Genomic DNA, 57,671 nt, shown 5'->3' on the forward strand with positions numbered 1-57,671 from the left:
TCCGGGTTCATTTCGCCCAGACCTTTGTATCGCTGGATCGTATGGCGCTTGGTGCTTTCCGCCATCAACCAGTCCAGGGCTTCCTTGAACTCCTTGACCGCTTTCTTACGCTCGCCACGCTGAATATAAGCACCGTCGTCCAGCAGCGTGCTCAGTTGCGCGCCGAGGGTCACTACAGTCTTGTAGTCGTTGCTGCCGAAAAAGTCGCGGTTGAAGGTGACGTAATTCGACAGGCCGTGGGAGATCAATTCGACCTCTGGCAACCACACGTTACGCTCACGGTCTTCACGCAGGCTGGCTTTGTACACCAGGCCGGATTTTTCGACAGTGCGCAGGCGCACTTCGTACTGGGCTAGCCATTCCTGCATGTGTGCGTGGTCGCCCAACTGTTCCAGGCTTACGGACGGCAAGTAGATGAAGTGCTCGGTCAGTTCCTGTGGGTACAGGCGCGACAGGCGCTTGAGCGTCTTCATCACCATACGGAAGTCGTTAACCAGACGCTCCAGCGCCTCGCCGGAGATCCCCGGGGCTTCGTCGTTCAAGTGCAGGCTGGCATCTTCCAGGGCCGACTGCGTCATGTACTCTTCCATGGCGTCGTCGTCTTTGATGTATTGCTCTTGCTTGCCTTTCTTCACTTTGTACAACGGCGGCTGGGCGATATAGATGTAGCCACGCTCGATCAGCTCCGGCAACTGACGGAAGAAGAAGGTCAGCAGCAGGGTACGGATGTGCGAACCGTCGACGTCAGCATCGGTCATGATGATGATGTTGTGATAGCGCAGCTTGTCGATGTTGTACTCGTCACGGCCAATACCGCAGCCCAGTGCCGTGATCAAGGTGCCGACTTCCTGGGAGGAAATCATCTTGTCGAAACGAGCCTTTTCGACGTTGAGGATCTTACCCTTCAACGGCAGGATGGCCTGGGTGCGACGGTTACGACCCTGCTTGGCGGAACCGCCAGCAGAGTCACCTTCCACCAGGTACAGTTCGGAAAGGGCAGGGTCCTTCTCCTGGCAGTCAGCCAGTTTGCCTGGCAAGCCGGCAATATCCAGCGCACCTTTACGGCGGGTCATTTCACGGGCTTTACGCGCCGCTTCACGGGCACGTGCGGCGTCGATCATCTTGCCGACAACCAGCTTGGCTTCGTTCGGGTTTTCCAGCAGGAAGTCGGAGAAGTACTTACCCATCTCCTGTTCAACCGCAGTTTTCACTTCGGAAGACACCAGCTTGTCTTTGGTCTGGGAGCTGAACTTAGGATCCGGCACTTTCACCGAGATGATTGCGGTCAGGCCTTCACGGGCATCGTCACCGGTGGTGGCGACTTTGTGCTTCTTCGCCAGGCCTTCGGCTTCGATGTAGGTGTTCAGGTTACGCGTCAGCGCCGAACGGAAACCCACCAGGTGAGTACCACCGTCACGCTGTGGAATGTTGTTGGTGAAGCACAACAGGTTCTCGTTGAAGCTGTCGTTCCATTGCAGGGCGATTTCCACGCCGATGCCGTCTTCACGCTGGATGTTGAAGTGGAACACCTGGTTGACCGCAGTCTTGTTGGTGTTCAGGTATTCAACGAACGCACGCAAGCCACCTTCGTATTTGAACAGCTCTTCCTTGCCGCTGCGCTCATCCTTGAGGACGATGCCGACACCGGAGTTGAGGAAGGACAATTCACGAATCCGCTTGGCCAGGATGTCCCAGCTGAAGTGGATGTTCTTGAAAGTTTCAGCCGAGGGCTTGAAGTGGATCTGGGTACCGGTGCTTTCGCTGTCGCCAACGATTTTCATTGGTTCCTGCGGTACACCGTGGACATAGGTCTGCTCCCAGATCTTGCCACTGCGGCGAACGGTCAGGATCAGCTCTTCGGACAGAGCGTTCACCACCGACACACCCACACCGTGCAAACCACCGGAGACTTTGTAGGAGTTGTCGTCGAACTTACCGCCGGCGTGGAGCACGGTCATGATGACTTCTGCTGCCGACACACCTTCTTCTTTGTGCACATCTACCGGGATGCCGCGACCGTTGTCGCGCACAGTAATGGATTCGTCCGGATGGATGATGATGCTGATGTCGTCGCAGTGACCGGCCAAAGCTTCGTCGATGGAGTTGTCGACCACCTCGAACACCATGTGGTGCAGACCGCTACCGTCATCAGTGTCGCCAATGTACATACCGGGACGTTTGCGTACGGCATCCAAACCTTTCAGCACTTTAATGCTGGTCGAGTCGTACGTGTTTTCTTCGCTCATGCCTTCACTCCCGATGGTCGTGGGTCTGGGTGATACGGCCTTGTTCCACGTGGAACAAAGCGACTGGCGTTTCCGTCTGCCAGCCTTCCCTCAATAATTCGTGGTCTACACAGGTGATAAACACCTGGCAGCGTAAGTCTTCCAACAAGCGGCATAACGCACGGCGGTGTTGCTCGTCGAGTTCAGACGGCAAGTCATCCACCAGATAAATACACTGACCACGTCGGGCTTGGCTAACCAGATGCCCCTGGGCGATCCGCAGTGCACACACCACCAACTTCTGCTGGCCGCGGGACAAGATATCCGCAGCATTGTGTGCGCCTAATCTAAGACGCAAATCAGCCCGTTGGGGTCCGGCCTGGGTATGGCCAATTTGCTGATCCCGCTGCAGGGACGTCGCGAGCACTGCACTCAGCTCACGTTCTTTGTCCCAACCACGGTAGTAACTCAGCGTCAGCCCCTCGAGATCCAACAACTCACTCAAGGTCTGCTCAAAGACTGGTTTCAAGGCTTTGATATAGGCGCGGCGGTATTCATCTATTTCATCGCTGGCCAGGCACAATTCCCGGTCCCAGGCCGCTTGCGAAGCGGCGTCAAGTGTACCATGCCGCAGCCATGAGTTCCGCTGCCGCAGGGCCTTCTGCAGGCGCTGCCAAGTGGCCATGAATCGCGGTTCCACGTGGAACACTCCCCAGTCGAGAAACTGCCTGCGGATCTTTGGCGCGCCTTCCAACAAGCGGAAGCTGTCAGGGTTGATCAGTTGCAACGGCAGGATCTCTGCCAGTTGCGCAGCACTGCGAGCGTTTTGCCCGTCGATGCGAATCTGGAACTCACCGCCGCGATCTCGAGAAATCCCCAGGCTGCTGTGCCCGCCTTCTGCCAGTTCGACTTGGCCAAATACCGTGCAGGCCAGTTGTTCGTACTGAATCACCGGCAACAGGCGGGCACTGCGAAAGGAACGGGCAAGCCCTAGCAGGTGGATGGCTTCCAGCACGCTGGTTTTGCCACTGCCGTTGGCGCCGTGGAGGATATTGATACGAGGGGAGGGGGAGAAGGTCACCGGGTGCAGATTGCGCACCGCGGTGACCGAGACGCGACTAAGGGACATCTAGCTTCTGCTGGGCATGATTACAGGCGCATCGGCATAACAACGTAAGCCGAGTCGTCATTATCGGATTCCTGCACCAGGGCGCTGCTGTTGGAGTCGGACAGGATCAGGCGAACCTGTTCGGTGGTCATCACACCCAGCACGTCCAGCAAGTAGCTCACGTTGAAGCCGATTTCCAAAGTGCCGCCGTTGTAATCTACGCCCACTTCCTCTTCCGCTTCTTCCTGCTCCGGGTTATTGGCCTGGATTTTCAACTGACCGTTGGCCAGTTGCAGACGAATGCCCCGGTACTTTTCGTTGGACAGGATCGCGGTGCGGCTGAACGCTTCACGCAGGGCCTGGCGATCACCGATAACCAGCTTGTCCCCGCCTTTAGGCAGAACGCGCTCGTAATCCGGGAACTTGCCGTCGACCAGCTTGGAGGTGAAGGTGAACTCGCCGGTGGTCGCGCGGATATGGTGCTGACCCAGCACGATGCTGACATTGCCATCCGGCTCAGTGAGCAGGCGCGCCAGTTCGAGAATACCCTTACGCGGCACAATCACCTGGTGACGGTCAGGTTGACCGATATCGGCGCGCATCGAGCACATCGCCAGACGGTGACCGTCAGTGGCCACGGCGCGGATGATGCCTTCCGACACTTCCAGCAGCATGCCGTTGAGGTAGTAACGTACATCCTGCTGGGCCATGGCGAAGCTGGTGCGCTCGATAAGACGGCGCAGTTTGCTTTGCTCCAGGCTGCAGGTCAGTGAGCCAGGGCCTTCTTCCACAGTCGGGAAATCATTGGCCGGCAAAGTAGACAGCGTGAAACGACTGCGACCCGCCTTGACCACCAATTTCTGCTCATCAACCTTGATGTCGATCAGCGCGTCGTTCGGCAGGCTTTTGCAGATGTCCATCAGCTTGCGCGCGGGTACTGTGATCTCGCCAGGTTCAGCGGGCTCTTCCAGTTGCACGCGACCGACCAGCTCGACTTCCAGGTCGGTACCGGTTAGGGACAATTGCTGGCCTTCGACCACCAGCAATACGTTGGAGAGCACCGGCAAGGTCTGTCGGCGCTCGACGACGCCTGCGACCAGTTGCAGGGGTTTCAACAGGGCTTCGCGTTGAATGGTGAAATGCATGGTCTAGTCCCTTGCCTTAATAAGCTGCGCTGGTGTCATCAAGTAGTCAGTGTACGCAGCAGGTTCTTGTAGTCCTCGCGAATATCCGCGTCGGATTCCTTAAGTTCGTTGATCTTGCGGCACGCGTGCAAGACCGTGGTGTGGTCGCGGCCGCCAAACACGTCACCGATTTCCGGCAAGCTATGGTTGGTCAACTCCTTGGAGAGTGCCATGGCCACCTGACGCGGACGCGCCACCGAGCGCGAACGGCGCTTGGACAGCAAGTCGGAAATCTTGATCTTGTAGTACTCGGCCACGGTGCGCTGGATGTTATCCACACTCACCAGTTTGTCCTGCAATGCCAGCAAGTCTTTCAGGGATTCGCGAATCAGCTCGATGGTGATGTCGCGGCCCATGAAGTGAGAGTGCGCAATGACACGCTTGAGCGCACCTTCCAACTCACGCACGTTGGAGCGAATGCGTTGGGCAATGAAAAACGCGGCGTCGTGGGGCAGATCGACTTTCGCCTGGTCGGCCTTTTTCATCAGGATCGCTACGCGGGTTTCCAGCTCCGGCGGCTCTACCGCAACGGTAAGGCCCCAGCCAAAGCGCGACTTCAAGCGTTCTTCCAGGCCTTCGATTTCCTTCGGGTAACGGTCACTGGTCAGGATGACCTGTTGGCCGCCTTCGAGCAGGGCGTTGAAGGTGTGGAAAAACTCTTCCTGGGAACGCTCCTTGCGCGCGAAGAATTGAATGTCATCGATCAGCAATGCATCAACGGAGCGGTAGAACCGCTTGAACTCGTTGATCGCATTGAGCTGCAGGGCCTTGACCATGTCAGCCACGAAGCGCTCCGAGTGCAGGTACACAACCTTGGCATTCGGGTTCTTCTTTAATAGGTGGTTACCCACAGCGTGCATCAAGTGGGTCTTACCCAAGCCAACGCCGCCATACAGGAAGAGCGGATTGTAACCATGCTTGGGGTTATCGGCGACCTGCCAGGCGGCCGCGCGGGCCAGCTGGTTGGATTTACCTTCGACGAAGTTCTCAAAGGTGAACGTGCGGTTCAGGTAGCTGGTGTGCTTGAGCGCACCTTCGACCTGCACCGTGCGCTGCTCGGCGCGGACCGGAGCCTGCTGGGAACTGGCACCCGCCATCGGATCGAAGCTGTCGCGGGACGGCTCTTCATTGATAGGCGCGTTGTTCTGCGACGAGGATTTCGAAGGCGTCTGGGCAACCGGCGCTGGCGAGTTATTGACAGGCGCCACAGGGGCTTGAGCCTGCGAGGCACTCGCTGCGAGCGGAGCATTCGGTGCAGCGCGAGGTGCCGAGCTGCGTTTGCTGCCTATTAATAAGGAGAGCACGGGCGCAAGGCCATTGCCGTGTTCATCGAGCAATTCGAGAACGCGGCTCAGGTACTTCTCGTTGACCCAGTCGAGAACAAAACGATTGGGCGCATAGACGCGCAACTCGTCGCCTTCGGCTTCGACCTGTAGCGGGCGGATCCAGGTGTTGAATTGCTGGGCAGGCAGCTCATCGCGCAAAAGCTCCACGCACTGCTGCCAAAGTTCCACTGACACGGATATCCCCTAAGTTGAAAGCCGGTGAGGCAAAAACAGCCGCCATTGTAGCGGCCAGCAGCCCACTTATCCACATGTAGGTTGCTCACAGGCCAGCCAAAATCAATGCCTTAACTGCAAAAAATGCGACAGATGGTCTGTGCATAAGCTCTGTGGATAAGCGCACCTGAGCTCGTTGTACAAGTGGGGTCGAAAGTCTGTGGGTAACTGGCCTGTGGATAACATGCCATTCCACACACAGCTTATCCGACAGCGCAGCACAGGCAGAGCACCGCTTCTCCCCCATGTTGTCATTCTCTGTACAGCACGTGGAATATGGCCTTAAGGCAGTTATCCACAGAGGATGGCCTGCCTAGCTTTTATAAGCTTTACAGAAAAGCTTTAAATAACTTCCTTCTTTATTTTTATATCTATGGCATTGCTCATGGAAGCAGAACGGAAAGAAAAGGTCTGGAGGCCCGTAAAGATCTAATTGAAGGAAAAGCTGGTTGGAAATTGACCTAGAGGCTTGCTTTCTCTAGAATCGCCGGTCTCTTAAAACGGGGGCCATTCCGGCCCGTTGTGGACGAACCAGGTAACAACGCCATGAAACGTACTTTCCAACCAAGCACCATCAAACGCGCCCGTACCCACGGCTTCCGTGCTCGCATGGCTACCAAGAACGGCCGTGCTGTCCTGTCGCGTCGCCGCGCCAAAGGTCGTGCGCGTCTGGCAGTTTGATAATCCGGTACTGGTGGTGAGTCAGGACTTCAGTCGGGAAAAGCGTCTGCTAACCCCCCGGCACTTCAAGGCAGTCTTTGACTCCCCCACCGGCAAGGTTCCGGGGAAAAATCTCCTGCTCCTTGCGCGTAACAACGATCTTGATCACCCCCGTCTCGGGTTGGTGATCGGCAAGAAGAGCGTAAAGCTCTCCGTTGAGCGCAATCGCCTCAAGCGTCTGATGCGCGAATCGTTTCGCCTCCACCAGGACACTCTGGTTGGTTGGGATATTGTTATCGTCGCGCGCAAAGGCTTGGGGGATGTAGAAAACCCCGAATTGATTCAGCATTTCGGCAAGCTCTGGAAACGTCTGGCGCGTACCAACAAACCAGCACCAGCAGTCAGCACCGAAACTGTAGGGGTAGACAGCACCGATGCGTAAACTGGCACTCGTTCCGATCCAGTTTTATCGCTATGCCATTAGTCCTCTGATGGCCAGCCACTGTCGTTTCTACCCCAGTTGTTCCTGCTACGCGTTAGAGGCCATAGAAAATCATGGTCTTCTGCGCGGTGGCTGGCTGACCTTTCGTCGTTTAGGTCGCTGTCATCCGTGGAATCCCGGTGGTTATGACCCGGTTCCACCTATCCCTACCTCCCGTTCTTCTTCGATGGCCGAGTAATCATGGATATTAAACGCACGATCCTGATCGTCGCCCTGGCAATCGTGTCCTACGTCATGGTCCTTAAGTGGAACCAGGACTATGGCCAGGCTGCCCTGCCGACTCAGAATGTTGCTGCCAATGCTGTTCCAGCGGGACTTCCCGATACAGTAAGTGGCACCAATACTGCCGCCAGTGATGACATTCCACGGGCAGCGGGCGAAACAAAAGCACCTGCCGAAGTTGCAGTTGCCACAAGCACCGACCTCATCCAGATCAAGACGGATGTATTGGACCTGGCTATCGACCCGCAAGGTGGCGATGTTGCCAAGCTGACACTTCCGCTGTATCCGCGTCGTCAGGATCACCCGGAAATCCCATTCCAGTTGTTCGATAACGGTGGCGAACGTGTTTACCAGGCACAAAGTGGCCTGATCGGCACCAACGGCCCTGATGCGAGTGCAACCGGTCGTCCGATTTTCTCTGCGGAGAAGAAGAGCTATCAACTGGCAGATGGCCAAGACCAACTGGTCGTGGACTTGAAGTTCAGCAAGGACGGCGTCAACTACATCAAGCGCTTCACACTCAAGCGCGGCCTGTACGACATCGTTGTCACCTATTTGATCGACAACCAGAGCGCCCAGCCTTGGACCGGCGCAATGTTTGCGCAGCTCAAGCGTGACGCCAGTTCCGATCCATCGTCCAGCACTGCGACGGGTACCGCGACTTACCTGGGCGCTGCCCTGTGGACAAGTTCGGAGCCGTACAAAAAAGTATCCATGAAAGACATGGATAAAGTGGCCGAAGACAAAACCAAGGCGCCGATCACCTATAACGTGAACGGTGGCTGGGTAGCCTGGCTGCAGCACTACTTCGTGACCGCGTGGATTCCTCAGCCGGGCCAGAACAATTCCGTACTGGCGCGCAAGGATAGCAAAGGCAACTACATCATCGGCTACACCGGCCCGGCGATGACCGTGGCTCCAGGTGCCAAGGCTGAAACCAGCGCTACCCTGTACGCCGGCCCGAAAAGCCAGGCGGTGCTGAAAGAGTTGTCCCCAGGTCTGGAACTGACTGTGGACTACGGCATCCTGTGGTTCATTGCCCAGCCGATCTTCTGGCTGCTGCAACATATCCACAGCATCGTCGGTAACTGGGGCTGGTCGATCATCTTCCTGACCATGCTGATCAAGGGGATCTTCTTCCCACTGTCGGCCGCCAGCTACAAGTCGATGGCGCGCATGCGTGCCGTGGCCCCTAAACTGGCCGCACTGAAAGAACAACATGGCGATGACCGGCAGAAAATGTCGCAGGCCATGATGGAGCTGTACAAGAAAGAGAAGATCAACCCGCTGGGTGGATGCTTGCCGATTCTGGTACAGATGCCGGTATTCCTGTCGCTGTATTGGGTACTCCTGGAAAGCGTTGAAATGCGCCAGGCACCGTTCATGCTGTGGATAACTGACCTGTCGATCAAAGACCCGTTCTTTATCCTGCCGATCATCATGGGCGCGACCATGTTTATCCAGCAGCGCCTGAACCCGACGCCGCCGGATCCGATGCAGGCCAAGGTGATGAAAATGATGCCAATCATCTTCACCTTCTTCTTCCTGTGGTTCCCGGCTGGCCTGGTTCTGTACTGGGTGGTCAACAACGTGTTGTCGATCTCTCAACAGTGGTACATCACACGTAAAATCGAAGCGGCTACCAAAAAAGCCGAGGCGTAATTTACTCTGTGGATAACCACTCAAGACGCCCCCTAGTGGGGCGTTTTGCTTTCCGTCACTTTTATTCTGGAACCTGCTGATGAGCGCTCCTCGTGAAACCATCGCTGCTGTCGCTACCGCTCAAGGTCGCGGCGGTGTCGGTATCGTTCGTATTTCCGGACCGCTCGCCGGGATTGCCGCTAAGGCCATTAGCGGGCGTGAGTTGAAGCCGCGCTACGCCCATTACGGCCCGTTCCTGGGTTCTGATGAGGAAGTATTGGACGAAGGCCTGGCCCTGTATTTCCCGGGACCCAACTCCTTCACGGGTGAAGACGTGCTGGAATTGCAGGGGCACGGCGGCCCGATCGTTCTGGATATGTTGCTGCAACGCTGCCTGCAGTTGGGTTGCCGCCTGGCCCGCCCGGGTGAGTTCAGTGAGCGGGCATTCCTCAACGACAAGCTCGACCTGGCACAGGCCGAGGCGATTGCCGATTTGATCGAGGCCAGTTCTGCACAAGCTGCACGCAATGCACTGCGCTCTCTGCAGGGTGCTTTTTCCCTGCGTGTGTATAACTTGACCGAACAGTTGATCAGCTTGCGCATCTACGTCGAGGCAGCGATTGATTTTCCTGAAGAGGAAATCGACTTCCTTGCCGATGGTCATGTATTGGCGATGCTGGATAAGGTCCGTGATGAATTATCCACAGTCCTGCGGGAAGCCGGGCAAGGCGCGTTACTGCGAGACGGCATGACCGTCGTGATCGCTGGGCGTCCCAATGCCGGCAAATCCAGCCTGCTCAATGCGCTGGCGGGGCGTGAAGCAGCCATTGTCACCGAGATCGCCGGCACCACCCGAGATATCCTGCGCGAACATATCCACATCGATGGCATGCCGCTGCACGTCGTCGACACCGCCGGTTTACGCAATACCGATGACCAGGTGGAAAAGATCGGCGTGGAACGCGCGCTCAAAGCCATCGGCGAAGCAGACCGGGTACTGCTGGTGGTGGACGCCACCGCGCCGGAGGCTGTGGATCCTTTTGCATTGTGGCCGGAATTCCTCGAGCAACGGCCGGACCCGGCCAAAGTCACCTTGATTCGTAACAAAGCCGACCTGACGGGTGAAGCCATTGCGATGGAAACCAGCGCTGATGGCCACGTCACTATCAGCCTGAGCGCCAAGTCTGCGGGTGAGGGCCTGGAATTGCTGCGCGAGCATCTCAAGGCCTGCATGGGTTACGAGCAGACGTCGGAAAGCAGCTTCAGTGCGCGCCGCAGGCACCTGGAGGCGCTGCGCCATGCAAGCGCGGCATTGGAGCATGGCCGGGCGCAGTTGACCTTGGCGGGGGCGGGGGAGCTGCTGGCTGAGGATCTTCGCCAGGCGCAGCAGCTGTTGGGAGAAATCACCGGCGCATTCAGCTCCGATGATTTGTTGGGACGGATCTTCTCCAGCTTCTGTATCGGCAAGTAGCAGCAGGCTTGCCAGCGATAGCGACCTGAAGAGCATTTTGATTCTTCAGGCCATCATCCATCACCAGTTGTACGAAACAGTCCCAAGCAGTGTACGGCTGTCACCCCAGTAGCAGCGGCCCGCGTCGTTGCAGCCAGAAACGTACTCCTTGTCGAACAGGTTCTTGGCGTTCACGTCCACTGACCAGTGCTTGTCGATCTGATAGCCGACGGCTGCGTCCACCAGAGTGACGCTCCCAGCATCCAGCTTTCCGTACAGGCTTGGCTGGGTGTAAGAAAACGTACTGTCGAAATAGCGCACACCGCCGCCCAGGGACAAACCCTTGAGTTGGCCATCGAGGAAGCGGTACTTGCCCCACGCCGAGGCCTGGTTGCGCGGAACCCCCGTCATCTGATGCCCCTCGACCAGCGAGGTAGCCGAGTCCTTGGTAATACGAGCGTCAGTGTAGGTGTAGGCTGCGGTCACATTCAGGTTGGGCGTGATGTTGCTGTTCACCTCGACCTCGGCCCCTTTGGCCCGGCTTTCGCCCACCTGGCGGTAGCTGTTGGTGGTGGCGTCGAGGTAGGTGTCGTCTTCCTTGCGCAAGTCATACACCGAGAGGGTCATCGCCGTATCCCAGCCGACCGGTTCGTACTTCACACCTACTTCGTACTGACTGCTGGTGATCGGCTTCAACGGTGAGCCGGCGTTGGAGATCTGCTGTACAGGCACAAATGCGGTGGAGTAGCTGACGTACGGCGTCAGGCCGTTGTCGAACTGGTACATCACCCCGCCCTGGTAGGTAAACTTGCGGTCTTCGGAGCCGGTGTTGCTGGCCTTGTTGACCTTGTCGCGGAAATCACTGTCGACCCAGTCCTGGCGGCCGCCCAGCAGGAACAACCAGTGGTCATACTTGCTCTGGATTTGTGCATAAACCCCCTTCATCTGCTGCTCGAGCAAGGTGTTTTGCACAGCCACCGGGGTAAGCGGCTCACGCAGGTACACGGGGTTATACACATTGATGCTGCCGGCGAAGCCTGCGTCCCAATCCTGGTTGAACGAGGTGCGGTCGTAACTGGCACCGAACAGCACCGTATTTTCCAGGTCCCCGACCTGGAATTTGCCTTCCAACTGGTTATCCAGGGAGTAGACCATCGACTTGTTGTAGCGGTCGTAGGCCGTCATGTTCAGTTGGGTGCCGAAACCGCCATTGTTCAATGTGCCCGGCCAGGTTTCGTGACGGTTGATGCGCGATTGCATGTACCGCGAGTTCTGGCGGAACTGCCACTCATCATTGAAGTTGTGGCTGAATTCGTAGCCGCTGCTCCAGGCTTCACGTTCGAACGTATTCCAGTCCGGGTCGCCAAGCATGGTGTGCTTGGACAGCTTTCCGTTCGGATTTGTAAGCAGGGTCCCCGCGGCGGGTAGGCCGAGTTCGAGATTGGTGTGGTCCTTTTGGTAATTGGCCAACAGAGTGAGCGTGTTGAAGTCGTCGAAATTCAGGGTCAATGAAGGCGCGATGTACAGGCGATCATCAGGAACATGGTCAGTCTGCGTATCGGACTTGCGGCCGAGCATCACCACCCGGCCAAGGATGTTGCCGCTGTCGTTGAGTGGACCAGAGATATCCACACCCAACTGACGCCGATTATTCGAGCCATAACCGAGCTGCACTTCACCCTGCGGCGTGGCAGTCGGATGTTTGCTCACCAGGTTCACTAAACCGCCAGGCGCGTTTTCACCGTACAGCAGGGAAGAGGGCCCACGGAAGATTTCGACCCGCTCCAGGCCATAGGGCTCACTGGTGGTGTCGTACCGATTGCCTTGTACGCGCAGGCCATCTCGCAGCAGGCCGTAGCCGTAATCCGTGGCATTGAAACCGCGGATGAAGAACAAGTCACCCGCGAGACCGTCGCCAGCAGCAAAGGGCGGCGCGAAGATACCTGGCACGTAGCCCAATACTTCAGTCAGGGTCTGCGACTTCTGGTCCTTGATGCGCTGGCCGGTGACGACCGACACCGAACGCGGTGTTTCCGACAGAGGTGTGCTGGTCTTGGTGCCGATACGGCTGTTTTGCGCTTTGTAGCCCACATCCCCGGCAATCTCTTGATTGAACCCAGCCTGTTGATAAGTGCTGACCGTGGTGGGCGCGAGCGTGAGTTGCCCTGTAGGAATGGCCTGCAGGACATAGCTGCCAGGCGCCTGGACTACCGCTTGTAACCCCGAGTTCTGCAGCAACAGCGCAAAGCCTTGCTCAACCGAATAGTCACCTTCCAGCCCGGTGGTGTTCAAGCGCGCGGTTTGCTGGGGCGAGAAAGACAGAATCACATTCGCCCTGGCGGCAAATTGGCTCAAGGCATTGTCCAGGGGACCGGCCGCAATGGCGTAATGCTGCACCGCGCTGGCGGCCATGGCGTCACTGGATAGCAAAACACCGGCTGTGGCTGCCGTGCCGAGCAGCAGGCTGCACGTCATACCGTGGTAGGAAAGTCGCTGGCGGAGCTTGGTGCGAAGGCGCATAGGTGGGTAAGCCCTGAAGGTGGCGTCGTGATTACCTTTAGGGCCGTGCCAGGTAAAAAAAAGATAACCCCTTGTGAGGATATTTTTTGCGATCAAGCGATTCGCTTCACCGAAACCCAATAGCGCGTGAAGTATTTCACCTGAATGGGCAAGGTTGCCTGCAGATTCGCCAGTACCGCATCGGTGGAGTCGAGGCGGAAAGTCCCGGAAACACGTAGGCGTGCACTAGCCAAGTCGCATTTCAGGACGCCGGGACGGTAGCGGGCAAGGTCTTCGATCACATCTCCGAGGCGAGCATCCAATACGATCAGCTGGCCATCGACCCAGGCAGCCTGGGACCCGCTATACGTGTGGCCAAGCCCTATGTTTTGACGATCAAAGTCAGCGCTTTCACCGGCACCGAGCAGTCGAGCATGGTTGGGCCGGTCACCAGGGGCCACACTTACGCGATCCTCCAGAACACCGACACGCGTGGAATCTGGCAACTGGCGCACTGTAAACCGAGTACCCAATGCCTGGACTCGGCCTTGGCGGGTTTCGACATAAAAGGGCGTGTGCCCGCCCAACTTGCCGGTGTGGATAAGTACTTCACCTTCACGCAGCCGGATCAAACGTTGGCGCCCGTCGAAGATCACGTCAATCGCCGTGCTGGTATTCAGATCAATCCGTGTGCCGTCAGCCAATGCGATACGCTGGCGTTCCCCCACAGACGTCCGGTAGTCGGCCCATACATTGCCCAGGGAGGTGTGTTGCTGGACATGCCAGCCCAGGCACCCGGTACCGCCCATTACCAGCATCCACTTCAATACCTGACGACGTTGTTGCGTGGTCGACAATGCCCGGCGGGTGAAATCCTGGGGCAGGGCGCCGAGACTGCGCTGCAATTGCTCCATCTGGTTCCACGCCGCCTGATGGGACGGATCGCCGTTGAGCCATTGTTGCCAGGCAAGGCGTTCAGCGGCCGTAGGCGTTTGGGATTGAAACTGTACATACCAGTGAGCAGCGGCCTCGAAGGTCTTGCGATCGGGGGCGGCCATTACAGGCTGGCCATGATCAGCGAGCATTCAGTCAATGCACGGATCATGTGCTTCTTCACCGTGGTCAGCGACACCTGCAGTTGATCGGCGATCTGTTGATAAGTCAGCCCCTCGATCTGCGATAACAGGAAGATCCGTCGCGTTCGCTCGCCGAGTCCGGACAGGGCTTTATCCACAGCCACCAGCGTCTCGATGATGATGGCCTTATCTTCTTCACTGATGGCCATGGCTTCAGGCCGTTCGGCCAAGGTCTGCTTGTAAGCCTGCTCGATGGCATGCCGGCGATAACGATCAATCACCAGGCCCCTGGCGATGGTCACCAGGTAGTCACGCGGTTCAACGATCTGCGCCGCATGCCGCCCACCCAGAATGCGCACGAACGTATCGTGCGCCACATCCGCTGCATCGCAGGCGTTATGCAACTTACCTTTGAGCCACCCGTGCAACCAGGAGTGGTGCTGCTCGTAGATGTTCTGAACCGCAGCCGTGTGTGAAGAAGGGGACATAGGGCATGACAAGCTAGGTTAATGATAATCGCTATTATTAACTGCCTGGCTGTTTTCTCACAATAGATCTCTTTTTGACGTGCTCACCCCCGAATAGAAAGATTCGGTTGGCTTCGTCGTGGGCGAAATTCACACCATTGCACGGATTTCTTTGGATTAAGCCCTGTGAATAACCGCCCCTGTGCCCAGTTGATAACAGGGCTCGAAACCTGAGTAAAAACCCCTCTGTGGATAACCACCTGTTTAATCCACAGGCTTAAAGCACTTATCCAAGGGCCTCATTGGCACATGACCACAGACTTTTGAATCGCTGTACACATTGTAAATAAAGGCCTGTAGAGATCTATCCACAGAAACGGTGCTCAGTAGAAATAAACATAAAAACAAAGATTTAATAAATTTCTCTCTTTTAATTTCTATTGTCTGTGATTCATCCACAGCTGGTTAAATTTTGTGCAAAGGGTTCTTTAGGAAGGGCGAAGTCCCTATACTTGCCGCCAAAGCTCCAAAACCCTTTCAACAAACAATTCCTGATTACCTACATAAGCAGGCACGAGGTGCGTGGTGGATTTCCCTTCCCGTTTTGAAGTGATCGTCATCGGCGGCGGTCATGCCGGTACCGAGGCAGCACTGGCGTCAGCACGCATGGGTGTAAAAACCCTGTTGCTGACGCATAACGTGGAAACCCTCGGGGCCATGAGTTGCAACCCCGCCATTGGTGGGATCGGCAAAAGCCATCTGGTCAAGGAAATCGACGCCCTTGGTGGTGTGATGGCCGAGGCTACCGACAAGGGTGGTATTCAATTTCGCGTGCTCAACAGCCGCAAAGGCCCGGCCGTGCGTGCCACTCGGGCCCAGGCAGACCGCATCCTGTACAAAGCCGCGGTCCGTGAAACCCTGGAAAACCAGCCCAACCTGTGGATATTTCAACAAGCCGCCGATGACTTGATCGTCGACCAGGACGTGGTTCGCGGTGTAGTTACCCAAATGGGCCTGCGTTTCTTCGCAGAATCCGTGGTGTTGACCACCGGTACGTTCCTCGGCGGACTTATCCACATCGGCATGCAGAACTACTCGGGTGGCCGCGCCGGTGATCCGCCGTCGATTGCCCTGGCAAAACGCCTGCGCGAACTGCCGCTGCGCGTCGGTCGCCTGAAAACCGGGACCCCGCCGCGTATCGACGGGCGTTCCGTGGATTTCTCGGTGATGACCGAACAAGCTGGCGATACTCCGATCCCGGTGATGTCGTTCATGGGTTCCAAGGAGCAGCACCCCAAACAGGTGAGCTGCTGGATTACCCATACCAATGCGCGCACTCACGAAATCATTGCCGCGAACCTCGATCGTTCGCCGATGTACTCCGGAGTGATCGAAGGTATTGGCCCGCGTTACTGCCCGTCTATCGAAGACAAGATCCACCGCTTTGCCGACAAGGAAAGCCACCAGGTCTTCATCGAGCCCGAAGGCTTGACCACCCACGAGCTGTACCCGAACGGGATTTCCACTTCCCTGCCGTTCGATGTACAAATCCAGATCGTGCAATCGATTCGCGGCATGGAAAACGCACACATCGTCCGTCCGGGCTACGCCATCGAATACGACTACTTCGACCCGCGTGACCTGAAGTACAGCCTGGAAACCAAGGTTATCGGCGGTCTGTTCTTCGCCGGGCAAATCAACGGCACCACCGGCTACGAAGAAGCCGGCGCCCAGGGTTTGCTGGCCGGGACCAACGCCGCGTTGCGCGCGCAGGGCAAAGACAGCTGGTGCCCGCGTCGCGATGAAGCATATATCGGCGTGTTGGTCGACGACCTGATTACCCTGGGAACCCAGGAACCGTATCGGATGTTCACTTCCCGAGCGGAATACCGCCTGATCCTGCGGGAAGACAACGCCGACCTGCGCCTGACCGAAAAAGGCCGTGAACTGGGGCTGGTCGACGATGCGCGCTGGGCGGCTTTCTGCAAAAAACGCGAAAGCATCGAGCTTGAAGAGCAGCGCCTGAAAGGTACCTGGGTTCGCCCCGGGACCGAGCAGGGCGACGCGATTGCGGAAAAATTCGGCACGCCGCTGACTCATGAATACAACCTGCTGAACCTGCTGTCCCGTCCGGAAATCGACTACGCCGGTCTGGTCGAAGTGACCGGCGGCGGCGCCGATGATCCACAGGTCGCCGAGCAGGTCGAAATCAAGACCAAGTACGCCGGTTACATTGACCGCCAGCAGGACGAGATCGCTCGTCTGCGCGCCAGTGAAGACACCAGGCTACCTGTGGATATCGACTACACCGGTATTTCCGGATTGTCGAAAGAAATCCAAAGCAAGCTGGGGATAACTCGCCCCGAGACCCTCGGCCAGGCTTCACGCATCCCCGGCGTCACCCCGGCAGCCATTTCGCTGTTGATGATTCATTTGAAAAAACGCGGCGCGGGCCGTCAGTTGGAGCAAAGCGCTTGAGTTCGTTGGTCACCACGCAACACGCCGAAGAGTTATCCACAGGTGCGCGCCAATTGGGCGTGGACTTGACCGAGGCCCAGCACGATTTGCTGCTGGGTTACCTGGCCCTGTTGATCAAATGGAACAAGGCTTACAACCTGACGGCCGTGCGTGATCCCGACGAAATGGTTTCCCGTCACTTGCTCGACAGTCTGAGCGTGATGCCGTTTATCGAAAACGGTCGTTGGCTCGATGTCGGCAGTGGTGGCGGTATGCCTGGCATCCCACTGGCTATCCTGTTTCCCGCGTCGCAAGTGACCTGCCTGGACAGCAACGGCAAGAAAACCCGCTTCCTGACCCAGGTCAAGCTCGAACTCAAGCTGGATAACCTGCACGTTATCCACAGTCGCGTCGAAGCCTTCACGCCTGAGTTGCCCTTCAACGGAATTGTTTCCCGGGCGTTCAGCAGCATGGAGAACTTCAGCAACTGGACCCGTCACCTGGGCGACCGCGACACCCGCTGGCTGGCAATGAAGGGCGTCCATCCAAGCGATGAGCTGTTAGCATTGCCGGCAGACTTCCACCTCGATAGCGAACACGCCTTGGCCGTACCCGGTTGCCAAGGCCAACGCCATCTGCTGATACTGCGCCGCACGGCATGATTGGGAACACAAGCAAGAATGGCTAAGGTATTCGCGATAGCGAACCAGAAAGGTGGCGTGGGCAAAACCACCACCTGCATCAACCTCGCAGCATCCCTGGTCGCCACCAAGCGTCGGGTGCTGTTGATCGATCTCGATCCACAGGGCAATGCCACCATGGGTAGCGGTGTGGATAAACACGGCTTGGAAAACTCGGTCTACGACTTGCTGATTGGCGAGTGCGACCTGGGACAGGCCATGCACTACTCCGAGCATGGCGGTTATCAACTGCTGCCGGCCAACCGCGATTTGACCGCGGCGGAAGTGGTGCTGCTGGAAATGCAGATGAAGGAAAGCCGTCTGCGCAGCGCGTTGGCACCGATCCGCGAGAACTACGACTACATTTTGATCGACTGCCCACCGTCGCTGTCGATGCTCACGCTTAACGCATTGGTGGCTGCCGATGGGGTGATTATCCCCATGCAGTGCGAGTACTACGCGCTGGAAGGGTTGAGCGACCTTGTGGATAACATCAAGCGTATCGCCGAGCTGCTCAACCCGAACCTGCAGATCGAAGGCCTGCTGCGGACCATGTTCGACCCGCGCCTGAGCCTGATGAATGATGTGTCGGCGCAGCTCAAGGAACACTTTGGCGACCAGCTGTACGACACCGTGATTCCACGCAACATCCGCCTGGCCGAAGCGCCAAGCTATGGCATGCCCGCGCTGGCGTACGACAAATCATCCCGTGGTGCCATTGCCTACCTGGCATTGGCCGGCGAGATGGTTCGTCGTCAACGCCGCAACTCACGCACCGCTGCAGCCCAGCCAACTTAAGGAATCCCCATGGCCGTCAAGAAACGAGGTCTCGGACGTGGACTGGATGCACTGCTGAGTGGTCCGACCGTCACATCGCTTGAAGAACAAGCGGTGCAGGCTGACGAACGCGAGCTGCAGCACCTGCCCCTGGACCTGATCCAGCGCGGCAAATACCAGCCACGCCGGGACATGGACCCCCAGGCGCTGGAGGAACTGGCCAATTCGATCAAGGCCCAGGGCGTGATGCAGCCGATTGTGGTGCGCCCGATCGGCGGCGGCCGCTTTGAAATCATCGCCGGTGAACGCCGCTGGCGCGCCAGCCAGCAGGCGGGCAAGGACACCATCCCTGCGATGGTGCGCGATGTACCGGATGAAACCGCCATCGCCATGGCGTTGATCGAGAATATCCAGCGTGAAGACCTCAATCCGATCGAGGAAGCGATCGCCTTGCAGCGTTTGCAGCAGGAATTCCAGCTGACCCAGCAACAAGTGGCCGAGGCCGTGGGTAAATCCCGTGTCACCGTGTCCAACTTGCTGCGCCTGATCGCGCTGCCGGAAGTCATCAAGACCATGTTGTCCCATGGCGACCTCGAGATGGGCCACGCCCGTGCTTTGCTCGGTTTGCCGGAAAATCAACAGGTTGAAGGGGCGCGACACGTTGTCGCACGAGGGCTCACCGTTCGTCAGACCGAGGCCCTGGTTCGCCAGTGGCTCAGCGGCAAACCTGCACCGGTCGAAACGGCCAAACCTGATCCGGATATCGCGCGTCTCGAGCAACGCCTGGCCGAGCGCCTGGGCTCTGCGGTACAAATTCGCCACGGCAAGAAAGGCAAAGGGCAATTGGTCATCGGATATAACTCCCTTGATGAGCTTCAGGGCGTCCTTGCCCACATCCGCTGAAACATTTGCTTATGTAGCGCGTGATCGGAAATCACTACCCGGCAGTTGAATAGGGGCAGAACCGCCCCTATACTCTGCGCGCATTTTGTCGGCACAAATTATGCCAAGTTATTGATTTCCGGCAGCCGACTATTGAGGAGCAAGAGTGATGGAAACCCGCACGCCAAACACGTTGCCCTTCCATCGCTTGGCTGTTTTTCCGGTTTTATTGGCTCAATTTGTCATCTTGCTGATCGCCGCATTGGCGCTTTGGTACTGGCATGGAGTCGTAGCCGGATATTCAGGACTTTGCGGAGGCCTGATAGCCTTGCTGCCCAATATGTATTTTGCTCACAGGGCCTTTCGGTTTTCCGGCGCCCGAGCAGCCCAGGCTATCGTCCGGTCTTTTTATGCCGGCGAGGCGGGGAAACTGATTTTGACGGCAGTGCTGTTTGCACTGACCTTTGCAGGTGTGAAGCCATTGGCGCCGCTGGCTGTATTCGGCGTCTTCGTGTTGACCCAACTGGTCAGCTGGTTCGCTCCCCTGCTGATGAAAACAAGACTTTCGAAACCTTAGGGCGTTTGAGGCAACCATGGCAGAAACAACCGCTTCGGGCTATATCCAGCACCACTTGCAGAACCTGACCTTCGGTCAGCTTCCCAACGGCGGCTGGGGCTTTGCCCACTCCGCAGCAGAAGCCAAAGAAATGGGCTTCTGGGCTTTCCACCTGGATACTCTGGGCTGGTCGGTCGCTTTGGGTCTGATCTTCGTCCTGATTTTCCGCATGGCGGCAAAGAAGGCGACTTCCGGTCAACCAGGTGCTTTGCAGAACTTCGTTGAAGTACTGGTCGAATTCGTCGATGGCAGCGTGAAAGACAGCTTCCATGGCCGTAGCCCGGTGATTGCACCGCTGGCACTGACCATCTTCGTCTGGGTGTTCCTGATGAACGCCGTCGACCTGATCCCGGTTGACTGGATTCCTCAGTTGGCCATGGCGATTTCCGGCGACCCGCACATTCCATTCCGTGCCGTATCGACCACTGACCCGAACGCTACCCTGGGCATGGCCCTGTCGGTATTTGCGTTGATCATTTTCTACAGCATCAAGATCAAGGGCATCGGCGGCTTCATCGGCGAACTGACCCTGCACCCGTTCGGCAGCAAGAACATCTTCGTTCAAGCCCTGCTGATCCCGGTGAACTTCCTGCTGGAATTCGTCACCCTGATCGCCAAGCCGATCTCCCTGGCCCTGCGACTGTTCGGCAACATGTATGCCGGCGAGCTGGTGTTCATTCTGATCGCTGTGATGTTCGGCAGCGGCCTGCTCTGGCTTAGCGGCCTGGGCATTGTTCTGCAGTGGGCGTGGGCTGTGTTCCACATCCTGATCATCACCCTGCAGGCCTTCATCTTCATGATGCTGACCATCGTCTACCTGTCGATGGCGCACGAAGAGAACCATTAAGGCCAGTCTCGACTAGTCTGATGTCCTTCCCGGTGAAACGGGAAGGTGGCCCACCAGGGCTATGAAACGATTTGTTTTACCGCTTTAAAATCTAAAAAACCTAAACCATACGACGTAAAAGTCGGGAGGAAAGATGGAAACTGTAGTTGGTCTAACCGCTATCGCTGTTGCACTGTTGATCGGCCTGGGCGCCCTGGGTACTGCCATTGGTTTCGGCCTGCTGGGCGGCAAGTTCCTGGAAGGCGCAGCGCGTCAGCCAGAAATGGTTCCAATGCTGCAAGTTAAAATGTTCATCGTTGCCGGCCTGCTCGACGCCGTGACCATGATCGGCGTTGGTATCGCTCTGTTCTTCACCTTCGCGAACCCCTTCGTTGGTCAACTCGCCGGTTAATCACTCGTTTTTCGAGTGATTGGTGTGTTGTGCAACGAATGAGCGAGGTATTGGCGTGAACATTAATGCAACCATTATTGGTCAGTCCTTAGCGTTCTTGATTTTTGTCGTTTTCTGCATGAAGTTCGTATGGCCTCCGGTCATCGCGGCTTTGCACGAACGTCAAAAGAAGATCGCGGATGGACTGGACGCTGCCGCACGAGCAGCTCGCGACCTGGAGTTGGCCCAAGATAAAGCGGGTCAGCAACTGCGCGAAGCGAAAGCTCAAGCAGCCGAAATCATTGAGCAAGCCAAGAAACGCGGTAACCAGATTGTTGAAGAGGCTGTTGAAAAAGCCCGTATCGACGCTGACCGTGTGAAGGTTCAGGCTCAAGCCGAGATCGAGCAGGAACTGAACGGTGTCAAAGATGCGCTGCGTGCCCAACTGGGTGCTCTGGCCGTCGGCGGTGCTGAGAAGATCCTGGGTGCCACAATTGATCAAAACGCGCACGCGGAGCTGGTTAACAAACTGGCTGCTGAAATTTAAGCGAGGGCGATCATGGCAGAATTGACCACGTTGGCCCGACCTTACGCTAAGGCAGCCTTCGAGCACGCCCAGGCCCACCAGCAGCTGGCCTCTTGGTCAGCCATGCTCGGCCTGGCTGCAGCAGTGTCGCAAGACGGCACCATGCAGCGCGTGCTCAAGGCCCCGCGACTGACGAGCGCAGACAAGGCCGCCACTTTTATTGAAGTGTGCGGCGACAAGTTTGATGTGAAAGTGCAGAACTTCATCAATGTCATCGCCGAAAACGACCGTCTCCTGCTTTTGCCGGAGATTGCCGCTCTGTTCGACCTGTACAAGGCCGAGCAAGAGAAATCGGTAGACGTTGAAGTGACCAGTGCTTTTGCATTGAACCAAGAACAGCAAGACAAACTCGCCAAGGTTCTCAGTGCACGACTCGACCGGGAAGTGCGCCTGCAAGTTGCGGAAGACCCATCCCTTATTGGGGGTGTTGTCATTCGCGCCGGCGACCTGGTTATCGATGGCTCGATTCGCGGCAAACTCGCGAATCTTGCCGAAGCATTGAAATCTTGAGTTTGAAGGGGCAGCAGAGCAATGCAGCAACTCAATCCTTCCGAAATAAGTGAAATTATCAAGGGCCGCATCGACAAGCTCGATGTGACCTCCCAAGCCCGTAACGAAGGCACTGTCGTCAGCGTATCTGACGGCATCGTGCGGATTCACGGTCTGGCCGACGTTATGTACGGCGAGATGATCGAGTTTCCGGGCGGCGTCTACGGTATGGCCCTCAACCTGGAGCAAGACTCCGTAGGTGCCGTTGTATTGGGCGCGTACACCAGTCTGGCTGAAGGCATGAGCGCCAAGTGCACTGGCCGCATCCTGGAGGTTCCGGTTGGTAAGGAATTGCTGGGTCGCGTTGTCGACGCACTGGGTAACCCTGTTGACGGTAAAGGTCCACTGGGCAACACCGAGACCGACGCGGTCGAGAAAGTTGCTCCAGGCGTGATCTGGCGTAAGTCGGTAGACCAGCCTGTACAGACTGGCTACAAGGCTGTCGATGCCATGATCCCAGTCGGCCGTGGCCAGCGTGAGCTGATCATCGGTGACCGTCAGATCGGTAAAACCGCTCTGGCGATCGACGCGATCATCAACCAGAAGAACAGCGGCATTTTCTGCGTCTACGTAGCAATCGGTCAGAAGCAATCGACCATCGCCAACGTGGTTCGCAAGCTGGAAGAAAACGGCGCCCTGGCCAACACGATCATCGTGGCTGCCAGTGCTTCGGAATCTCCTGCGCTGCAATTCCTGGCACCGTACTCCGGTTGCACCATGGGTGAATTCTTCCGCGACCGCGGTGAAGACGCGCTGATCGTTTATGACGATCTGTCCAAGCAAGCAGTGGCTTACCGCCAGATTTCCCTGCTGCTGCGCCGTCCACCAGGCCGTGAAGCCTACCCAGGCGACGTGTTCTATCTCCACTCCCGTCTGCTGGAGCGTGCATCCCGCGTTTCGGAAGAGTACGTAGAGAAGTTCACCAACGGCGCAGTGACCGGCAAAACCGGTTCCCTGACCGCACTGCCGATCATCGAAACCCAGGCTGGCGACGTTTCCGCGTTCGTTCCGACCAACGTGATTTCCATCACCGACGGTCAGATCTTCCTGGAATCGGCCATGTTCAACTCGGGCATCCGCCCTGCAGTGAACGCCGGTGTTTCGGTATCCCGTGTGGGTGGTGCCGCTCAGACCAAGATCATCAAGAAGCTCTCCGGTGGTATCCGTACCGCTCTGGCTCAGTACCGTGAACTGGCGGCATTCGCCCAGTTCGCTTCTGACCTGGACGAAGCGACCCGTAAGCAACTTGAGCATGGTCAGCGCGTTACCGAGCTGATGAAGCAGAAGCAATACGCCCCAATGTCGATCGCTGACATGGCGTTGTCGCTGTATGCCGCTGAGCGTGGGTTCCTGACCGACGTTGAAATCGCCAAGGTCGGCAGCTTTGAACAAGCGCTGATTGCTTACTTCAACCGCGATCACGCCGAATTGATGGCGAAGATCAACGTGAAGGGTGACTTCAATGACGATATCGACGCTGGCATGAAAGCCGGTATCGAGAAGTTCAAGGCCACCCAAACCTGGTAAGCCGCAGCGGGAGCCGCAAGGCTCCCGCTTGCTAACCTGATAGGTGTTACATGGCAGGCGCAAAAGAGATTCGCAGTAAGATTGCGAGCATCAAAAGCACGCAAAAAATTACCAGCGCCATGGAAAAAGTGGCGGTCAGCAAAATGCGCAAGGCACAAATGCGCATGGCTGCTAGCCGTCCTTATGCGGAGCGTATCCGCCAGGTAATTGGGCATCTGGCCAACGCCAACCCGGAATACCGCCACCCCTTCATGATCGAGCGCGCCGTCAAGCGTGTGGGTTATGTGGTAGTGAGCAGTGACCGTGGTTTGTGCGGTGGTTTGAATACCAACCTGTTCAAGGCCCTGGTCAAGGACATGGCGGTAAACCGCGAAAACGGCGTCGAGATCGATCTGTGTGTTGTTGGTAGCAAGGGTGCGGCCTTTTTCCGCAACTTCGGCGGTAACGTCGTTGCAGCTATCAGCCACCTGGGTGAAGAGCCGTCGATCAATGATTTGATCGGCAGTGTGAAGGTGATGCTGGATGCATACCTGGAAGGCCGGATCGACCGCCTCTCCGTGGTATCCAACAAGTTCATCAACACCATGACCCAGCAGCCAACCGTGGAGCAATTGATTCCACTGGTGGCGACTCCGGATCAGGAACTCAAGCACCACTGGGACTACCTCTACGAACCAGATGCCAAAGAGCTGCTTGACGGCTTGATGGTGCGCTACGTGGAGTCGCAGGTGTACCAGGCGGTGGTCGAGAACAACGCAGCTGAACAAGCGGCGCGGATGATCGCGATGAAAAACGCTACCGATAACGCCGGTGATCTGATCAGCGATTTGCAGCTGATCTACAACAAGGCGCGTCAGGCTGCGATCACCCAAGAGATCTCGGAAATCGTCGGCGGCGCTGCCGCGGTTTAACGGTTCAAATATTCAGAGGATCCAGCTATGAGTAGCGGACGTATCGTTCAAATCATCGGCGCCGTTATCGACGTGGAATTTCCACGCGACAGCGTACCGAGCATCTACAACGCGCTGAAAGTACAAGGCGCGGAAACTACTCTGGAAGTTCAGCAGCAGCTGGGCGACGGCGTAGTTCGTACCATTGCGATGGGTTCCACCGAAGGCTTGAAGCGCGGTCTGGACGTTATCGACTCCGGCGCTGCCATCTCCGTACCGGTCGGTAAAGCGACCCTGGGCCGGATCATGGACGTACTGGGCAACCCGATTGACGAAGCTGGCCCGATCGACACCGAAGAGCGCTGGGGCATTCACCGTCCAGCACCTTCGTTCGCGGAACAAGCTGGCGGCAACGACCTGCTGGAAACCGGCATCAAGGTTATCGACCTGGTTTGCCCGTTCGCCAAGGGCGGTAAAGTCGGTCTGTTCGGTGGTGCCGGTGTAGGCAAGACCGTAAACATGATGGAACTGATCCGTAACATCGCCATCGAGCACAGCGGTTATTCCGTGTTCGCCGGTGTGGGTGAGCGTACTCGTGAGGGTAACGACTTCTACCACGAGATGAAGGACTCCAACGTTCTGGACAAAGTGGCACTGGTCTACGGTCAGATGAACGAGCCGCCGGGAAACCGTCTGCGCGTAGCACTGACTGGCCTGACCATGGCCGAGAAGTTCCGTGACGAAGGTAACGACGTTCTGCTGTTCGTCGACAACATCTACCGTTACACCCTGGCCGGTACTGAAGTATCCGCACTGCTGGGCCGTATGCCTTCCGCAGTAGGTTACCAGCCGACCCTGGCTGAAGAGATGGGCGTTCTGCAGGAACGTATCACTTCGACCAAGGAAGGTTCGATCACTTCGATCCAAGCGGTATACGTACCTGCGGATGACTTGACCGACCCATCGCCTGCGACCACCTTCGCCCACTTGGACGCCACCGTCGTTCTGTCCCGTGACATCGCCTCCCTGGGTATCTACCCAGCGGTCGATCCACTCGACTCGACTTCGCGCCAGCTGGACCCGAACGTGATCGGCCAGGAGCACTACGACACCGCTCGCGGCGTTCAGTACGTGCTGCAGCGTTACAAAGAACTGAAGGACATCATTGCGATCCTGGGTATGGACGAGCTGTCGGAAGCCGACAAGCAGTTGGTAAACCGTGCTCGTAAGATCCAGCGCTTCTTGTCGCAGCCGTTCTTCGTGGCTGAAGTCTTCACCGGTGCTTCGGGTAAATACGTTTCCCTGAAAGACACCATTGCTGGCTTCAAAGGCATCCTCAACGGTGACTACGACCACCTGCCAGAACAAGCGTTCTACATGGTCGGCGGCATCGAAGAAGCGATCGAGAAAGCCAAGAAACTGTAATCCAGGCGCCCGGAAACGGGCGCTCATCAGGTTGAGGCAATCAGATGGCTATGACAGTCCATTGCGATATCGTCAGCGCGGAAGGGGAAATCTTCTCCGGTCTGGTAGAAATGGTGATTGCACACGGCGAACTCGGTGACCTGGGTATTGCCATGGGCCACGCGCCATTGATCACCAGCTTGAAGCCAGGTCCGATCACTCTGACCAAGCAAGGCGGGGAAAAGGAGGTGTTCTACATCTCCGGTGGTTTCCTTGAGGTTCAGCCGAACATGGTCAAGGTACTTGCCGACACCGTGCAACGTGCTGGCGACCTGGATGAAGCCTCCGCTCAGGAAGCCGTCAAGGCTGCCGAGAAGGCCCTGAACGAAAAGGGTGCGGACTTCGACTACAGCGCTGCTGCTGTACGTCTGGCCGAGGCTGCAGCTCAGCTGCGCACGCTCCAGCAAATCCGCAAGAAGTAAGCGGCGAAACCGTGATGCTTATGCGCGATTGATTAAAAAGGGTAGCCTCGGCTACCCTTTTTCTTTTTTAGCAAAACACATCTTTGGTCTGAAGCCGGACCGCCCAGGATTGGTAGCCATTCATGTCTCTTGAAATCGTCATTCTCGCCGCAGGCCAGGGCACCCGCATGCGTTCGGCCCTGCCCAAGGTGCTGCACCCGGTCGCGGGCAATTCCATGCTTGGGCATGTTATCCACAGCGCTCGTCAATTGGACCCGCAACGTATCCACGTGGTGATCGGCCACGGTGCTGATGTGGTGCGCGAGCGCCTGGCGGCGGATGACCTGAATTTCGTATTGCAGGACAAACAACTGGGCACCGGCCACGCCACCGCGCAAGCTGTGCCGTTCATTACCGCCGACACCGTGCTGATCCTCTACGGCGACGTGCCGCTGATCGAAGTGGAAACCCTGCAGCGTCTGCTCAAGCATGTGGTGCCAGGCCAGATGGGCCTGCTCACCGTTGAGCTGGATGACCCCACCGGCTACGGGCGCATCGTGCGCGGTGCCGACGGCAAGGTCGCAGCGATCGTCGAGCACAAGGACGCCAGTGAAGCCCAGCGGGCTATCACCGAAGGCAACACCGGCATCCTTGCGGTGCCTGCCAATAAGCTCGCCGACTGGATGAGCCGCCTGTCCAACAACAACGCCCAGGGCGAGTACTACCTCACCGACGTGATCGAGATGGCCGTGAGTGATGGCCTGCTGGTCGCCACCGAACAGCCCCACGACCCGATGGAAGTGCAGGGCGCCAATGATCGCAAGCAGCTTGCAGAACTCGAGCGTCACTACCAACTGCGTGAAGGCCGCCGGCTGATGGCCCAGGGCGTGACCCTGCGCGACCCTGCACGTTTTGACGTACGCGGTGAGGTCACCGTGGGCCGGGATGTGCTGATCGACATCAACGTGATCCTCGAAGGCCGCGTGATCATCGAAGACGACGTGGTCATCGGCCCGAACTGCGTGATCAAGGACAGCACCCTGCGCAAGGGCGTGGTGATCAAGGCCAACAGCCATATCGACGGCGCCGTAATGGGCGAGGGCAGCGATGCCGGTCCGTTTGCGCGGTTGCGTCCGGGCACTGTGATGGGCGCCAGGGCGCACGTCGGCAATTTCGTCGAACTGAAAAACGCACGCATGGGCGACGATGCAAAGGCCGGCCACCTGGCTTACCTGGGGGATGCGGTTATCGGTGCGCGCAGCAACATCGGCGCTGGCGCAATCACCTGCAACTACGACGGTGCCAACAAGTACCAGACCACCATTGGCGAGGACGTATTCATCGGCTCGAATAATTCGCTGATTGCACCTGTGACGATCGGCGATGGTTCGAACACTGCCGCGGGCTCAACCATCAACCAGGATGTGGATAAGTCCCAACTTGCCGTGGCCCGTGCACGCCAACGCAATATCGACGGCTGGAAACGCCCGGTCAAAATCAAAAAGACCTGAGTTATCCACAGCCTCATCAGCAGCGTTATCCAGAGGTGGGAGGGGGCTTGCCCCCGATGGCGGATTTTCAGTCAATGTTTCAGTCGACTGATCTACTGCAATCGGGGGCAAGCCCCCTCCCACATTTGTGTGTGTTGCTTGAAAAATCTGTTTCCGACGCTTGACGATATCTTCCCAATAGGTTTTGATTGCCTTCGTTATCTTTCGAAACGAAACTTATAATCACCATGTCGAAACGAAATACACCCCAACGACGCCACAACATCCTGACCTTGCTCAACGAACAGGGCGAAGTCAGCGTGGACGAATTGGCCAAGCGTTTCGAAACCTCGGAAGTCACGATCCGCAAGGACTTGGCCGCGCTCGAAAGTAACGGCCTGTTGCTGCGTCGCTACGGTGGCGCGATCACCATGCCTCAGGAACTGGTGGGCGACCCCGCCCAACCGGTCTCGGCCTACAAACGTGCGATCGCCCGTGCTGCGGTGATGCGTTTGCGTGAACACGCCCGCATCATCATCGACAGCGGCAGCACCACCGCCGCCATGATCCCGGAACTGGGCCACCAGCCCGGCCTGGTGGTCATGACCAACTCCCTGCACGTGGCCAGTGCCTTGAGCGAACTGGAGCACGAACCGGTGCTGTTGATGACCGGTGGCACCTGGGACCCGCATTCGGACTCGTTTCAGGGCCAGGTCGCCGAGCAGGTGTTGCGTTCCTACGACTTTGATCAACTGTTCATCGGCGCCGACGGCATCGATCTGCAGCGTGGCACCACCACCTTCAACGAATTACTGGGCCTGAGCCGTGTGATGGCCGAGGTCGCCCGTGAAGTGGTGGTGATGGTCGAATCCGACAAGATCGGCCGCAAGATTCCCAACCTGGAACTGCCCTGGAGCAGCGTCCATACCCTTATTACCGATGATCGCCTGCCGCTTGAGGCCCGCGACCAGATCCAAGCCCGCGGCATTACGCTGATATGCGCGGCAATCATCTAGGAGAAGCACCATGTGTGGAATTGTTGGCGCAGTCGCCGAACGTAACGTTACTGCCATCCTGCTCGAAGGCCTCAAGCGCCTGGAATACCGCGGCTACGACAGCGCGGGTGTGGCCGTCTTCACCAACGCCGGCAAGCTTGAGCGCATGCGCCGCCCAGGCAAGGTCAGCGAGTTGGAGCAGGCGTTGGCCGGCGAGCCGCTGGTAGGTCGCCTGGGGATTGCCCACACCCGCTGGGCCACCCACGGCGCACCGTGCGAGCGCAACGCCCACCCGCACTTCTCCGGTGACTTGGCCGTGGTGCACAACGGCATCATCGAAAACCACGAAGTGCTGCGCGAACAACTCAAGAGCATGGGCTACGTGTTCACCTCGGACACCGACACCGAAGTCATCGCCCACCTGCTCAACCACAAGCTCAAAGACCACAGCGACCTGACCGCCGCCCTCAAGGCCACGGTCAAGGAACTGCACGGCGCCTATGGTCTGGCCGTGGTCAGCGCCAGCCAACCGGACCGCGTGGTTGCCGCCCGCAGTGGCAGCCCGCTGGTGATCGGCCTGGGCCTGGGCGAGAACTTCCTCGCCTCCGACCAACTGGCCCTGCGCCAGGTGACCGACCGCTTCATGTACCTGGAGGAGGGCGATATTGCCGACATTCGCCGTGAAAGCGTGGCGATCTGGGACGTGAACGGTAATTCCGTCGAACGCGAAGCCGTGCAATACCGCGACGGTGCCGAGGCCGCCGACAAAGGCGAGTTCCGCCACTTCATGCTCAAGGAAATCCACGAACAACCGGCCGTGGTGCAGCGCACCCTGGAAGGCCGCCTTGGCGACAAGCAAGTGCTGGTCAACGCCTTTGGCCCGCAAGCCGCCGAGCTGTTCGCCAAAGTGCGTAATGTGCAGATCGTGGCCTGCGGCACCAGCTACCACGCCGGCATGGTTGCCCGTTACTGGCTGGAAGAACTGGCCGGCATCCCGTGCCAGGTCGAAGTCGCCAGTGAGTTCCGCTACCGCAAGGTGGTGGTGCAGCCCGACACGCTGTTCGTGACCATCTCCCAGTCCGGCGAAACCGCCGACACCCTGGCCGCGCTGCGCAACGCCAAGGAGCTGGGCTTCCTCGCCAGCCTGGCGATCTGCAACGTCAGCATCAGCTCCCTGGTGCGTGAGTCCGACCTGACCCTGCTGACCCAAGCCGGTCGCGAAATCGGCGTGGCGTCCACCAAAGCCTTCACCACCCAGTTGGTCGGCCTGTTGCTGCTGACCCTGTCCCTGGGCCAGGTTCGCGGCACCTTGGCTGCCGGCGTCGAAGCCACCCTGGTGGAAGAACTGCGCCGCCTGCCGACCCGCCTGGGCGAAGCCTTGGCCATGGACAGCACCGTGGAAAAAGTCGCCGAGTTGTTTGCCGACAAGAACCACACCCTGTTCCTCGGCCGTGGCGCGCAGTACCCGGTGGCGATGGAAGGCTCGCTGAAACTCAAGGAAATTTCGTACATCCACGCCGAAGCCTACCCGGCCGGTGAGCTCAAGCACGGCCCGTTGGCCCTGGTGGACGACGACATGCCGGTGGTCACCGTCGCGCCGAACAACGAACTGCTGGAGAAGCTCAAGTCCAACCTGCAGGAAGTCCGCGCCCGTGGCGGCCAACTGATCGTGTTCGCCGACGAAAAAGCCGGCATGACCAACGGCGAAGGCACCCACGTCATTAACATGCCGCACATCCACGACACCCTGTCGCCGATCCTCTACACCATCCCGCTGCAACTGCTGTCGTACTACGTCGCCGTGCTCAAAGGCACCGACGTTGACCAGCCGCGCAACCTGGCGAAGTCGGTGACGGTGGAGTAATCCGCTTCACCCTGGAGGCCCGCCCGGGTCTCCAGGTCCCCGCGAAAGGACGCGCCTTCGATGAACCCCCCCTCGCAAATCCACGAGCGTTTGCACAACCGCCGATTCACCGTCGCCAATAACACCCACGGGCTATCCGGCGCGGGAACGGTGTTTCATTACCTTGTTGAGGGAGATGCCATTTCCAGTACCTACCAAGGCGGTCGCATCCGCCTGGGTACGCAGGTCGGCCGCGTCACAGGCCCGGACGCTATCGAGCTGCTGTATCAGTGCCTGACGCTGGAAGGTGAGCTGCTGGCCGGCTGGTCGCGGGGCATCATCGGTGTCGATGCTGCCGGGCGTACCACGCTGAGTTTCGTGTGGGGTTGGTTGTCGGGGGCGACGGGAGGTGGGGAGTCGAATTACGTGGAGCTGGTTGTATAGGTCAAAAAGAATCAGAAAAAAAATCAGAAAAATGTTTAGCAGATAGTTGTATAAAAATTTGGATTTATCCCGCTACTATTGGACCTTAAAGGAAAAAAGATTCGAAAAAAAATCGGAAAATGGTGAGGAAAATGACGCAGAAGTTCATGTCCGGAAATCACTGGTTGGAACCTGTCTGGCCATCGCCGGGTTTCCCTGCGTCGATTTTACGTACGGCAGAGACGCTATCGTTTCGTGCCGGAAAACTCACGGGTTTGCTCCCCGAAAACACCGCTATTCGCATCGGCGGCCTGATGCGGATCACCAATAGTTACTACAGCAACCTGATTGAAGGCCAATTCACCGAGCCTGCTACGTTATCTACGCGAGTACCCAGGCGTGACTCCAAACAACTGCGTGAGCTGGCCGAAAGTCACATCGGCGTTCAGGCGTTACTGGAGCGAACAGTACGTCGGCCGAAATCATTTGACGCGCCTTGGAGCGTGTTCTTTGCGCCTGAATTCATTTCTGTCATTCATCGCCGCCTTTTTACAGGTGCCAGCGACGACGACTTGCGGCTGAGTGATGGGCGCTTAATGGTGCCGGGTCAATTGCGTGATAGTGCACAACGCAATGTCTTGGTGGGTGATCATGCAGCGCCTGCCTGGGAATCCGTCGCCCCCATGCTCACCCGCCTTCAACAGGTATATGGGGGGCAACCTGATCTGACGTCGCGAATTCTCAGCGCTCTTGCTTATCACCATCGTCTTGCGTTTATTCACCCATTTGAAGATGGCAATGGCCGAGTCGTGCGCATGATTACGCACTTGCAGTTGATGCGCCTTGGGCTAGCGTCCCCACTTTGGTCACTTTCTCGGGGGCTGGCACGAAAACAGGATGAGTACTATGGACGCTTGCGTGCAGCGGATCAGCCGCGTCGCGGTGATCTCGACGGTCGTGGTCAGCTGACTCAAGGTGGGTTGTTCGAATTTGTAGAGTTCATGCTGCAAGTCTGCATTGATCAGATGGAGTATGTAGAACAAGCGATGGGCCTGGTAAGTCTGCGTCAGCGGCTTGAGAGAGTGATTGGGCTTGAGGAGCGATTCATTGGGGCTGGAGTGAAGCCGGAAATGGCCAAGGCCATCCATATCCTGCTAACTCAAGGTGAGATTGCCCGAGCGGACTTCAAAATCTTTTCTGGGCTGCATGATCGCGTAGCAAGTGATCAGCTTAAAAAGTTAATTGATTTGGGCGTGGTTGAAGCGCCATCTGCCAAGTCACGCTCGATTTTTCCCGGCCTACCCGTATGGTTCGCGCAGATGATATTCCCTGATCTTCATCGGCGCTTTTACTGAGCCAGGGGTCAGAGGCGGCTTATCACGGTACAAACTCCACCCTCAACCCCCGACTCGCACTGCGTCCCTGATCATCACTGACCCGCAACCGATACTCCCCCGACTTGCCCGGCCGCCAGTTCAATGTGGCTTGCGGCGGGCCCTGGCCGATCAAGGTTTGATCAGCAAACCAGTACAGCGTCGCCGCATCGCTGGCCGCATTCGCGTTCAATGGGATGCTTTCCTGGGGTTGGGACAGGCGCAACTGATAACTCACTTGAGTCAGCGGTGAGCGGATCTGCGGGGCTTCGCTCTGGTCGCTGATGCGGTTGGGCTGGCAGTTTTTCATCACGTTGGGTGGCGTGCGGCGGGGCAGGCCGGCGGCGCGGTACAGGCGTTGGATGTCGCTGGGCCAGAATTCGAAGACTTCCTCGCGGGTGTATTGCGCTTCGAACGGCGGGCACGCGGCCTTGCCGGTGCGGGTGTCGATCAGTACCGGGCGGTGCAGGTTGGACACGCGAATCGGCGAGATACCGGGGATGTACCAGGTCTTGCGGGTTTGCGGGCACCAGCGGTTGGGCAACTCGCCCGAGGCGGCGCAGACGTCGATGCGCACCAGGCCGGCGGGTGGTTTGTCGGCCTTGATCACGACGTTGGGCAAGGCCAGGGGCAGGGCGTCGGCGATACGGAAGAACAGCGGCGCGGCGGTCTTGGCACCGATAAACGCCGGGTTGGGGCGACCATCGAAGTTGCCCACCCACACCACCAGCACGTAGGGGCCGACCAGGCCCGCGCTCCACGCATCATGGAACCCCCAGGACGTGCCGGTTTTCCAGGCGGTGCGCCAGTGCCGCGCGGGCAGGCCATCCGGTCGCGGGTTACGGCGCAGCATGTCACGCACCATAAAGGCCGCCTGCGGGGTGAGGAGCTGCGGGCCGGTGGCCTGGGGCTGCTCCTGCAGATAGCGCAACGGCCGCAGATGGCCGTCGCCCGCCAGCATCACGTACAGCCGCGCCAGTTCCTCGGGTGTCATCTCACCGCCACCGAGGGCCAGGGCCAGGCCGTAATGGCTTTCACCGCGCAGGCCCTTGATCCCGGCGCGTTGCAGCAACCCATACAACGACGGCGACTTCACCTGGCTGGCCAGCCACACCGCCGGGATATTCCGGCTACGGATCAACGCATCCCGTGCGGTCAGAGGCCCGACAAAACTGCCGTCGAAATTTTCCGGCTGGAAGTAGCCGAAGTTACTGGGCAAATCCTTGAGGATACTCATGGGGTGGATCACCCCTTGATCCAGCGCCAGCCCGTAGAGAAACGGCTTGAGGGTCGACCCCGGCGAGCGGCGTGACAACACGCCGTTGACCTGGCCGTGGATGCCTGTGGATAAGTAGTCTGCCGAGCCCACCAGCGACTTGACGCTTTGGTCGCGGCTGTCGATCAGGATGGCCGTGGCATTTTCCACACCGGTGCTGCGCCGCTCGGCGATAAAGCCGCTGATCAGGCGTTCTAGCAGTTGCTGCAGGGGCAGGTTGAGGGTGCTGTTGAGTTCGTTGCCGGGCTGGGAGGCCAACAGCTGCTCGCTCAGATGCGGCGCCAGAAACGGGATCTGCTGGCGGTTGCGGGCTTCCAGGGGCAGCTCGAGCAAACTGGCGTTACGCGGGTCTTGTGGATACGTTTCGCGCCAGTCATTCATCAAGCGCAGTCGCGCGTTTTGCAGCGACGGCCCGAAGCGCGCGCGCCGCCCCGGCTGCTGGGGAATCACCGCCAGCGCCAAGGCTTCGGACAACGACAACTGCGCCGCTGCCTTGCCGAAGTAGATGCGACTGGCCGCTTCGGCGCCTTCGATATTGCCGCCCATGGGCGCCAGGTTCAGGTATGCCTCGAGGATGTCGTGCTTGCTGTAGCGCGCTTCCAGCCACAAGGCCAACGCCATCTGCTGCAATTTGCCGGGTACCTGGCGGGTGTTGAGATCCCACAGGCGCCGTGCCAGTTGCATGCTCAAGGTCGAGCCGCCCTGGCGTTGGCCGCCGCTGTAGGTGGCCAGGGCCGCGCGCAGCAACGCCGGGGGATTGATCCCCGGGTGCCAATAGAAATTGCGGTCTTCCTTGAGCAGCAAGGTCTCCACCAGTGACGGCGAGATGCGCTCCAGTGGCAGCCATAAACGGTATTGGCCGTCATCCGCCAGGGTCATGCGCAGCAGCGAACCGTCATCGGCCAGCACCACCCGTGACGACGTCACAGCCTGTTCCAGCGGAGCGTGGGGCCACAGCCGCAGCCCCGCCAGCACCAGCGCCGCTGCCAGCAGCGGCGCCAGGCGTTTAAGGCTTGGTAATTTCAAGCTGGCCTACTTTGCCGCGCCCTTGCAGGGTGGTTTCGTACATGCCTTCGGCGTAGGCCGGTGGTGTATTGAACGTGCCGGCGTTGGTGGCGCGCACGCGATAGACGAAGGTGCCTACGTCGCGCAGTGCCGTGCCGTACAACACCACCCGATCATCACGCACATCCACATAGTCCGGCTGCCAGTTGCTCAGCTCGGTTTCGCCGATGGGCGCTTGCCAGGCATCGGCTTCTTGTTCGTTTTCTTCTACGTATTCCGACGCTTCGCCTTCACTGTCCTCGCTGCTGGCGGCTTCCGGCTCCGGCGGCAAGTTATACACAGGCTCGACGCCACCGGGCAGCAGGTCGACCACGGCCACTTGCTGCACCTGGTCACGGTCGGTGGCACGCAGGCGCAAGCGCACCAGGAACTCATCGCCCACCGCCACTGTGCTCACCGGGTCGCCTTTGAGGTCGAGGTATTCGTGGATGATCTCCAGCCCGTTGTTGATCGGCTTGAGCTTGGCACCCTTGTCGAAACCGGCTTCGCTGAGCATGTAGAACGCCGCCGGGCCGTCGGATTTTTCCATCAGCAGTTTTTGCGTGGCGCCCGGTACCGCCGCGCGCGGTGGCTGGCCGGCCATTTCCAGCAGTTGTTGCTGCTTGTCGCCCAACCAGGCAGTGGCCTTGAGGGTCATATCGCTTTGCGCGCGCTGGCCGTAGTTGTCCAAGGCACGCAGTAACAGCGCCGCCGACAGCGAGTTGTAGCGCTGTTCGTTGAGGCGCTTGCCGAGTTTATCCAGCAGGGCGGTAGGAACATCGTCCAGCAACTCGGGGAAATGGCGAGCGAGCAGATGCAGGTGCTCGGCATCGTGGACCAGCGGGTCGTAATACAGGCCGTCGCTGTCCCACTTATCCACAAGCGAACGCCAAGGGATCTTGCGGAACAAGGTGTCGGCCTGGCGATCCTGCTTGAGCAGTTTGTAGCTGGCCGCCAGGTAGGCGGCGCCCAGGTCGTTCTGCCAGCTGTCCTTGAAGTAGCTCTCGTAACGCTCGCGGATATCGCTCAAGGCGCCGCTCACCAGAATCCCCTGACGACTCAACAGGTAACTGGCGTAGGCACGGTTGCGCAATTCAGACAGGCCTTCGCTCGGGCCGTTGGCCAGGTCCGTCAGATAGCTGTTGGCGCGCACCAGCAGGTCTTCCGGCACCGGTAGCCCGCGCTCCTTGGCTTCGATCAGGAAATCGGTGGCGTACAGGCTGGCGTAGGGCGCCACATCCGGGTTGGCGGCCCACAAACCAAAGCCGCCGGCCTGGTTCTGGCGCTGGCGCAACATGCGCACCGCGCTGCTGAAGGCCTGTTCTGCCTCGGGTGCGGTACCGCCCCAGATCAACGCCGGCATCGCCTTGGACACCAGTTGTTCGGTGCAGGCATAACCGTAGTCATCCAGGTAATGCTTGAGACCGTTGGCCCATACCAGCGGCGAGGCGGCCACACCCAGTTGCACGTCACGCAACTGGCTGAACAGTTCACGGGTGGGCTTGAGCTCTTTGCTGGCGCTGTCGAAACGACCCAGGCTGAGGGCCACGCGATGCTCGCTCAGAGGGCGAATCGAAGTGGTTTCCGCCACCTGGATCCGCTTGCCATCCGGCAACACGGCGACAAAGCGCAAATCCGCCGAACCGAGGGTTTCGCCGACCTTGATCTTGAACTCGGCGGTGCCCTCCTTGCGCGGTTGCAGGGACAAGGTGCTGGCTTTGTCGCCCTGCACCACCAGGCCGGCGCTGGTCTGCACTTCAAACTTCACGTTCGCCGCCGCCTCGAGGTTGCTGAATACCCCGGCGCTGACGTTGAACACATCACCCGGCGCCACGAAGGCTGGCACGTTCGGCGTGATGACGATCGGGCCACGGACCTCGGTATTGGCCTCGCTGACGCCCACGCTGTCGGCGTCCACAGCCACCGCGAACAGGTGCAGCTTGCCGTTGAAGCTGTCCGGCACCTGGTAATGCAGCACGGTTTCACCGGCGGGCAAGTCCACCAGCCCGGACCACCAGGCCACTGGCGGCTGGTGTTTACGCTTGAACGGGTTGAGGTGGTTGGCCAGGGCGCCTTCCGTATCGCCACCGGGCGCCGCCCCACTGAGCAGGCGGCTGAATTCCGGCAGGATCAGGTCAAGGATCTGACTGGTGCCGACTTCCAGCGCACGTTTCTGGAAGAAGAAGCCCAGCGGGTCCGGCGTCTGGTAGCGGGCTACCTGCAGGATGCCTTCGTCCACTGCATACACCACCGCGCGGCCCGGGCGGTCGGCGTTGACCTTGATGTCCAGCGTCTGCCCCGGCTCGATTTTCGTCGGGCCCTCGACCTTCAGCGCCATGCGCCGCGCATCCAGGTTGATGCTGAACGGCACCACCCCGTAGGACAGCGGGCTCATGTAGACCTCGGACGAGCCGATGTCGCGCACAAACTGCACGTTGACGTAGGCATTGCCCTCAAGCCCTGCAGGCACGCGGATATGTTGCACGCTGTTGGTACTGTCGGCCTTGAACCACTGCTGGGTGTAGACCTTGTCCCGCTCGATGGTGATCAGCCCCGCACCGGTGTAAGGCGCGCGGATGCTGATCGCGATCTCATCGCCGGTGGCGTAGCTGCGTTTATCCAGGCGCAGTTGCAGCTCGGCGTTGCGTTCCAGGGAGCGCGAGGTATTCCCGCGTCCGGCCACGCTGTAGTCGATCTGGTTGAGCAGGTTGCCGTTGACGTCCTTCACTTGCAGGGTGAAATCCCCTGGGATGGCGGTGTTCAGGGCCTGCCTGGCGCCGTCCTTGGTCATCACCAGCGGCGAGGCCGGCTGGCTGATGTTCTTGATGCGCGACTCGTACTTGTAGGTGCCGTTGGACTGTTTCACCAGTACCGACACGTAGCGGTGCTCGACCACTTCGCTGGTCAGGCCGTCCACCGCCAACGGGGTGAGGTCTGGCGCGACGGCCAGCCATTGCACCTGGCGCGGGGCATCCTTGGCGACGTACGACAGCGAGTCCTGACTTTTCACACCCACAAGGTAGGGCGCGGACGACACCAGCAATGCACTTTGCGCCGCCACGTTACGGCCCCCTTCGGCCTCGAACACCTGGGTCATCACTTGCAAGCGATAGGTGCTGTTGGCGAAGCGTTGCAGGTTGAGGTCGAGTACGGCCTGGCCGTTGTCGTCGACGGTGGTTTCGGCCAGGTCTTCGGTGCTGGCCTCTTCCAGGGAATCGTTGAGGCGGAAACGGTAGTCGGGGTAACGCTCGAATGCCGCGAGCGTCGGGCTCAGGGACATCTTCGCGGTGACGCGACGGCCGGCCGCCGGGGCGCCGAACAGGTGCATCGCGGTGACCTTGGCCACCACCTGGTCCGGTGGAATCCAGCCCTGTACCGGGGTGTCGTGCAGGCTCAGGCTGACCTTCATGCGGTCCGGTTCGAAATCGCGGACCTTGAAGCTGACACTGCCGAGGTCGGTGCGGGTCTGTTTCTGGCCAATCAACTGCAAGGTCGCGGTGTAGTCACCGGCGGGGGCGACTTCGCTGCTGGGGAAATCAAAGGTTTCAAAACCGCTGGCGGACAGCTTCAGCGGCTGGCGAATCACTTCAAGGCCGCGCGGGTCGGTGATCTGCAGCTCCACGGGCAGGCCTTGCAGGGCACCTTTCCAGTTGCCGCTGCGCACGATCATGCCCAGGTGCGCGGTCTCGCCAGGGCGGTAGAGGCCACGGTCGGTGAACAGGTAGGCGCTGAGGCGATCAATCGCACCGTCTTCTTCCAAACCGCCTACGTCGAAGCGCGACAAATCCAGCTGCTGGGACTGACGGGCGATCGGCAGGAACGACTGGTCATTGCCGCGGGTGACCACATACATCAGCGGCGTTTTCTCACGGCGCAGTTCATCCAGCTTGGCGAAATGCACGTGGCCTTCGCCGTCGGTGTGGCCGCTGCTCACGGGCAGACCGTTGCGGCCAATGATGTCGACCTGGGCGTCGGACACCGGCGAACCGTTGCCGATGGATTGCACATACACGTCATGGCTGCCATCGCTGGAGCGCTTGGCGATGATGCCGAGGTCGGTGACCACGATAAAGCGCAGGTCAGAGGTGGTGCTGCGCGAATAGTCGAACGTGCGCTCCGCCGGCTCATCCTGAGGGCTGAGCTTGAGCACGAAAATGCCGCGACGGCCTCCGTTGGCGGTGAGGTAGTGGCTCAGATCGACGTTGTCATACACGGTTTTCGCCGGGTCCGAGGACGACAGCGCAATATCCAGGGACTGGCGTTCAACCATGCGGTCGAAATACTCGTTGCCGAAATTGGGCCGGGCAAAGCTGCCGCTGCTCTGGTCCACCAGGTGCTGCAATTGGTTGGGCAGCAAGCGCGCGATTTCCACATGGGCGCCAGGTACACCACGGGCCATGAAACCCAGGCGTTTTTCGCCATTGAGGCTGAGCAACGCGCCGTCGGAGAGGAACTGCAAGGTGCGCGGATAAGCCGGCATGCTGATCAGCGAGGCTGTCGGGTTTTTCGCCAGGTAGCCACCGATGGCTTCCAGGTTGGCGGGCACGCGCACATACAGCGCACGGCCGGCCGGGGCCTTGAACTTGAAGGCATGCAGGGTATTCAGTGGTTCGACGCTGGGCACGTGGGTCAGCGTGACTTTGGTACTGCGGGCCAGCAGGGCATCGTCGATGTCGTTGCTGTTATAGGGACGGGTGTCGTCCTGGGCCTTTTCCGGCAACAGCCAGGCCTGGACCTTACCGGCAATGGTCTCATCGGCCACGGCACTGGAGCTGCTGAACATCAGCACCGGCTCAGGCTCGCCGCGCTCGTTATCCACAAAGCTCACTTCGGCGCCGGTAAAGGTCAGGCGATAGCGGCCGGGCACGGTGACTTCCGCCACCAGCGGCGCGGTGCTGGCGTTGCCGCCGTCGCGGGCCTTGATGCCTTCATCCAGCTTGGCGCTGACCGGCGTGCTTTCCAGCGGTGTGGCCAGGGCGGCGGAGCGTACGTAGGCGTTCAGCCTGGTCTCGTCGAAGCTGATGTCCGGGCGGTTGGGCAACTGGGCGTCGCGGTAGGCCAGGCCTTTGCCGAGGGTGACCGAAACGCGCTTGCGCAGGCTGTCTTCATCGACCGGGTGGGAAAAATGGAAGGTCGCCACCAGTTGTTTCAGCGTCGGGTTCGACGGGTCTTGATACAACTCGTTGTGTGTCAGGGTGGCGCGGAACGGCTGGGTGGAGAACTGGCTGCTGTACTGGCTGAGCAGTACGCCATCGGCCAGCAAACCTTTCCTGGCCAGATCAAGGGTGTAACCCGCTTCGATAGGCCAGTCTTTCTCCGGCACGAACAGCAGCGTGCGGTCATCGGACCAACGCCAGGTACCGGCCACGCCAGGTTTGAGGGTGATGCCTTCGGTGACCGGCTTGCCAATGGCGGCCAGCGGGGCCACCGATTCGGCAAAACGCACTTGCAAGTTATCCACAACCGGCGGTTGCTGGGTGTAGTCAGTCAGGTTGGGTTTGTGCAGCGAATAGCCCACGGTGTGGGGCTGCGGCAGGTTGGAGTACCAGTGCCAGCCATAGAAGCCAGCGGCCGCCAACAGCACCAGGCCCAATATGCCGGCACCCGCCTGGCGCGGATAAGCGCGGGCTTTGTTGCCCATGTTCGCCAGGCCACGGCCGATGGCGCGCAGCCACAGCGGCGGATGCCATTGGCCGAAAACGGCCCCCACCACAGTCAAAAACACACCGACAACACGACGGCTGATGGCTTTGAGCGAATCGAACATGGTGAGCATCCCTGGCTAAGTGCGGCGTATCTTACACGCGTCTTTGATACAAAAGATGACACCGATACGCCGCACGGCGGGGATGTTTACCGAGTCAGCGGGGCCCCATGCATTCCAGCGAGCGGTCGACCATCACTTTGGCCATTTCCATGAGGTGTCCGGCGGCTTTGGGCGAGTCGCGCAACTGTTCGGCACAGTGGAGCAGGTCTGAGGCGTAGACCAGTGCGTCTTCGAAGCTGATTTCGGGGTGGGGGATGAAAAAGGGATGGGGCGGACCGGGTTTTACTTTGCTCATTGCGGTAACTCCAATGTAGGGAATTGGAGCTGCCACGAGTCGCGACTAAACGATGGGGTGGCAGCTGTACGCAGGTTAGTCGACCGGAACATTGGGAACCCGGCGCACCCGAAGGTGCCCTGCGCACAGCCACCATAAAGCGTTGGCAGAAAAAAACGCCATGCTTGAGATGGCGCTTGTGCGCCCAATGTAAATCTTTCCCGAGCGACTAAACCCGGTCACTGAATTGGCAGTGACGAACGCAGACTAGCCACCGAAAAGGCAGGGCACAAGCGGCTGGGATTCTCTCGGAAATGTCCTGCGAAATAAAGAGAAGCGAGAGGTAGGAGCAGCGCTTTCAGACTTTGCTTAAGCCTCGAAAACACCAGAAACCAATGTGGGAGGGGGCTTGCCCTAATGCCAGTCAGTTAAGGAGGAACACTGTAACTGTGGTGAGCGGGCTTGCCCCGCGTTGGGCTGCGCAGCAGCCCCAAAACACAGCCCCGGACCTGCCTGGCACACTGCAGCGCTCTTATTGGGGCTGCTGCGCAGCCCAACGCGGGGCAAGCCCGCTCGCCACAGGTTACTGTTTGCCCGTTCTATCTCTTAACTGATCGGCATTGGGGCAAGCCCCCTCCCACAGTTTGATCTTCATTGGGCTTGAGAGGGGAGGGTCAGGTCCACCAGTAACGTACGAGGTGGAAGAAGATGGGCGCGGCGAAGCACACCGAATCCAAACGATCCAGCATCCCGCCGTGCCCTTCGATCATATGCCCCCAGTCCTTCACCCCCCGGTCGCGCTTGATCGCCGACATCACGATGCCGCCGGCGAAGCCGAGCAGGTTGATCAGCAGTGCGATCAGGAACGACTGCCACGGGTTGAACGGCGTGGTCCACCACAGCGCCGCACCGATCAGGGAGGACAACAGAATCCCGCCGACAAAGCCTTCCACGGTTTTCGACGGCGACAGGTTGGGCGCGATCTTGTGTTTGCCGAACAGCTTGCCGCACACGTACTGCAGCACGTCCGAGAGTTGCACCACGATCACCAGGTACGCGATCAGCAGCAGGTTGCGGCCTTCGTAGCCGGGGATGTCGAGGGTCAGCAGGGCGGGCACGAACGACACGCAGAACACCGCGATCATCAGCCCCCATTGCACCTTGGAGGCACGTTCGAGGAAGTGCGTGGTGTCGCCGCCCAGGGAGGCCAGGATCGGCAGCAGCAGGAACACGTACACCGGGATAAAGATCGAGAACAGCCCGTACCAGTCCGAGTAGATCAGCAGGTATTGCAACGGCAATGCCAGGTAGAACGCTGCCACCAGGGCCGGGTAGTCGCTGCGCCGGGTCGGCGTGAGGGTCAGGAATTCGCGCAGGGCGTAGAACGACACCGCGTAGAACAGCAGGATCACCGCACCGGTGCCGAGCCAGAAGGCGATACCGATGACCACCACCATCACCCACCAGGCGTTGATGCGGGCGTTGAGGTTGTCGATCACCGCATTGGGGGTGCCACGGGTGCGCAGTTTGAGGATCAGGCCGATCAGCGAAGCGAGCACCAGGATCGCGCCGATGCCGCCGAATAACATCAGGGTTTGGCTATCCATCTCAGGAGTGCTCCGGGGCGAGGGCGAGCAGGGCGTCGCGGGTTCGGGCAAGGAACGCGGCTTTGTCTTCGCCTTCTTCCAATTGCAAGGGGGCGCCGAAGCTGGTGGTGCACAGCAAAGGCAGCGGCAACACGCGGCCCTTGGGCATGACCCGGTTGAGGTTGGCGATCCACACCGGGATCAACTCGGCCTGTGGGTAACTTTTGGCCAGATGGTAGATGCCGCTTTTGAACGGCAGCAAGCCGTCCTCCAGATTGCGTGTGCCTTCGGGAAAGATGATCAGCGAGTCGCCGCCTTCCAGCGCGGCGAGCATGGGCTGCAGGGGGTTATCCACAGGGTCCTTGCGCTCGCGGTCGATCAGCACGCCATTGAACACGCGGTTGATAATGTAGCGGCGCAGGGCGCTTTTGTTCCAGTAATCGCTGCCGGCCACCGGGCGCGTGAATTTGCGCAGGTTCTGCGGCAGCGAGGCCCACAGCAGTACGAAGTCGCCGTGGCTGCTGTGGTTGGCGAAATAGATACGCTGCACCGGCACTGGCGCGCAACCCAGCCACAGGCTGCGGGCGCCGGTGACGGTGCGGGCCATGGAGGTAATCAGCGTGGCGACCACGGGTTCGAACATGGGGGTTCCTTATGCGGCGAAAGGCAGCCAGGGGCTGGCGAGGATCACGGCGAGGGTCAGCAGCGCTTGCGCGCCCAGCAGCCAGGCTTGTTTGCGCAGCAATTTGAGGGCGCCGCGACGGCGCTCGGTCCAGGGCCGGCCGCCCCGCTTGGGCGATTGCAGGCCAAGGGTCTGCAGGGCTTGATCGAGGTCCGCCGTGCGCTCGATGTCGCGGGCCAGCAGGGCGAACAGGTCGGCGTCAAAGGCCACCCGCAGCGCCCAGTACTTTTGCAGCAGCCCGAGGATAATCATCCACAGGCTGAGCAGCAGGCAGATGGTTGAAACACTCGCCATCAGTAACTGGGCCAGGCCGAATAACACCCCGGCCACGGTCAGGCCTGTGGATAACTGATCCAGCGAACGGCCACGGCGCAGCAGGCTGGCGACCACCTGGAGTTCCATATCAGCGGGCATGGGGCAAACCCTCCAATGCTTGACGATGAGCAGGGTGCAGGACCACATGGGCCCGCGCTGTACGAATAATAGCCAGCGCCTGGTCCACCGTGGCGGCGCGCCCACTGTGCAGCAGCCAGGCGGCGACGGCGGTGGCACTGCGCGAGTAGCCGAGGGCGCAGCACACCAGCACCGGGCCGCTTGCACGCAGGCGCTCGATGGCCTCGGCGGCTTGCTGGCAGTCGGCGGGTGTCGGGGCGATCAGGTCCAGCACCGGGATGCTTTGATACGCGCGGCCCTGTGGATTAATCGGCAATTCGGCACAGAGGTCGACGATGGCGCTGAATGGACCCTGCTCTTTCGCACTGGGAATCCGCCCCAACCAGACGTTATCCACAATCAGGTCTGGCTGTGGATGTTTGCGTGTCCACAGGCGCGAATTTATCCACGCCCCGGCCAGGTAAGGTGCATACAGCCAGCGCACCGCGGGTGTGAGCCGGCCATCGGTGCGTTTCTGAAAGCCCGACGCGCCGAGCACCAGGTAATTCACGTTGATCAAGCACAGGGACACCGCCGGCCAGAGCAGCCATAACCAGGCGCCGCCCAGGGAAAACGCGAGAACTGCCAGTGCCAACGCCCCCAGGCCGTAGCGCAGACCTAAGCGCCAGCGCTTCGAGTCCCGGGTAAGCCGTGCATTCAGCAATGGGCTTGGGTGTTCAACCGGCCACAGCCACACGCATAGCCAGCCGGCGAGGGCGCCTGTGGGTAAGTCGATAAAGTGATGTTGATAAGTGGTCAGCACCGAAATACCGATCAAGGCGAACCAGCCATGCACCAGCCAGCGCCATAACCCTTGGGTGTGGCGCTGATACATGACCCACAGGATCACCAGCAGCGCGATATGCAGCGAGGGCGCCTGGTTGAACGGTTTGTCGAAACCCGCCAGCACGGCAAACAGCCAGCCGAACACACCATCCAGTTCCGGCCGCTCGAAGGTGAAGCGCAGCGGCCAGATCAGGAAGCAACTCACGGCGATGACCTGCGCGCTGAGCAGGCGCAGCGCGTGTTGCTTCAGCTCATGGCGGCTGTTGGGCAGCAGCAGGGAGAAACCGTAGAGCAGGTCGATGGACCAATAGGGCACGATGGTCCAGGCCCAGAACGGCATATGGGTTTCCCAGCCGAACACCAGGGTGCCGACATCGCTGCGCTGGCTGGTGACCCAGGTGGCGAAGCCGTAGGTGCTGAAAAACAGCGGCGCCAACAGCAGCAGCCACAGCACCGCTGGTTTCAATAGACCGGGTTCGCGCATGGTCAGATCTTCTGGGCCAGGGACACGGTAAAGATGCCCCACTCATCCACACGCTGGGTGATCTTGCGAAAGCCCGCGGCTTCTACCAACTGGTCCATTTCCGCCTGGCTGCGACGGCGCATCACCCAGGCCTGGCCCTGGCGATGGCTGGTCAGTGCGCGGGCGATCAGTTCCAGTTGCGGGTGCCATGGCTGGCCGGTGTAGACCAGGTAACCGCCGGGCTCCACGGCTTCAGCCAGGCCGGCCAACGAACCACCGACCATGGCGTTATCGGCAAACAATTCATACAGCCCGGACACCACCGCCAGCGTCGGCTTGGGTTGCAGTGCCGCCAAATCCAAGCGGTCAAACGCATCGCCTTTGACGAACTGCGCGATGTCTCCCAGGCCCTTCTCACGAATCAGCGCGCCACCGTCGCGCACGTTGATGTCGCTGTAGTCGCGCAGCAGGATCGATTCCGGCAGCGGCGACACGCCCTGCAAGGCTTCAAGAATGTAGCGCCCATGACCGGCAGCGATGTCGACGATGCGCACTTCGCGGTCTTCTGCGCGCAGCTTGGCCATGGCCAGGCGCAGCAGTTCCTCGACGTTCAGCTTGCGCTGGCGAATACCACGCCAGCCGATGGAGTTGAGGTAGTTGGTGTCGATCATGCGGCCCAGCCCGCCTTTGCCGGTGGGCGTGTTGCGGTACACGTAGTCCAGGGTGCTGCCGGAGTCGAAGCCGGTGTCGAAGCCCAGCTTGACGCCGTCCGACAGGTTCTTGCCCAGGCCCATGCTGGCGCGGGTCAGGCGCCAGTACAGGTCGCGCAGGGAATTGCGCGGCAAGGGCGCTGCGAGGGATTCGGATTCGGCGCAGGTGGCGCCCAGTTTGTCGGCGTCCAGCAGGGACGCACGGTCCAGGGGGTGTGCGAAGTTCTGCAGGATAAAGCGCCTGGCGCTGCTCACGGCCACCGCGCGGTCACGCTCGCCGAGGGTGTCGTGGAAAAAACCGGGGAGGATATGCAGTTCTTTTTTCAGGCTGCCAAGGCGTTCGAAAAATTGCTGCTGGGGTTTGCGGTGCACCACAAAGTCGGCGCCCGAGACCAGCAGTTGGGTCGGCACCTGGATCGCCTGGGCATCGGCGACAACCCGGTCGGCGGCTTCGTACAGGCCCAGCAGCACGTTCACCGAGATGGCCTTGGTGATCAACGGGTCGCTGTCGTAGGACGCCACGCGCTCCGGGTCATGGCTGAGGAACTTGGCCTTGACGTAGCTGTTGACGAAGAAGTTGCCGCGAAACCTGCGCATGAGTGCCAGGCCCGGCCGGGCAAAGGGCACGTACAGCTTGACCTTGAACGCCGGGGACGCGAGCACCAGGGCGCGGATTTTCGGCGCGTAGTCATGCACCCAGGTGGCTGCGATCACCGCGCCGACACTTTGGGCGATCACGGCACACTGTTCTTCCTCGATGCCATAGGTGGCACCGATATGGTCGCGGAAGGTCTGCACGTCGCGGGCGCTGGTGGCGAAGCTCGGGCTGTCGCCGCGTTCGCCAGGCGATTGGCCGTGGCCACGGGCGTCCCAGGCGAAGAAATCGAACTGCGGCAGGTCCAGTTCATCCACCAGGTGCGCGATACGCCCCGAGTGCTCATGGCCACGGTGAAACAGCAGGATCGCCTTGCGCGGCTCGCCGTCCGCCGGCGCGCTGGCCGGCCAATGACGGTAGAAAAGCTCGACGCCGTCATGGGTACTGAAGGTGTGCTCTTGCTGTTCGCGCATTGCAAAATCCTTATGCAGAAGGGGAGATAGGTTGTTCTTCTTTCAAGCCCTGGCGCACCCGGTTGACCAGGGTGTAGGCGAGCAGGGCGGCGACCAGCCACATCACCGTGTCGACCCAGCCGGCGCCGAGCCAGCCCAGCGCCACACCCGTGGCCAGCACGCCGAGGACAAACGCGCGGTCACTCTTGCCCATCGGCCCGTCATAACGCCGTGACGCACCGACCATCGGCCCCAGCACGCCAGCGTATTCACTGAACACCGCCAGCAGCGCCACCAGCAGCACCGGCACCAGGCTCACGCCGGGGATCAGCGCGAAGGGCAGGATCAACGCACTGTCGGCAATCACGTCGCACAATTCATTGAGGTAGGCACCCAGGCGCGACTGCTGGCCGAACTCCCGGGCGAGCATGCCGTCGATGGCGTTGAGGGCCATACGCAGGATCATCCACAGCGGGATCAGCGCAAACAGCCACAGGTGCTGGGCGAAGATGGCGATCAACAGGCCGACCAGCAGGGAAATGACCCCGGCCAGCACGGTGATCTGGTTGGCCGTGGTGCCATTGTCATAGAGGCGCTGCACGAGGGGACGCAGCAGGTTCTGAAACCGCGGTTTGAGCTGATAGATCGAAATCATGGGGGTGACGCTTCCTTGTCCGAGAGCCCGCGAAAAACTGCCTGGAGTGTGCCGATTATTCATGGCCTATACCAGTGATGGCGCGTGTTTATGGGGGTTTAGTCACGATCTGGAAAGCACTGAAGGACAAATGTGGGAGGGGGCCTGCCCCCGATAGCGGTCTACCGGTTGATGCATGTGCCGGCTGACCCATCGCCATCGGGAGCAAGCCCCCTTCCACAGGATATTTTTGCCATGTTCAAAAACACTGTTTAACGAACAAAAATTTCACGCCGCGTGTTATATCGTAACGAATTGTGTACAAGCAGGCGTGAGTGGATGCAAGTGGATCTAGAGGCGGACGGCGCTTCGGTGGAAGGCCTGCCGCGTTTTCAGCAAGGGCTGTTCCATGCCCGCCGATTGCGGCAAGCCGGTATCAGCCTGACAGTACTGGCCGTAGTCGGTTGGGTGCTGGCGTTGTTTGTCGCGCTGTTTGCACCGTTGTCGATCTGGCCGGTGGTGTTGATCAACTGCGCATCGGCCCTGCTGGTGCTGGTGGCAGGGCTGCAGTCGGCGTGGTGGGTGGCCGATTGGCGGGCCCAGGCGCTGGAGGCGCCGGCGGCCGAATTGCCCGTTGAAGAAACGGGTCGCTACGCGCGCCTTGTGGAACGCTTTGGCCGGCAGATCGGCGCCCCGGTCTTGTGGCTGGGCGGCTGGTCGCTGCTGGCGCTGGTCAGCATCATCGAATTCTGGAACCTGGCCTTGCCCTCGGCGCCTGTCGGCCAAGCGGCCAGCGTGGGGGCTGCGTTGGCCTTGGCCCTGGCGTTTGGCTTGTTGGTGTTCGAACGGCGCCTGGCTCAGGAAACCACGGCCCAGTGGCCGGAAGCCGCGCAACTGGCGCAGTTGAGCCGGGTGGCGATTACCTGCCTGGTGGTCAGTGCCATTTGCCTGCTGTTTTCCGGGGCCGAGTCGGTCTGGCCGTTGCGCCTGGCGGTGCTGGTCGGGCTGCTGCCGGCGCTGGTGGCGCTGGAGTTTCTATTAAGAGGCCTGCTGTCGCTGTTCAGCCCGCGCCAGCCGCGCCTTGAACCACGCCTAATGGCGCAAAGCTTCATCGCCGGGTTGCTGCGCTGGCCGCCACAACCGCTGCTGGCGTTGCAGCACGAATTACACAACCGCTTCGGCATCGACCTGCGCCAGATCTGGGCGTTTACCTACATGCGCCGGGCGTTTTTGCCGGTGTTGCTGGTGGTGCTGGCGGTCGGCTGGGCGCTGACCGGCGTGCATGAAGTGCCCCTGCAAGGCCGTGGGATTTATGAGCGCTTTGGCAAGCCCGTCGAGGTGTTCGGCCCGGGCCTGCATACCGGCTTGCCCTGGCCCCTGGGCCGCGTGATCAACGTGGAGAACGGCGTGGTGCATGAGTTGGCCACCAGCGTCAGCGAGGCCGCCGCACCGGAGCTGGTGCCTGCCGAAGGCCCGGCACCGCTGGTAGCCAATCGGTTGTGGGACGCCAGCCATGTGAATGACAAATCCCAGGTGATCGCCAGCAGCAGCGGCGATAAACAGAGCTTCCAGATCGTCAACATGGATGTACGCTTCGTTTACCGCATCGGCCTCACCGACCAGGCCGCGCTCGCCGCCACCTATAACAGCGCGGATGTGCCGACCCTGATCCGCAGCACCGCCAGCCGCATCCTGGTGCACGATTTTGCCTCGCGTACCCTCGACGAATTGCTCGGCGAACAACGCACCCGCCTGGCCGACGAAATCGGCCGCGCCGTGCAGGCGGATTTGCAGAAACTCGACAGCGGCGTGGAAATCCTCGCCACCGTTGTGGAAGCCATCCACCCACCGGCCGGCGCCGCCAATGCCTACCACGGTGTGCAAGCTGCGCAGATCGGCGCCCAGGCCCTGATCTCCCGCGAGCGCGGCGCCGCCAGCGAACACACCAACCAGGCCTTGCTGCAAGCCAGCACCGCCCGCGACCAGGCCTTGGCCACCGCCCGCGAAGTGAATGCCGGTGCCCAAGCGGCCGACCTGCGCTTTACCGCCGAACAAAAGGCCTACGCCGCGGCCGGTCGGGCCTTTGTGCTGGAACAGTACCTGGGCCAACTCAGCCTGGGCCTGGCCCACGCCAAGCTGCTTATTCTGGATCACCGCCTGGGCGCCGATGGCGCGCCGACGATTGATCTGCGTTCTTTTACTTTGCCGGCCGACCCTTCGCTGCCGCGTAAAGCCGTTCAATAAGGAGTCTGTCTGTTGAGCGCTCATTCTCACGATCATGGTCACCACCACGGCCACCATCACCCTCATCACGGTGATGAACAGGCGGCGGGTCCTTTCCCCTGGCGTCGCATGGCCTGGGCAGTGTTGCTGGTGCTATTTGCGGTGGCGGCGGCGAGCCTGGTGCAGGTGCGCTCAGGCGAGGCCACGGTGATTACCCGCTTCGGCAACCCGTCGCGGGTGTTGCTGGAACCGGGCCTGGGCTGGCGCTGGCCGGCGCCGTTCGAAGCGGCGATCCCAGTGGACTTGCGCCTGCGCACCACCTCCAGCGGCTTGCAGGATGTGGGTACGCGCGACGGCCTGCGGATTATCGTGCAGGCCTATGTGGCGTGGCAGGTGCAGGGCGATGCCGACAATGTGCAGCGCTTTATGCGCGCCGTGCAGAACCAGCCGGATGAGGCGGCGCGGCAGATCCGCACCTTCGTCGGCTCGGCGCTGGAAACCACGGCGGCCAGCTTTGACCTGTCGAGCTTGATCAACACTGACGCCAGCCAGGTGCGCATCGCCGATTTCGAGGCGCAGCTGCGCCAGCAGATAGATCAACAATTGCTCACCACCTATGGCGTGCGCGTGGCGCAGGTGGGGATCGAGCGCCTGACGTTGCCGTCGGTCACGCTCACCGCCACCGTCGACCGCATGCGTGCCGAGCGTGAAACCATCGCCACCGAACGCACGGCCGTGGGCAAGCGCGAGGCCGCGCAGATTCGTTCCGCGGCTGAGCGTGACGCGCGCATCGTGCAGGCCGATGCCACGGTGAAAGCCGCCGACATCGAAGCCCAGTCACGGGTCGAGGCTGCGCAGATTTATGGGCGTGCCTATGCCGGCAATCCGCAGCTGTATAACCTGCTGCGCTCCCTGGACACCTTGGGCACGGTCGTGACCCCCGGCACCAAGATCATCCTGCGCACCGACGCCGCGCCCTTTCGCGCGTTGGTGGACGGGCCCAAGGACGTTCAGCCATGACCGAGCGTGACAGCCCGGACAGCCCCTGGATCCAGGCCGGGCGCCTGACGTTCCTGGCGTTGTACGCGGTGACCGTGTTGGCGGCGTTGGCGTGGGCGTTTTCCAATGTGCGGCAGATCGACCCGCAGAACCGTGCGGTGGTGCTGCACTTCGGCGCCCTCGACCGCATCCAGAATGCCGGGCTGCTGCTGGCCTGGCCGCAGCCGGTCGAGCAGGTGGTGCTGCTGCCGGCGGCCGACCGGGTGATCGAGCGTCGGGTGGAGAACCTGTTGCGTTCCGATGCGGCGGTGCAGGCTGATCGTGTGGCCAGTTTCGCCACGCCCGTGAGCGATGCCCTGGCCGGCTCCGGCTACCTGCTGACCGGCGATGCCGGAGTGGTACAGCTGGATGTGCGAGTGTTCTACAAGGTCACCGAGCCCTACGCCTTTGTGTTGCAGGGCGCGCATGTGCTGCCTGCCCTGGATCGCCTGGTAACCCGCAGCGCCGTGGCCCTGACGGCGGCGCGCGATCTGGACACGATCCTGGTGGCGCGCCCCGAATTGATCGGCACCGACAATGGCGCCGCCGAGCGTCGCGAGCGGCTGCGGGGTGACTTGGTGCAAGGCATCAACAAGCGCCTGGCCGAATTGGCCGCCACCGGTCTGGGGTTGGGCATCGAGGTGACGCGGGTCGATGTGCAATCGAGCCTGCCGGGCCCGGCGGTGAACGCATTCAACGCCGTACTCACCGCCAGTCAACAAGCCGATAAAGCCGTGGCAAACGCCCGGACCGAAGCGGAAAAACTCACCCAGACCGCCAACCAGCAGGCCGACCGCCTGGTGCAGGTCGCCCACGCCCAGGCCAGTGAACGCCTGGCCAATGCCCAGGCGCAAACCGCCACGGTCGCCAGCCTGGCCCAGGTCAAAGACCCGGGCTTGCTGTTGCGCCTGTACCGCGAGCGTATGCCGAAGATTCTCGGCCAGGCCGGTTCGGTGACCACGGTCGATCCTGAAGACGACTCCCGCTTGATCATCCAGGGAGCCGAACAATGAGCGCACCCATGCTGACCTCCGCCGAACAGCGCAGCGCTGCCCGGCAATTGACCCTGGCCATGCTCGCCCTGGGCTTGCTGACGCTGGGCCTGGTATGGCGCTGGCTGGCGCCGGACCAGACGGGCGTCAGCCAGTTGCTGCTCGGTGTCGCCTCGTTGCTGGTGGCGGTGCCGGTGATGCGCTCGGCCTGGTACAGCCTGCGTTTTCCCAGCCTGCATGGCATTACCGACCAACTGATCGCCCTGGCGATGCTCGGCGCCTGGGCCACCGGCGATCTGCTGACCGCCGCGCTGCTGCCGATCATCATGATCTTCGGCCACGTATTGGAAGAGCGCAGCGTGATCGGCTCCCAGGAGGCGATTCATGCCCTGGGTAAACTGACCCGCAGCCATGCGCGGCGGGTGCAGGCCGACGGCAGCATCATCGAAGTGGATAACGGCACGCTGAGCACCGGCGATATCGTCGAGGTGCGTGCCGGTGATCGGGTGCCCGCCGATGGCGTGGTGCTGTCGGGCCAGGCGAGCCTGGACACGGCGCCGATCACCGGCGAGTCGGTACCGTTGGAAGCCAGTGTGGGTGTGCAGGTGTTTGGCGGGACGATCAACCTCGATGGCCTGTTGCGCCTGCAAGTGACGCGTACCGGCAATGAGTCGACCCTGGGCAAAGTCATCGCGCTGATGCAGAACGCCGAACGTTCCAAGCCGCCGATCACGCGGCTGCTGGAGCGTTACGCGGGCAGCTATATGGTGCTGGTGTTGCTGCTGGCGGCAGTGACCTGGTTTGTGACCCATGACGCCCAGGCGATGCTCGCGGTGCTGGTGGCGGCGTGCCCCTGCGCCCTGGTGCTGTCGGCACCGGCGACGGCGATTGCCGGGATCGCCGTGGCGGCCCGGCATGGGATCCTGATTCGCAGCTCGGCGTTCCTCGAAGAGTTGGCGGACCTGACCTCGCTGGTGGTGGACAAGACCGGCACCCTGACTTTTGGCACCCTGCGTTTGCAGTCCATCGAGACCTCGTCGACCGACCGCCAGGCGCTGCTCAACCTGGCGGCCAGCCTCGGTTCAGCCAGTAGCCACCCGGTCAGCCGTGCGTTGGCGGGGTTGGCGACTCAGGCACAAATGCTGGCGCTCACGGATATTCGCGAGCGCCAGGGCTTTGGCGTTGTGGCACAGACCGAGCAGGGCGAAGCGGCGTTGGGGCGACCGGAGTTGTTCGAGCAATTGGGTATTGTCAGCACCGCCGTGCCGGACCACGACGGCCCGATTGCCGGGCTGGCCCTGAACGGGCAGTTCCTGGCCTGGCTGCTGCTGGCCGACAGCGTCAAGCCGGAGGCGCGCCAGGCCCTGCAAGAGTTGCGGGATTTGGGCCTGGGTCGCCAACTGCTGCTCACTGGCGACCGTCAAAGCGTGGCCGACAGCCTGGCGCTGGACGTGGGCATCAGCGATGTCGAAGCCCAGGCGTTGCCGGAAGACAAGCTCAACCGCGTGCTGGGGGAAATCGGCAGCGGCTTCCGGCCCATGGTGGTCGGTGATGGGATCAACGATTCCCTGGCGCTCAAGGCTGGCGTGGTTGGGGTGGCCATGGGCGCGGGTGGGGCGGACATTGCGCTGGCCTCGGCGGATGTGGTGTTGATCGGCAGCGACCTGCGGCGCCTGGGCACCTGTGTGCGCTTGAGTCGCCAGTGCCGGCGTACGTTGCAGGTCAACGTAGTCATCGGCCTGGGCTGGACCTTGGCCATCGTGGTGTTTGCCACCTTTGGCTGGTTGGGTGCTGCGGGGGCGATGATTGCGGCGGTGCTGCATAACCTCAGCACCTTGCTGGTACTGGGCAATGCCGGGCGTTTGCTGCGGTTTCAGGAGCCGCTGTCGAAGCTTGAGGATTAATTTCAGAAATATTTGCACACGGCTGTAACGCCGATAAGGGGCCTCACTCTAGTGCTGTGTCGAGACTGGGCACTCCGTTCAGACCGACGTCACTACCGATCATGAGGAATACGAGAATGAAGATTAAATCCGCTGCTGCTGGTGCTGCCCTGGCGATGGCCGCCGCCACCATGTTTGCTGGTGTTGCGACCCAGGTACAAGCCGCCGATGCGCAAGTGCATTGCTACGGCGTGACGTCCTGCAAAGGCATGAACGACTGCAAAACCGCTGAAAACGCCTGCAAAGGCCAGGCGGTGTGCAAGGGCCACGGCTTCAAGGCCATGACCAAGGCCGCCTGTGACGCAGCGGGCGGCAAAGTCGGCGAATAACCGGCAAACGAGTGCAACCGCAGCGGCAGCCCCCACCGCTGCGGACACTTTGCCCAGGAGCGAGTCATGTCCGCGTCCCTTCCAAGTCTGGGTTACGGCCTGGGTTTACGCAGTGAGTACTACCAGCAGATCCTTGAACACGCGCCGGCCGTGGATTGGTTCGAAGTGATCTCCGAGAACTATCTGGTGCAGGGCGGTAAAGCCTTGTACTACCTGGATGCGATCGCCGAGCGTTACCCGTTGGTGATGCACGGTGTGTCCCTGTCCATCGGCGGCCCCCACCCCGTCGACATGGACTACCTGAAACACCTCAAGCAGCTCGCGGAGCGCATCCAGCCCGCGTGGATTTCCGATCATTTGTGCTGGAGCCGTGGCAGCGCGCACCAGTTGCACGACCTGCTGCCCCTGCCTTACACCGAAGAAAGCCTCTACTACGTAGCTGCTCGCGTTCGCCAAGTGCAGGATGTGTTGCAGCGCCCGCTGGTGCTGGAAAACGTCTCCAGTTATGTGCGTGCCAAGGCGGATGAATTCACCGAATGGGAATTCCTCAATGCCCTGGCCCACCTGTCGGGCTGCCAGTTGCTGCTCGACGTTAACAATGTGTATGTCAGTGCGCGCAACCATGGCTTCGATGCCTGGACCTTTATCCGCAACCTGCCGCCCGACAGCATCCGCCAGCTGCATCTGGCAGGGCATATGGATTACGGCGACTACGTGGTCGATACCCACGACCATCCGGTGTGCGATCCGGTGTGGGCGTTGTATCAACAGACCCTGGAGCATTTGGGGCCGGTCTCGACGCTGTTGGAGCGCGATGACCATTTCCCGCCGTTCGAAGAGCTCCTCACCGAGCTGGAAAAGGCCCGGAAGCTGGGCGCCGCAGCCTTGGCCCGGAGGTCGTTATGCGCCTGACCGACTGGCAGTTGGCCTTTGAACAGCACTTGTCAGCCCAGACGCCTGATGCCAACAGTGGCTTTGCCGCCACGTTATTGGGCGGACCGACGCTGGATGTAGACACCGGCCTGGCGATCTACCACAACGCTTATCTGGCACGGCTGCAGGAGGTGTTGCGGCACGACTTCAGCGCCATCCGGTATTGGCTGGGGGATGATGAGTTTGCGCTGCTGACGCAAGCCTATGTGCGTCGTTATCCCTCGGCCCACTACAGCCTGCGCTGGTTGGGCGAGCGGTTTCCGGCGTTTATCCACGAGCACCTGGTGGCCGAGCAAAGTGCGCCGCTGGTTGAACTGGCCCAGTTGGAGTGGGCCTTCACCCTGGCGTTCGATGCGCCGCAGGGTGAGCCGCTGACCCAGGATGATATGGCGGTGTTGCCGCCCGAGGATTGGCCCGGTTTGCAGGTCTCCCTGACACCATCGGTGCAGCAGCGGCTTTGCCACTTCAACACCGTGGCCATCTGGCGTGCCAGCAAGGATGGCGCGGATTTTCCCGACAGCCACACCTTGGACTTCGCACAGATCTGCCTGGTATGGCGCGATCAGAATGTGTGCCGTTATCGCAGCCTGGGACCGGCCGAGGCGTTTGCGCTGGCGGGGATGGTGACGACCGGTTGGACCTTCGCAGAACTGTGTGCGCAACTGGCAGTCACTTATGGAGAGGGTGCACCACTGCAAGCGGTGACATGGCTGAAACAGTGGATCCAGGACGGTTTGCTCCAGCGCCGGGCCCAATAGAAGAACGCTATCAAATCGATAGCCTCCTACTTTTTCTCGGGATGGTCTACCCTCATTCCAGACGTCTGAAACAAGGGGGGACTACTCATGCTCGCGCAACTTCCACCGGCCTTACAGAATCTTCAGCTGCCGCTGCGTCTTCGACTCTGGGATGGCCATGAATTCAACTTGGGCCCCGAGCCCAGTGTGACCATCGTGGTGAAGGACCCCACGGTCGTGCCCAAACTGTCCCATCCAACGCTCGACTCATTGGGCGAAGCCTTCGTCGAGGGCAAACTGGAGCTGGAAGGCTCCATCACTGAAGTGATCCGGGTGTGTGACGAACTGAGTCATGCCCTGATCGACGACGACGAGGGGAGTCGTCCGGTGCGCTCGATCCACGACAAGGCCACCGACGCCGCGGCCATTTCCTACCACTACGACCTGTCCAACGCGTTCTACCAGCTGTGGCTGGACCAGGACATGGCATATTCCTGTGGGTATTTCGAAACCGGCAGCGAATCCATCGACCAGGCCCAGCAAGACAAATTCCGCCACCTGTGCCGCAAGTTGCGCTTGCAGCCCGGCGAGTACCTGCTCGACGTAGGCTGCGGCTGGGGCGGCCTGGCGCGTTTTGCGGCGCGTGAGTTCGGGGTGAAAGTGTTTGGTATCACCCTGAGCAAGGAACAGCTGGCATTGGCCAAGGAGCGGGTGAAAGCCGAGGGCCTGGAAGACCAGATCGACCTGCAACTGCTCGACTACCGCGATCTGCCCCAGGATGGTCGTTTCGACAAAGTGGTGAGCGTGGGCATGTTCGAGCACGTCGGCCACGCCAACCTGGCGCAATACTGCAAGACCCTGTTTGGTGCCGTGCGCGAAGGCGGCCTGGTGATGAACCATGGCATTACCGCCAAGCACACCGACGGCCGGCCTGTGGGCCGTGGCGCCGGGGAGTTTATCGAGCGTTATGTGTTCCCCAACGGCGAACTGCCCCATTTGGCGATGATGACCGCCGAGATCAGCGAAGTCGGGCTGGAAGTGGTCGACGTCGAAAGCCTGCGCCTGCATTACGCGCGCACCCTGGACCATTGGAGCGAGCGCCTGGAAGACAACCTCGAAGCGGCGGCGAAGCTGGTGCCGGAGCAGGCGTTGCGCATCTGGCGGCTGTACCTGGCCGGGTGTGCCTATGCGTTTGCGCGGGGCTGGATCAACCTGCACCAGATCCTCGCGGTGAAGCCTCACGCGGATGGCAGCCATGAACTGCCGTGGACGCGGGAAGACATCTATCGCTGAGTTGATGTTCCAGAAAGGTGGAGATCCTAATGTGGGAGGGGGCTTGCTCCCTCCCACATTTTTACCGCATTGGCCATTAGAGAATCGGTGAGATCAAGCGCGCCACCCGCATGCCCAGTTGCTGCAGGCGGCGGGTCTCGCGGCTTTCTTCCTGGCTCACTTCATGGGCCTGGGCGAAGTCGTCCAGCAGCATCTGTTCCACCTGCTTGGCGAAGGCTTCGTCGACCGTCAGCAACATCACTTCGAAATTCAGCCGGAATGAACGGTTGTCCATGTTCGCGCTGCCGATGGCGCTGATCTCGTTGTCCACCAGCACCACCTTCTGATGCAGAAAGCCCGGCGTATAGCGGAACACCCGGACACCGGCGCGCACCGCCTCGATCGCATACAGGCTGGACGCGGCGTACACGATGCGGTGGTCGGGCCGCGATGGCAGCAGCAGACGCACGTCCACGCCCCGCAGGACCGCCAGGCGCAGGGCGGCGAACACCGCTTCGTCGGGGATGAAATACGGGCTGGTGATCCACACGCGCTCGGTGGCCGCATGGATGGCCTCGACGAAAAACAGCGAACAGGTTTCATAGGGATCGGCCGGGCCGCTGGCGAGCAATTGGCAGAGCACGCCGTCTTCGGGGTAGGCGTCCGGCAGGATCAGCGGCGGCAGCTCGCGCGCGGCCCAGAACCAGTCCTCGGCAAACGACTCCTGCAAACACGCCACC

The 57,671-nt window shown here is 60.2% G+C and carries 48 protein-coding genes (2 of these 48 running past the window's edge); 31 read left to right on the forward strand and 17 right to left on the reverse strand.

Features of this window, described 5'->3' with window-relative positions:
* The 4 genes in view from gyrB to dnaA are tightly spaced (at most 38 nt apart) and all read right to left on the reverse strand, a layout consistent with a single transcriptional unit that may run on beyond the window.
* Nucleotides 1–2,246, reverse strand: partial view of a DNA topoisomerase (ATP-hydrolyzing) subunit B gene (gene gyrB, locus BM416_RS11355; protein WP_065937907.1) — the 5' portion only. The gene continues 172 nt to the left of window position 1, outside the view; 2,246 of the gene's 2,418 nt are visible here — the first part of the coding sequence; it begins with the start codon at nt 2,244–2,246; the stop codon falls past the left edge of the window.
* A 4-nt stretch (nt 2,247–2,250) separates the two neighbouring features.
* Entirely contained in the window at nt 2,251–3,354 is a 1,104-nt protein-coding gene (gene recF, locus BM416_RS11360; protein WP_010565854.1) for a DNA replication/repair protein RecF, read from the reverse strand.
* Between the two features lie 20 nt (nt 3,355–3,374).
* The gene (dnaN, locus tag BM416_RS11365) at nt 3,375–4,478 is read right to left on the reverse strand and encodes a DNA polymerase III subunit beta (RefSeq protein ID WP_065926810.1); all 1,104 of its coding nucleotides are present in this window, start codon (nt 4,476–4,478) and stop codon (nt 3,375–3,377) included.
* A 38-nt stretch (nt 4,479–4,516) separates the two neighbouring features.
* Nucleotides 4,517–6,037 (reverse strand): chromosomal replication initiator protein DnaA, encoded by a 1,521-nt coding sequence (gene dnaA, locus BM416_RS11370; RefSeq protein ID WP_092488131.1) that lies wholly within the window; start codon nt 6,035–6,037, stop codon nt 4,517–4,519.
* Between the two features lie 585 nt (nt 6,038–6,622).
* Between dnaA and rpmH the strand changes: the two genes are divergently transcribed.
* The 5 genes from rpmH (at nt 6,623) to mnmE (ending at nt 10,572) form a co-directional block, all read left to right on the forward strand.
* The gene (rpmH, locus tag BM416_RS11375) at nt 6,623–6,757 is read left to right on the forward strand and encodes a 50S ribosomal protein L34 (protein ID WP_003213577.1); all 135 of its coding nucleotides are present in this window, start codon (nt 6,623–6,625) and stop codon (nt 6,755–6,757) included.
* A 16-nt stretch (nt 6,758–6,773) separates the two neighbouring features.
* Nucleotides 6,774–7,178, forward strand: coding sequence for a ribonuclease P protein component (gene rnpA, locus BM416_RS11380; RefSeq protein ID WP_053128141.1), 405 nt, complete (start codon nt 6,774–6,776; stop codon nt 7,176–7,178).
* Complete coding sequence (yidD, locus tag BM416_RS11385; RefSeq protein WP_010207715.1) at nt 7,171–7,416, forward strand: membrane protein insertion efficiency factor YidD; 246 nt, start codon at nt 7,171–7,173, stop codon at nt 7,414–7,416. Before rnpA ends, yidD begins: the two co-directional genes overlap by 8 nt.
* Nucleotides 7,417–7,418: 2 nt before the next feature.
* Entirely contained in the window at nt 7,419–9,122 is a 1,704-nt protein-coding gene (gene yidC, locus BM416_RS11390) for a membrane protein insertase YidC (RefSeq protein ID WP_065937909.1), read from the forward strand.
* A 79-nt stretch (nt 9,123–9,201) separates the two neighbouring features.
* A complete protein-coding gene (gene mnmE / locus BM416_RS11395; protein ID WP_092488132.1) occupies nt 9,202–10,572 on the forward strand; it encodes a tRNA uridine-5-carboxymethylaminomethyl(34) synthesis GTPase MnmE in 1,371 nt (456 codons plus the stop codon).
* Nucleotides 10,573–10,632: 60 nt separating this feature from the next.
* Here mnmE and BM416_RS11400 read toward each other — a convergent pair whose 3' ends face one another.
* The 3 genes from BM416_RS11400 to BM416_RS11410 form a co-directional block, all read right to left on the reverse strand.
* Entirely contained in the window at nt 10,633–13,071 is a 2,439-nt protein-coding gene (locus tag BM416_RS11400) for a TonB-dependent siderophore receptor (RefSeq protein WP_092488133.1), read from the reverse strand.
* A 92-nt stretch (nt 13,072–13,163) separates the two neighbouring features.
* On the reverse strand, nt 13,164–14,108 hold the full coding sequence (locus tag BM416_RS11405) for a FecR domain-containing protein (RefSeq protein ID WP_092488134.1): 945 nt from the start codon (nt 14,106–14,108) through the stop codon (nt 13,164–13,166).
* Nucleotides 14,108–14,614, reverse strand: a complete 507-nt coding sequence (locus BM416_RS11410; protein WP_092488135.1) for a sigma-70 family RNA polymerase sigma factor — start codon at nt 14,612–14,614, stop codon at nt 14,108–14,110. Before BM416_RS11410 ends, BM416_RS11405 begins: the two co-directional genes overlap by 1 nt.
* Nucleotides 14,615–15,178: 564 nt before the next feature.
* Here BM416_RS11410 and mnmG point away from each other — a divergent pair.
* The 18 genes from mnmG (at nt 15,179) to BM416_RS11500 (ending at nt 32,745) form a co-directional block, all read left to right on the forward strand.
* Entirely contained in the window at nt 15,179–17,071 is a 1,893-nt protein-coding gene (gene mnmG / locus BM416_RS11415; protein WP_092488136.1) for a tRNA uridine-5-carboxymethylaminomethyl(34) synthesis enzyme MnmG, read from the forward strand.
* On the forward strand, nt 17,068–17,712 hold the full coding sequence (gene rsmG, locus BM416_RS11420; protein ID WP_092488137.1) for a 16S rRNA (guanine(527)-N(7))-methyltransferase RsmG: 645 nt from the start codon (nt 17,068–17,070) through the stop codon (nt 17,710–17,712). Before mnmG ends, rsmG begins: the two co-directional genes overlap by 4 nt.
* 18 nt (nt 17,713–17,730) lie before the next feature.
* Nucleotides 17,731–18,528 carry a ParA family protein gene (locus BM416_RS11425; RefSeq protein WP_092488138.1) on the forward strand — a complete coding sequence of 266 codons (798 nt, stop codon included), beginning with the start codon at nt 17,731–17,733 and terminating at the stop codon, nt 18,526–18,528.
* Between the two features lie 9 nt (nt 18,529–18,537).
* A complete protein-coding gene (locus BM416_RS11430) occupies nt 18,538–19,410 on the forward strand; it encodes a ParB/RepB/Spo0J family partition protein (RefSeq protein ID WP_015886650.1) in 873 nt (290 codons plus the stop codon).
* 148 nt (nt 19,411–19,558) lie between these two features.
* Complete coding sequence (locus tag BM416_RS11435; protein WP_010565865.1) at nt 19,559–19,966, forward strand: F0F1 ATP synthase subunit I; 408 nt, start codon at nt 19,559–19,561, stop codon at nt 19,964–19,966.
* Nucleotides 19,967–19,982: 16 nt separating this feature from the next.
* Nucleotides 19,983–20,852: a F0F1 ATP synthase subunit A gene (gene atpB / locus BM416_RS11440; RefSeq protein WP_017736231.1), complete on the forward strand. Its 870-nt coding sequence runs from the start codon at nt 19,983–19,985 to the stop codon at nt 20,850–20,852.
* 133 nt (nt 20,853–20,985) lie between these two features.
* The gene (gene atpE, locus BM416_RS11445) at nt 20,986–21,243 is read left to right on the forward strand and encodes a F0F1 ATP synthase subunit C (RefSeq protein WP_002555987.1); all 258 of its coding nucleotides are present in this window, start codon (nt 20,986–20,988) and stop codon (nt 21,241–21,243) included.
* 55 nt (nt 21,244–21,298) lie between these two features.
* Complete coding sequence (locus tag BM416_RS11450; RefSeq protein WP_008439543.1) at nt 21,299–21,769, forward strand: F0F1 ATP synthase subunit B; 471 nt, start codon at nt 21,299–21,301, stop codon at nt 21,767–21,769.
* A gap of 12 nt (nt 21,770–21,781) precedes the next feature.
* Nucleotides 21,782–22,318, forward strand: a complete 537-nt coding sequence (locus tag BM416_RS11455) for a F0F1 ATP synthase subunit delta (protein ID WP_027608176.1) — start codon at nt 21,782–21,784, stop codon at nt 22,316–22,318.
* A gap of 21 nt (nt 22,319–22,339) precedes the next feature.
* Entirely contained in the window at nt 22,340–23,884 is a 1,545-nt protein-coding gene (gene atpA, locus BM416_RS11460) for a F0F1 ATP synthase subunit alpha (protein ID WP_003177064.1), read from the forward strand.
* Nucleotides 23,885–23,934: 50 nt separating this feature from the next.
* Nucleotides 23,935–24,795 carry a F0F1 ATP synthase subunit gamma gene (atpG, locus tag BM416_RS11465; protein ID WP_003195829.1) on the forward strand — a complete coding sequence of 287 codons (861 nt, stop codon included), beginning with the start codon at nt 23,935–23,937 and terminating at the stop codon, nt 24,793–24,795.
* Between the two features lie 27 nt (nt 24,796–24,822).
* The gene (atpD, locus tag BM416_RS11470; protein ID WP_003177062.1) at nt 24,823–26,199 is read left to right on the forward strand and encodes a F0F1 ATP synthase subunit beta; all 1,377 of its coding nucleotides are present in this window, start codon (nt 24,823–24,825) and stop codon (nt 26,197–26,199) included.
* Between the two features lie 44 nt (nt 26,200–26,243).
* Entirely contained in the window at nt 26,244–26,660 is a 417-nt protein-coding gene (locus BM416_RS11475; protein WP_003177061.1) for a F0F1 ATP synthase subunit epsilon, read from the forward strand.
* Nucleotides 26,661–26,782: 122 nt separating this feature from the next.
* Nucleotides 26,783–28,150, forward strand: a complete 1,368-nt coding sequence (glmU, locus tag BM416_RS11480; RefSeq protein ID WP_092488139.1) for a bifunctional UDP-N-acetylglucosamine diphosphorylase/glucosamine-1-phosphate N-acetyltransferase GlmU — start codon at nt 26,783–26,785, stop codon at nt 28,148–28,150.
* A 227-nt stretch (nt 28,151–28,377) separates the two neighbouring features.
* Nucleotides 28,378–29,145, forward strand: coding sequence for a DeoR/GlpR family DNA-binding transcription regulator (locus BM416_RS11485; protein ID WP_027608178.1), 768 nt, complete (start codon nt 28,378–28,380; stop codon nt 29,143–29,145).
* A 10-nt stretch (nt 29,146–29,155) separates the two neighbouring features.
* On the forward strand, nt 29,156–30,988 hold the full coding sequence (glmS, locus tag BM416_RS11490) for a glutamine--fructose-6-phosphate transaminase (isomerizing) (protein ID WP_027608179.1): 1,833 nt from the start codon (nt 29,156–29,158) through the stop codon (nt 30,986–30,988).
* Nucleotides 30,989–31,048: 60 nt separating this feature from the next.
* Nucleotides 31,049–31,411: an avidin-fold protein gene (locus BM416_RS11495; protein ID WP_092488140.1), complete on the forward strand. Its 363-nt coding sequence runs from the start codon at nt 31,049–31,051 to the stop codon at nt 31,409–31,411.
* A 131-nt stretch (nt 31,412–31,542) separates the two neighbouring features.
* On the forward strand, nt 31,543–32,745 hold the full coding sequence (locus tag BM416_RS11500; protein ID WP_256577495.1) for a Fic family protein: 1,203 nt from the start codon (nt 31,543–31,545) through the stop codon (nt 32,743–32,745).
* Between the two features lie 22 nt (nt 32,746–32,767).
* Here the strand turns inward: BM416_RS11500 and pbpC are convergent, their stop codons facing one another.
* From pbpC to BM416_RS11545, 9 genes are all read right to left on the reverse strand, one after another.
* Nucleotides 32,768–35,065 (reverse strand): penicillin-binding protein 1C, encoded by a 2,298-nt coding sequence (pbpC, locus tag BM416_RS11505; protein ID WP_092488141.1) that lies wholly within the window; start codon nt 35,063–35,065, stop codon nt 32,768–32,770.
* The gene (locus BM416_RS11510; protein ID WP_092488142.1) at nt 35,046–40,850 is read right to left on the reverse strand and encodes an alpha-2-macroglobulin; all 5,805 of its coding nucleotides are present in this window, start codon (nt 40,848–40,850) and stop codon (nt 35,046–35,048) included. The genes pbpC and BM416_RS11510 overlap by 20 nt, the downstream gene beginning before the upstream one ends.
* 94 nt (nt 40,851–40,944) lie before the next feature.
* On the reverse strand, nt 40,945–41,145 hold the full coding sequence (locus BM416_RS11515) for a DUF3077 domain-containing protein (RefSeq protein ID WP_065937920.1): 201 nt from the start codon (nt 41,143–41,145) through the stop codon (nt 40,945–40,947).
* Between the two features lie 653 nt (nt 41,146–41,798).
* Entirely contained in the window at nt 41,799–42,731 is a 933-nt protein-coding gene (locus BM416_RS11520; RefSeq protein ID WP_032885177.1) for a phosphatidate cytidylyltransferase, read from the reverse strand.
* Nucleotide 42,732: 1 nt separating this feature from the next.
* Nucleotides 42,733–43,353 carry a lysophospholipid acyltransferase family protein gene (locus BM416_RS11525; RefSeq protein WP_027608186.1) on the reverse strand — a complete coding sequence of 207 codons (621 nt, stop codon included), beginning with the start codon at nt 43,351–43,353 and terminating at the stop codon, nt 42,733–42,735.
* A 9-nt stretch (nt 43,354–43,362) separates the two neighbouring features.
* Nucleotides 43,363–43,806 (reverse strand): hypothetical protein, encoded by a 444-nt coding sequence (locus BM416_RS11530; protein WP_092488143.1) that lies wholly within the window; start codon nt 43,804–43,806, stop codon nt 43,363–43,365.
* Nucleotides 43,796–45,094, reverse strand: a complete 1,299-nt coding sequence (locus BM416_RS11535) for a phosphatase PAP2/dual specificity phosphatase family protein (RefSeq protein ID WP_092488144.1) — start codon at nt 45,092–45,094, stop codon at nt 43,796–43,798. Before BM416_RS11535 ends, BM416_RS11530 begins: the two co-directional genes overlap by 11 nt.
* A 2-nt stretch (nt 45,095–45,096) precedes the next feature.
* The gene (locus BM416_RS11540) at nt 45,097–46,851 is read right to left on the reverse strand and encodes a bifunctional alpha/beta hydrolase/class I SAM-dependent methyltransferase (protein ID WP_092488145.1); all 1,755 of its coding nucleotides are present in this window, start codon (nt 46,849–46,851) and stop codon (nt 45,097–45,099) included.
* Nucleotides 46,852–46,861: 10 nt separating this feature from the next.
* Entirely contained in the window at nt 46,862–47,485 is a 624-nt protein-coding gene (locus BM416_RS11545; RefSeq protein WP_092488146.1) for a CDP-alcohol phosphatidyltransferase family protein, read from the reverse strand.
* A 318-nt stretch (nt 47,486–47,803) separates the two neighbouring features.
* Between BM416_RS11545 and hflK (BM416_RS11550) the strand changes: the two genes are divergently transcribed.
* From hflK (BM416_RS11550) to cfaB, 8 genes are all read left to right on the forward strand, one after another.
* The gene (gene hflK / locus BM416_RS11550; RefSeq protein WP_092488147.1) at nt 47,804–49,708 is read left to right on the forward strand and encodes a protease modulator HflK; all 1,905 of its coding nucleotides are present in this window, start codon (nt 47,804–47,806) and stop codon (nt 49,706–49,708) included.
* A gap of 12 nt (nt 49,709–49,720) precedes the next feature.
* Nucleotides 49,721–50,707: a protease modulator HflC gene (gene hflC / locus BM416_RS11555; protein WP_027608192.1), complete on the forward strand. Its 987-nt coding sequence runs from the start codon at nt 49,721–49,723 to the stop codon at nt 50,705–50,707.
* A complete protein-coding gene (hflK, locus tag BM416_RS11560) occupies nt 50,704–51,738 on the forward strand; it encodes a protease modulator HflK (RefSeq protein ID WP_092488148.1) in 1,035 nt (344 codons plus the stop codon). Before hflC ends, hflK (BM416_RS11560) begins: the two co-directional genes overlap by 4 nt.
* A complete protein-coding gene (locus tag BM416_RS11565) occupies nt 51,735–53,621 on the forward strand; it encodes a cation-translocating P-type ATPase (RefSeq protein ID WP_092488149.1) in 1,887 nt (628 codons plus the stop codon). The genes hflK (BM416_RS11560) and BM416_RS11565 overlap by 4 nt, the downstream gene beginning before the upstream one ends.
* A 116-nt stretch (nt 53,622–53,737) precedes the next feature.
* Nucleotides 53,738–53,989: a BufA2 family periplasmic bufferin-type metallophore gene (locus tag BM416_RS11570; RefSeq protein ID WP_027608195.1), complete on the forward strand. Its 252-nt coding sequence runs from the start codon at nt 53,738–53,740 to the stop codon at nt 53,987–53,989.
* 66 nt (nt 53,990–54,055) lie between these two features.
* Entirely contained in the window at nt 54,056–54,901 is an 846-nt protein-coding gene (locus tag BM416_RS11575; RefSeq protein ID WP_092488150.1) for an MNIO family bufferin maturase, read from the forward strand.
* Nucleotides 54,892–55,680 (forward strand): HvfC/BufC N-terminal domain-containing protein, encoded by a 789-nt coding sequence (locus BM416_RS11580; protein ID WP_092488151.1) that lies wholly within the window; start codon nt 54,892–54,894, stop codon nt 55,678–55,680. Before BM416_RS11575 ends, BM416_RS11580 begins: the two co-directional genes overlap by 10 nt.
* 87 nt (nt 55,681–55,767) lie before the next feature.
* On the forward strand, nt 55,768–56,952 hold the full coding sequence (cfaB, locus tag BM416_RS11585) for a C17 cyclopropane fatty acid synthase CfaB (RefSeq protein WP_092488152.1): 1,185 nt from the start codon (nt 55,768–55,770) through the stop codon (nt 56,950–56,952).
* A 76-nt stretch (nt 56,953–57,028) separates the two neighbouring features.
* Here the strand turns inward: cfaB and cls are convergent, their stop codons facing one another.
* On the reverse strand, nt 57,029–57,671 hold the 3' portion of the coding sequence (cls, locus tag BM416_RS11590) for a cardiolipin synthase (protein ID WP_092488153.1). 797 nt of this gene lie beyond the right edge of the window; 643 of the gene's 1,440 nt are visible here — the last part of the coding sequence; its start codon lies beyond the right edge, outside the window — the gene reads right to left on this strand; the stop codon is at nt 57,029–57,031.

It is taken from the genome of Pseudomonas sp. NFACC42-2 (assembly GCF_900116055.1).
Classification (GTDB): domain Bacteria; phylum Pseudomonadota; class Gammaproteobacteria; order Pseudomonadales; family Pseudomonadaceae; genus Aquipseudomonas; species Aquipseudomonas marginalis.

Bases quoted from the DNA above. Each gene is read 5' to 3' on its own strand.
- hflK (WP_092488147.1), top strand. From the start codon at position 47,804: ATGCAAGTGGATCTAGAGGCGGACGGCGCTTCGGTGGAAGGCCTGCCG.
- BM416_RS11525 (WP_027608186.1), bottom strand. From the start codon at position 43,353: ATGTTCGAACCCGTGGTCGCCACGCTGATTACCTCCATGGCCCGCACC.
- BM416_RS11575 (WP_092488150.1), top strand. From the start codon at position 54,056: ATGTCCGCGTCCCTTCCAAGTCTGGGTTACGGCCTGGGTTTACGCAGT.
- mnmE (WP_092488132.1), top strand. From the start codon at position 9,202: ATGAGCGCTCCTCGTGAAACCATCGCTGCTGTCGCTACCGCTCAAGGT.
- atpG (WP_003195829.1), top strand. From the start codon at position 23,935: ATGGCAGGCGCAAAAGAGATTCGCAGTAAGATTGCGAGCATCAAAAGC.
- yidD (WP_010207715.1), top strand. From the start codon at position 7,171: ATGCGTAAACTGGCACTCGTTCCGATCCAGTTTTATCGCTATGCCATT.
- atpB (WP_017736231.1), top strand. From the start codon at position 19,983: ATGGCAGAAACAACCGCTTCGGGCTATATCCAGCACCACTTGCAGAAC.
- BM416_RS11455 (WP_027608176.1), top strand. From the start codon at position 21,782: ATGGCAGAATTGACCACGTTGGCCCGACCTTACGCTAAGGCAGCCTTC.
- BM416_RS11535 (WP_092488144.1), bottom strand. From the start codon at position 45,094: ATGCGCGAACCCGGTCTATTGAAACCAGCGGTGCTGTGGCTGCTGCTG.
- BM416_RS11520 (WP_032885177.1), bottom strand. From the start codon at position 42,731: ATGGATAGCCAAACCCTGATGTTATTCGGCGGCATCGGCGCGATCCTG.
- BM416_RS11485 (WP_027608178.1), top strand. From the start codon at position 28,378: ATGTCGAAACGAAATACACCCCAACGACGCCACAACATCCTGACCTTG.
- cfaB (WP_092488152.1), top strand. From the start codon at position 55,768: ATGCTCGCGCAACTTCCACCGGCCTTACAGAATCTTCAGCTGCCGCTG.
- atpE (WP_002555987.1), top strand. From the start codon at position 20,986: ATGGAAACTGTAGTTGGTCTAACCGCTATCGCTGTTGCACTGTTGATC.
- BM416_RS11495 (WP_092488140.1), top strand. From the start codon at position 31,049: ATGAACCCCCCCTCGCAAATCCACGAGCGTTTGCACAACCGCCGATTC.
- BM416_RS11545 (WP_092488146.1), bottom strand. From the start codon at position 47,485: ATGATTTCGATCTATCAGCTCAAACCGCGGTTTCAGAACCTGCTGCGT.
- BM416_RS11565 (WP_092488149.1), top strand. From the start codon at position 51,735: ATGAGCGCACCCATGCTGACCTCCGCCGAACAGCGCAGCGCTGCCCGG.
- BM416_RS11510 (WP_092488142.1), bottom strand. From the start codon at position 40,850: ATGTTCGATTCGCTCAAAGCCATCAGCCGTCGTGTTGTCGGTGTGTTT.
- hflK (WP_092488148.1), top strand. From the start codon at position 50,704: ATGACCGAGCGTGACAGCCCGGACAGCCCCTGGATCCAGGCCGGGCGC.
- yidC (WP_065937909.1), top strand. From the start codon at position 7,419: ATGGATATTAAACGCACGATCCTGATCGTCGCCCTGGCAATCGTGTCC.
- BM416_RS11400 (WP_092488133.1), bottom strand. From the start codon at position 13,071: ATGCGCCTTCGCACCAAGCTCCGCCAGCGACTTTCCTACCACGGTATG.
- BM416_RS11475 (WP_003177061.1), top strand. From the start codon at position 26,244: ATGGCTATGACAGTCCATTGCGATATCGTCAGCGCGGAAGGGGAAATC.
- BM416_RS11500 (WP_256577495.1), top strand. From the start codon at position 31,543: ATGACGCAGAAGTTCATGTCCGGAAATCACTGGTTGGAACCTGTCTGG.
- recF (WP_010565854.1), bottom strand. From the start codon at position 3,354: ATGTCCCTTAGTCGCGTCTCGGTCACCGCGGTGCGCAATCTGCACCCG.
- BM416_RS11540 (WP_092488145.1), bottom strand. From the start codon at position 46,851: ATGCGCGAACAGCAAGAGCACACCTTCAGTACCCATGACGGCGTCGAG.
- rpmH (WP_003213577.1), top strand. From the start codon at position 6,623: ATGAAACGTACTTTCCAACCAAGCACCATCAAACGCGCCCGTACCCAC.
- atpD (WP_003177062.1), top strand. From the start codon at position 24,823: ATGAGTAGCGGACGTATCGTTCAAATCATCGGCGCCGTTATCGACGTG.
- BM416_RS11410 (WP_092488135.1), bottom strand. From the start codon at position 14,614: ATGTCCCCTTCTTCACACACGGCTGCGGTTCAGAACATCTACGAGCAG.
- glmU (WP_092488139.1), top strand. From the start codon at position 26,783: ATGTCTCTTGAAATCGTCATTCTCGCCGCAGGCCAGGGCACCCGCATG.
- BM416_RS11570 (WP_027608195.1), top strand. From the start codon at position 53,738: ATGAAGATTAAATCCGCTGCTGCTGGTGCTGCCCTGGCGATGGCCGCC.
- BM416_RS11515 (WP_065937920.1), bottom strand. From the start codon at position 41,145: ATGAGCAAAGTAAAACCCGGTCCGCCCCATCCCTTTTTCATCCCCCAC.
- BM416_RS11530 (WP_092488143.1), bottom strand. From the start codon at position 43,806: ATGCCCGCTGATATGGAACTCCAGGTGGTCGCCAGCCTGCTGCGCCGT.
- BM416_RS11580 (WP_092488151.1), top strand. From the start codon at position 54,892: ATGCGCCTGACCGACTGGCAGTTGGCCTTTGAACAGCACTTGTCAGCC.
- BM416_RS11430 (WP_015886650.1), top strand. From the start codon at position 18,538: ATGGCCGTCAAGAAACGAGGTCTCGGACGTGGACTGGATGCACTGCTG.
- BM416_RS11435 (WP_010565865.1), top strand. From the start codon at position 19,559: ATGGAAACCCGCACGCCAAACACGTTGCCCTTCCATCGCTTGGCTGTT.
- BM416_RS11405 (WP_092488134.1), bottom strand. From the start codon at position 14,108: ATGGCCGCCCCCGATCGCAAGACCTTCGAGGCCGCTGCTCACTGGTAT.
- glmS (WP_027608179.1), top strand. From the start codon at position 29,156: ATGTGTGGAATTGTTGGCGCAGTCGCCGAACGTAACGTTACTGCCATC.
- dnaN (WP_065926810.1), bottom strand. From the start codon at position 4,478: ATGCATTTCACCATTCAACGCGAAGCCCTGTTGAAACCCCTGCAACTG.
- atpA (WP_003177064.1), top strand. From the start codon at position 22,340: ATGCAGCAACTCAATCCTTCCGAAATAAGTGAAATTATCAAGGGCCGC.
- BM416_RS11425 (WP_092488138.1), top strand. From the start codon at position 17,731: ATGGCTAAGGTATTCGCGATAGCGAACCAGAAAGGTGGCGTGGGCAAA.